The organism is Caulobacter sp. 602-1 (genome assembly GCF_003931565.1).
Classification (GTDB): domain Bacteria; phylum Pseudomonadota; class Alphaproteobacteria; order Caulobacterales; family Caulobacteraceae; genus Caulobacter.
The window spans coordinates 497,157-554,611 of record NZ_RRYI01000001.1 but is presented as its reverse complement, the minus strand read 5'-3'; the positions used below and the strand labels follow the sequence as shown (position 1 = coordinate 554,611).

General features: G+C 68.0%; 46 protein-coding genes and 1 tRNA gene (2 of these 47 cut by a window edge). 14 read left to right on the top strand and 33 right to left on the bottom strand.

Annotated features, from left to right (window positions below; translation table 11 throughout):
• The 4 genes in view from EIK80_RS02680 to EIK80_RS02665 are tightly spaced (at most 19 nt apart) and all read right to left on the bottom strand, a layout consistent with a single transcriptional unit that may run on beyond the window.
• Positions 1–1,198, bottom strand: the 5' portion of a protein-coding gene (locus EIK80_RS02680; protein ID WP_125155408.1) for an ABC transporter ATP-binding protein. Its footprint begins 434 nt before the window's first position; the window shows 1,198 of its 1,632 coding nt (coding positions 1–1,198); the start codon lies at positions 1,196–1,198; the stop codon falls past the left edge of the window.
• Positions 1,195–2,022, bottom strand: a complete 828-nt coding sequence (locus tag EIK80_RS02675) for an ABC transporter permease (protein ID WP_233586408.1) — start codon at positions 2,020–2,022, stop codon at positions 1,195–1,197. Before EIK80_RS02675 ends, EIK80_RS02680 begins: the two co-directional genes overlap by 4 nt.
• The gene (locus EIK80_RS02670) at positions 2,019–2,963 is read right to left on the bottom strand and encodes an ABC transporter permease (RefSeq protein ID WP_125155407.1); all 945 of its coding nucleotides are present in this window, start codon (positions 2,961–2,963) and stop codon (positions 2,019–2,021) included. Before EIK80_RS02670 ends, EIK80_RS02675 begins: the two co-directional genes overlap by 4 nt.
• A gap of 19 nt (positions 2,964–2,982) precedes the next feature.
• A complete protein-coding gene (locus EIK80_RS02665; protein WP_125155406.1) occupies positions 2,983–4,542 on the bottom strand; it encodes an ABC transporter substrate-binding protein in 1,560 nt (519 codons plus the stop codon).
• 301 nt (positions 4,543–4,843) lie between these two features.
• Here EIK80_RS02665 and EIK80_RS02660 point away from each other — a divergent pair, with 301 nt between their 5' ends.
• Entirely contained in the window at positions 4,844–5,809 is a 966-nt protein-coding gene (locus EIK80_RS02660; protein WP_125155405.1) for a GntR family transcriptional regulator, read from the top strand.
• Between the two features lie 20 nt (positions 5,810–5,829).
• Here EIK80_RS02660 and astD read toward each other — a convergent pair whose 3' ends face one another.
• Complete coding sequence (gene astD, locus EIK80_RS02655) at positions 5,830–7,293, bottom strand: succinylglutamate-semialdehyde dehydrogenase (protein WP_125155404.1); 1,464 nt, start codon at positions 7,291–7,293, stop codon at positions 5,830–5,832.
• A gap of 2 nt (positions 7,294–7,295) precedes the next feature.
• A complete protein-coding gene (locus tag EIK80_RS02650; RefSeq protein ID WP_125155403.1) occupies positions 7,296–8,492 on the bottom strand; it encodes an aspartate aminotransferase family protein in 1,197 nt (398 codons plus the stop codon).
• Between the two features lie 132 nt (positions 8,493–8,624).
• Here EIK80_RS02650 and EIK80_RS02645 point away from each other — a divergent pair, with 132 nt between their 5' ends.
• On the top strand, positions 8,625–9,557 hold the full coding sequence (locus EIK80_RS02645) for a LysR substrate-binding domain-containing protein (RefSeq protein WP_125155402.1): 933 nt from the start codon (positions 8,625–8,627) through the stop codon (positions 9,555–9,557).
• Here the strand turns inward: EIK80_RS02645 and EIK80_RS02640 are convergent.
• From EIK80_RS02640 to EIK80_RS02620, 5 genes are all read right to left on the bottom strand, one after another.
• Complete coding sequence (locus EIK80_RS02640; protein WP_233586407.1) at positions 9,539–11,005, bottom strand: M20/M25/M40 family metallo-hydrolase; 1,467 nt, start codon at positions 11,003–11,005, stop codon at positions 9,539–9,541. The two genes, EIK80_RS02645 and EIK80_RS02640, sit on opposite strands and share 19 nt — an antisense overlap.
• 198 nt (positions 11,006–11,203) lie before the next feature.
• Positions 11,204–11,986: an anti-sigma factor gene (locus EIK80_RS02635; RefSeq protein ID WP_125155401.1), complete on the bottom strand. Its 783-nt coding sequence runs from the start codon at positions 11,984–11,986 to the stop codon at positions 11,204–11,206.
• Positions 11,983–12,519 (bottom strand): RNA polymerase sigma factor, encoded by a 537-nt coding sequence (locus EIK80_RS02630; protein WP_233586406.1) that lies wholly within the window; start codon positions 12,517–12,519, stop codon positions 11,983–11,985. The genes EIK80_RS02635 and EIK80_RS02630 overlap by 4 nt, the downstream gene beginning before the upstream one ends.
• Before the next feature lie 22 nt (positions 12,520–12,541).
• Positions 12,542–13,993: a YncE family protein gene (locus EIK80_RS02625; protein ID WP_125155400.1), complete on the bottom strand. Its 1,452-nt coding sequence runs from the start codon at positions 13,991–13,993 to the stop codon at positions 12,542–12,544.
• A 1-nt stretch (position 13,994) separates the two neighbouring features.
• A complete protein-coding gene (locus tag EIK80_RS02620; RefSeq protein ID WP_233586405.1) occupies positions 13,995–14,348 on the bottom strand; it encodes a DUF305 domain-containing protein in 354 nt (117 codons plus the stop codon).
• Positions 14,349–14,684: 336 nt separating this feature from the next.
• Between EIK80_RS02620 and EIK80_RS02615 the strand changes: the two genes are divergently transcribed.
• Both EIK80_RS02615 and EIK80_RS02610 read left to right on the top strand, forming a co-directional pair.
• Positions 14,685–15,167, top strand: coding sequence for an Rrf2 family transcriptional regulator (locus tag EIK80_RS02615; RefSeq protein ID WP_233586404.1), 483 nt, complete (start codon positions 14,685–14,687; stop codon positions 15,165–15,167).
• Positions 15,160–16,065 (top strand): NAD(P)/FAD-dependent oxidoreductase, encoded by a 906-nt coding sequence (locus EIK80_RS02610; RefSeq protein ID WP_125155398.1) that lies wholly within the window; start codon positions 15,160–15,162, stop codon positions 16,063–16,065. Before EIK80_RS02615 ends, EIK80_RS02610 begins: the two co-directional genes overlap by 8 nt.
• Positions 16,066–16,297: 232 nt before the next feature.
• On the opposite strand, the gene EIK80_RS02605 is transcribed toward EIK80_RS02610, so the two are convergent.
• The 8 genes from EIK80_RS02605 to EIK80_RS02570 form a co-directional block, all read right to left on the bottom strand.
• A complete protein-coding gene (locus tag EIK80_RS02605) occupies positions 16,298–17,812 on the bottom strand; it encodes a serine hydrolase domain-containing protein (RefSeq protein WP_125155397.1) in 1,515 nt (504 codons plus the stop codon).
• A gap of 256 nt (positions 17,813–18,068) precedes the next feature.
• Complete coding sequence (locus EIK80_RS02600; RefSeq protein ID WP_125155396.1) at positions 18,069–18,668, bottom strand: FMN-binding negative transcriptional regulator; 600 nt, start codon at positions 18,666–18,668, stop codon at positions 18,069–18,071.
• A 33-nt stretch (positions 18,669–18,701) separates the two neighbouring features.
• On the bottom strand, positions 18,702–20,240 hold the full coding sequence (locus EIK80_RS02595) for an amidase (RefSeq protein ID WP_125155395.1): 1,539 nt from the start codon (positions 20,238–20,240) through the stop codon (positions 18,702–18,704).
• A gap of 20 nt (positions 20,241–20,260) precedes the next feature.
• On the bottom strand, positions 20,261–22,225 hold the full coding sequence (locus EIK80_RS02590; RefSeq protein WP_125155394.1) for a S9 family peptidase: 1,965 nt from the start codon (positions 22,223–22,225) through the stop codon (positions 20,261–20,263).
• A 71-nt stretch (positions 22,226–22,296) separates the two neighbouring features.
• Positions 22,297–24,750: a TonB-dependent receptor gene (locus EIK80_RS02585; protein ID WP_125155393.1), complete on the bottom strand. Its 2,454-nt coding sequence runs from the start codon at positions 24,748–24,750 to the stop codon at positions 22,297–22,299.
• A gap of 103 nt (positions 24,751–24,853) precedes the next feature.
• The gene (locus tag EIK80_RS02580) at positions 24,854–25,912 is read right to left on the bottom strand and encodes a FecR domain-containing protein (RefSeq protein ID WP_125155392.1); all 1,059 of its coding nucleotides are present in this window, start codon (positions 25,910–25,912) and stop codon (positions 24,854–24,856) included.
• Positions 25,905–26,447 carry an RNA polymerase sigma factor gene (locus EIK80_RS02575; protein ID WP_125155391.1) on the bottom strand — a complete coding sequence of 181 codons (543 nt, stop codon included), beginning with the start codon at positions 26,445–26,447 and terminating at the stop codon, positions 25,905–25,907. The genes EIK80_RS02580 and EIK80_RS02575 overlap by 8 nt, the downstream gene beginning before the upstream one ends.
• A gap of 252 nt (positions 26,448–26,699) precedes the next feature.
• On the bottom strand, positions 26,700–27,731 hold the full coding sequence (locus tag EIK80_RS02570) for an ornithine cyclodeaminase (protein ID WP_233586431.1): 1,032 nt from the start codon (positions 27,729–27,731) through the stop codon (positions 26,700–26,702).
• A gap of 137 nt (positions 27,732–27,868) precedes the next feature.
• On the opposite strand from EIK80_RS02570, the gene EIK80_RS02565 reads away from it, so the two are divergent.
• Positions 27,869–28,294: an Lrp/AsnC family transcriptional regulator gene (locus tag EIK80_RS02565; protein WP_125155389.1), complete on the top strand. Its 426-nt coding sequence runs from the start codon at positions 27,869–27,871 to the stop codon at positions 28,292–28,294.
• A gap of 52 nt (positions 28,295–28,346) precedes the next feature.
• Here EIK80_RS02565 and EIK80_RS02560 read toward each other — a convergent pair whose 3' ends face one another.
• The gene (locus EIK80_RS02560) at positions 28,347–29,135 is read right to left on the bottom strand and encodes an SDR family oxidoreductase (protein WP_125155388.1); all 789 of its coding nucleotides are present in this window, start codon (positions 29,133–29,135) and stop codon (positions 28,347–28,349) included.
• On the bottom strand, positions 29,132–29,518 hold the full coding sequence (locus tag EIK80_RS02555) for a nuclear transport factor 2 family protein (RefSeq protein WP_233586403.1): 387 nt from the start codon (positions 29,516–29,518) through the stop codon (positions 29,132–29,134). Before EIK80_RS02555 ends, EIK80_RS02560 begins: the two co-directional genes overlap by 4 nt.
• 94 nt (positions 29,519–29,612) lie before the next feature.
• Between EIK80_RS02555 and EIK80_RS02550 the strand changes: the two genes are divergently transcribed.
• On the top strand, positions 29,613–30,506 hold the full coding sequence (locus tag EIK80_RS02550; protein WP_233586402.1) for a LysR family transcriptional regulator: 894 nt from the start codon (positions 29,613–29,615) through the stop codon (positions 30,504–30,506).
• A gap of 119 nt (positions 30,507–30,625) precedes the next feature.
• On the opposite strand, the gene EIK80_RS02545 is transcribed toward EIK80_RS02550, so the two are convergent.
• Both EIK80_RS02545 and EIK80_RS02540 read right to left on the bottom strand, forming a co-directional pair.
• A complete protein-coding gene (locus EIK80_RS02545; protein WP_125155387.1) occupies positions 30,626–31,681 on the bottom strand; it encodes a HAMP domain-containing sensor histidine kinase in 1,056 nt (351 codons plus the stop codon).
• Positions 31,678–32,367 carry a response regulator gene (locus EIK80_RS02540; protein WP_125155386.1) on the bottom strand — a complete coding sequence of 230 codons (690 nt, stop codon included), beginning with the start codon at positions 32,365–32,367 and terminating at the stop codon, positions 31,678–31,680. The genes EIK80_RS02545 and EIK80_RS02540 overlap by 4 nt, the downstream gene beginning before the upstream one ends.
• A 168-nt stretch (positions 32,368–32,535) precedes the next feature.
• Here EIK80_RS02540 and EIK80_RS02535 point away from each other — a divergent pair, with 168 nt between their 5' ends.
• From EIK80_RS02535 to EIK80_RS02520, 4 genes are read left to right on the top strand one after another with little or no spacing between them, the layout of a single operon-like run.
• Complete coding sequence (locus tag EIK80_RS02535; protein WP_125155385.1) at positions 32,536–33,657, top strand: efflux RND transporter periplasmic adaptor subunit; 1,122 nt, start codon at positions 32,536–32,538, stop codon at positions 33,655–33,657.
• Between the two features lie 4 nt (positions 33,658–33,661).
• Positions 33,662–36,778: an efflux RND transporter permease subunit gene (locus tag EIK80_RS02530; protein ID WP_125155384.1), complete on the top strand. Its 3,117-nt coding sequence runs from the start codon at positions 33,662–33,664 to the stop codon at positions 36,776–36,778.
• Positions 36,779–36,781: 3 nt separating this feature from the next.
• Positions 36,782–38,158: an efflux transporter outer membrane subunit gene (locus EIK80_RS02525; protein ID WP_125155383.1), complete on the top strand. Its 1,377-nt coding sequence runs from the start codon at positions 36,782–36,784 to the stop codon at positions 38,156–38,158.
• A gap of 31 nt (positions 38,159–38,189) precedes the next feature.
• Complete coding sequence (locus EIK80_RS02520; RefSeq protein WP_233586401.1) at positions 38,190–38,723, top strand: RNA polymerase sigma factor; 534 nt, start codon at positions 38,190–38,192, stop codon at positions 38,721–38,723.
• A 186-nt stretch (positions 38,724–38,909) separates the two neighbouring features.
• Here EIK80_RS02520 and EIK80_RS02515 read toward each other — a convergent pair whose 3' ends face one another.
• Genes EIK80_RS02515 through EIK80_RS02500 form a run of 4 tightly spaced genes read right to left on the bottom strand, consistent with a single transcriptional unit; the run spans position 38,910 to position 44,140 of the window.
• A complete protein-coding gene (locus tag EIK80_RS02515) occupies positions 38,910–39,215 on the bottom strand; it encodes a DUF4387 family protein (protein WP_125155382.1) in 306 nt (101 codons plus the stop codon).
• Positions 39,215–40,600, bottom strand: a complete 1,386-nt coding sequence (locus EIK80_RS02510) for an acyclic terpene utilization AtuA family protein (protein WP_125155381.1) — start codon at positions 40,598–40,600, stop codon at positions 39,215–39,217. Before EIK80_RS02510 ends, EIK80_RS02515 begins: the two co-directional genes overlap by 1 nt.
• Positions 40,597–41,961, bottom strand: a complete 1,365-nt coding sequence (locus EIK80_RS02505) for a CitMHS family transporter (RefSeq protein WP_125155380.1) — start codon at positions 41,959–41,961, stop codon at positions 40,597–40,599. The genes EIK80_RS02510 and EIK80_RS02505 overlap by 4 nt, the downstream gene beginning before the upstream one ends.
• Before the next feature lie 10 nt (positions 41,962–41,971).
• Positions 41,972–44,140 carry a TonB-dependent receptor gene (locus EIK80_RS02500; protein ID WP_125155379.1) on the bottom strand — a complete coding sequence of 723 codons (2,169 nt, stop codon included), beginning with the start codon at positions 44,138–44,140 and terminating at the stop codon, positions 41,972–41,974.
• A gap of 113 nt (positions 44,141–44,253) precedes the next feature.
• Between EIK80_RS02500 and EIK80_RS02495 the strand changes: the two genes are divergently transcribed.
• A complete protein-coding gene (locus EIK80_RS02495; RefSeq protein WP_158624628.1) occupies positions 44,254–45,468 on the top strand; it encodes a citrate synthase in 1,215 nt (404 codons plus the stop codon).
• A 235-nt stretch (positions 45,469–45,703) separates the two neighbouring features.
• On the opposite strand, the gene EIK80_RS02490 is transcribed toward EIK80_RS02495, so the two are convergent.
• Positions 45,704–46,594 (bottom strand): hypothetical protein, encoded by an 891-nt coding sequence (locus tag EIK80_RS02490; protein WP_199743348.1) that lies wholly within the window; start codon positions 46,592–46,594, stop codon positions 45,704–45,706.
• Between the two features lie 311 nt (positions 46,595–46,905).
• On the opposite strand from EIK80_RS02490, the gene EIK80_RS02485 reads away from it, so the two are divergent.
• Positions 46,906–48,261 carry an NCS2 family permease gene (locus EIK80_RS02485; RefSeq protein WP_125155376.1) on the top strand — a complete coding sequence of 452 codons (1,356 nt, stop codon included), beginning with the start codon at positions 46,906–46,908 and terminating at the stop codon, positions 48,259–48,261.
• A gap of 13 nt (positions 48,262–48,274) precedes the next feature.
• Here EIK80_RS02485 and EIK80_RS02480 read toward each other — a convergent pair whose 3' ends face one another.
• From EIK80_RS02480 to EIK80_RS02470, 3 genes are all read right to left on the bottom strand, one after another.
• Positions 48,275–49,873, bottom strand: a complete 1,599-nt coding sequence (locus tag EIK80_RS02480; RefSeq protein WP_125155375.1) for an adenosine deaminase — start codon at positions 49,871–49,873, stop codon at positions 48,275–48,277.
• A 66-nt stretch (positions 49,874–49,939) separates the two neighbouring features.
• Positions 49,940–53,182, bottom strand: a complete 3,243-nt coding sequence (locus EIK80_RS02475; protein ID WP_125155374.1) for a TonB-dependent receptor — start codon at positions 53,180–53,182, stop codon at positions 49,940–49,942.
• Between the two features lie 209 nt (positions 53,183–53,391).
• Positions 53,392–54,456: a purine nucleoside permease gene (locus EIK80_RS02470; protein ID WP_125155373.1), complete on the bottom strand. Its 1,065-nt coding sequence runs from the start codon at positions 54,454–54,456 to the stop codon at positions 53,392–53,394.
• A 311-nt stretch (positions 54,457–54,767) separates the two neighbouring features.
• Between EIK80_RS02470 and EIK80_RS02465 the strand changes: the two genes are divergently transcribed.
• On the top strand, positions 54,768–55,730 hold the full coding sequence (locus EIK80_RS02465) for an MBL fold metallo-hydrolase (protein ID WP_158624627.1): 963 nt from the start codon (positions 54,768–54,770) through the stop codon (positions 55,728–55,730).
• 714 nt (positions 55,731–56,444) lie between these two features.
• Here the strand turns inward: EIK80_RS02465 and EIK80_RS02460 are convergent.
• Both EIK80_RS02460 and cpdR read right to left on the bottom strand, forming a co-directional pair.
• Positions 56,445–56,519: transfer RNA gene (locus EIK80_RS02460), tRNA-Val, on the bottom strand.
• A gap of 110 nt (positions 56,520–56,629) precedes the next feature.
• On the bottom strand, positions 56,630–56,986 hold the full coding sequence (gene cpdR / locus EIK80_RS02455; RefSeq protein WP_004616083.1) for a cell cycle two-component system response regulator CpdR: 357 nt from the start codon (positions 56,984–56,986) through the stop codon (positions 56,630–56,632).
• A gap of 156 nt (positions 56,987–57,142) precedes the next feature.
• On the opposite strand from cpdR, the gene EIK80_RS02450 reads away from it, so the two are divergent.
• On the top strand, positions 57,143–57,455 hold the 5' portion of the coding sequence (locus EIK80_RS02450) for an N-formylglutamate amidohydrolase (RefSeq protein ID WP_125155371.1). 629 nt of this gene lie beyond the right edge of the window; 313 of the gene's 942 nt are visible here — the first part of the coding sequence; it begins with the start codon at positions 57,143–57,145; its stop codon lies off the right edge, out of view.

The window sequence follows — 57,455 nt, the reverse complement described above, 5'->3', positions numbered from 1 at the left end:
CCGGAACATTGCGCAGCGCCGCGGCGATGATCTGGCCCACCCGCCAGCGCGGATCCAGGGAGGAGAACGGGTCCTGGAACACCAGTTGGGCGTCGCGACGAAACGCGCGCATCTGCTCGGGGCGCATCCTGGCGATGTCGACGCCATCGAAGGTCACGGCCCCCTCGGCGATCGGCTTGAGACCCAGCATGGCCCGCCCGAGCGTCGATTTTCCGGAGCCGCTGGCCCCGACGACGGCCAGGATCTCGCCAGCGCGGACGGCCAGATCCACGCCATGCACGACGCGCTTGGGCGGTCCGGCCCATAGCAGGCCCGGCTTGCCGGCATAGTCGATGCAGCAGCCCTTGACCGACAACAGCACCGGCGCGTCCGGCGCCAGGGCCTGGCGGCCGTCCGATCGGCGCGGCAACGAGCCGACCAGGCGCTGGGTGTAGGGATGCTCGGGCGCGGTCAGCACCTGGCGGGTGTCGCCGGCCTCGACCAGCTTGCCCTTCTCCAGCACCACCACCTTCTCGGCGTACTTGGCGACCAGGCCCAGGTCGTGGGTGATGAGGAGAACGGCGACCCTGTAGTCCCGCGCCAGCTCGACCATCAGCTCCAACACCTCGCGCTGACTCAGCGTGTCCAGCGCCGTGGTCGGCTCGTCGGCGATCAGCAGGCGGGGTTTGAGCAGCATGACCGAGGCCAGCATGATCCGCTGGCGCATGCCGCCGGAGAACTCGTGCGGATAGGCGGCCAGGCACTTTTCCGGATCGGCGATCTGGACCCGGCGCAGCATCTCCAGGCATTGGCGGCGGATCTCGGCCTCGGGCAGCTTGCGGTGCAGGCGCAGACCCTCGGCCAGTTGCTTGCCGATGGGGATGGCCGGGTTCAGCGAGACCATCGGCTCCTGGAACACCATCCCGATGTCGCCGCCGCGCACGGCCCTCATCTGGTCCGGCGACAGGGCGGTCAGTTCCCGGCCCGACAGCTGGATCGACCCGCCCGTCCGCCGCACGCCCGGCGCCAGCAGGTCGAGCACGGCCCGCGCGGCCATGGTCTTGCCGCTGCCGGACTCGCCGACGATGGCCAGCACCTGGCCTTCGGCCAGGTCGAGGCTCAAGCCCTCCAGCAGCGGCGGTCGCGGCCCCGAGCGCGGATGGACATCGGCCTCGATGCGCAGGTTGGAAAGCCGCAGCAGCGGCGTCGCGGCGGTCATGCGTCCCTCCGAGGATCGAGGCGGTCTCGCAAGGCGTCGCCCAGCAGATTGACGCCCAGCAGGGTCAGGGCGATGCAGACACCCGGGGTCACGCTGAGCCAGCTGGCGTTCTCCATGTAGGGCCGGGCGGCGCTGAGCATGTTGCCCCAGGTCGGCGCGGGCGGCGGAACCCCCACGCCCAGGAAGCTCAGGGCGCTTTCCGACAGCACCACCCAGCCAAAGAGACTCGTGGCCAGCACCACCACCGGCGGCAGGGCGTTGGGCAGCACATGGCGGACCATGGTGTAGAGGGCGCCGTCGCCGACCACCTTGGAGGCCTCGACATATTCGCGCTCGCGGATCGACAGCACCGCCCCGCGCACCACCCGCACGATCGAGGGCAGGTAGGCGACGCTGAGCGCCAGGATGATGCTGCCGCGATTGGAGCCCAGCACCGCGATGAGGGCCAGGGCCAGCAGCATGCCGGGAAACGCCAGGATGGCGTCGTTGACGCTCATGATCACCCGGTCGACCCAGCCGCGCAGGAAGCCGGCGATCGCCCCGATCAGCGTGCCGGCGATCACGGCCGCGGCGACGACGCCCAGCGCGATGGTGACGCTGATCCGCGCGCCCAGCATGGCGCGGCTCAGCACGTCGCGGCCGAACTCGTCGGAACCGAACCAGTGGGTCCAGGACGGCGGCGCCAGGGGATGGGCCAGGTCGATGGCGATCGGATCGTAGGGCGTCCAGACATAGCCGAGCAGGACGACGACCAGCAGGCCGCCCACCAGCAGACCGCCGATGACGGCGTTGGGCTTGGCGCCGGAGAGCATGGAGGGTTTCATTGGGCGGTCACCCGCGGGTCGAAGAGCGGATAGCAGAGGTCGACGACGAGGTTGACGGCCACGTAGACGACGGCGGTGAACAGCAGGCAGCCCTGCACGACCGGGTAGTCGCGGCCGAGGATGGAATCGACCATCAGGCGGCCCAGGCCCGGCAGGGTGAACACGGTCTCGATCACCGCGATGCCGCCCAGCAGGTGGCCCAGGATCAGGCCGACCAGGGTCAGGGTCGGGGCGAAGGCGTTGGGGAACACGTGGCGGCTTAGCACCGTGAATTCCGAAAGCCCCTTGGCGCGGGCGTGAGTCACATATTCCAGCCGCAGAACGTCGATTGCGCTGGAGCGCATCATGCGGGTCAGCACGCCGCTCTCGGTGATCGTCAGGGTCAGGATCGGCAGCACCAGGAACAGCGCCGCCTCGACCGCGCTTTCCGAGAACGGCACATAGCCGACCACCGGCAGCCAGCCGAGCTTGAGGCCGAACACCAGCAGCAGGATCAGGCCCAGCCAGAAGCTGGGCACGGCCAGCACCAGGCTTGCGGCGCCGACCACGGCCAGGTCGAGCGGCGTGTCGCGCCGCCAGGCGGCCGCCAGGCCGGCGATCACGGCGATCACGGTCGCGGCGCTCACCGCCACCAAGACAACGATCGCGGTCAGCTGGAAGCGTTGCCAGATCAAGACGGAGACCGGTTCGCTGGTCAGGATCGAGTGGCCAAGATCACCCCGCAGGGCGTGCTCGACCCACAGGATGAACTGCACCGGCAGCGGCTGGTCCAGGCCTAGGTCCTGGCGCAGCGCGGCCAGGGACGCCGCGTCGCCAGCGTCGCCCAGCATGACCAGGGCCGGATCCCCGGGGATCAGCCGGATCAGGAAGAACACCGCCAGCGCCACCATCAGGAGGGTTGGCAGGGTCAGCAGCAGGCGTTTGAGAATATAGCTGAGCATGTCTGGTTTCTTTCCGGGCTCAGCGCAGGCCAACGCCCCACAGGCGCTGCTGTGCGGCGGGCCAGCCCTTGTAGCCGGTGACGTTCCGCCGGACGGCGGCGATGCGCGAGCTGCTGAACAGCACGATGGCCGGGGTGTCCTCCATGAAGGCGCGCTGCAGGTCATCGAAGGCGGCCTGGCGATCGGCGCGGCGCTCGACCTCCATCGAACGGCGCAGCAATGCCCGCGCCTGCGGCGTGCTCCAGGCCTTGCGCGGGTCCTTGGCCTTGTCGCCGATCAGCAGCCCGAAGTTCAGCGACGGGTCCAGGCGCGCCGAGAACGGCAAGACCATCGCCTGGTACTGGCCGGTGGCGTAGCGATCCAGCTGGCTGGCCCAGTCCAGGGTGTCGATCTGGATGTTGATCCCGGCCTGGGCCGCCATGGCCTGGATCAGCACGGCCGCGTCGAAGCACTGCGGGTAGCGGCGGTTGGTGACCAAGCGGATCGGCTGCCCCTTGTAGCCGGCGGCCTTGGCCAGGCGCCGGGCTTCGGCCAGATCGACCCGTCGCTGAGAGGCCTGCACCGGGCCGAAGAACGGGCTGACAAGCGGCACTGGCGAGGTGTTGCCCTTGGCCGTGCCCCAGGTCACCGCCTTGGCGAGGCCAGCCGTATCGATCGACAGGGCGATGGCGCGGCGCAGGCGCACGTCGCCGAGCACCGGATCCTGGGTCTGGAACAGCACCGCGTAGAGATCCATCGTCGGATTGATCTCCAGCCGCACGCCCGGCTTGCCCCGAACCCCGGCCAGCTCGGTGGGGCTCAGCGCGTCCAGAACGTCGAGACTGCCGCGCAGCAAGGCTGCGCGCGCCGCCGAACCGTCGGGGATGATCAGAAAGCGGACCTTGTCCACCAGCGCGTGCTTGCCGCCGGTATTGCCGTCGCGGGGCCCGGGCAGGGCCGCGTAGCGGGCGAAGCGCGACAGCTCGATGAACTGGTTGCGCTTCCATGTGGAGACCTCGAAGGGACCGGTGCCGATCAGGCGGCGGATCGCGCCATCGGATCCCACCGAGTCCGGATGCAGGATCCCCGTGCCGCCGCAGTCGTTGCGCGCCAGGGTCTTGAGAAACATCGGGGCGGGCCGGGAAAGTCGGATCACCACGGTTCCGGGATCGGGCGCGGTGATCGACTCGATCCTGGCGATGCCCTCGTCGCCGAACTCGAAGCGGCAACGCCAGCGCGTCTTGGGGTCGAGATAGCGCTTCAGGGACCAGACCACCTCGGCCGAGGTCAGCGGCGCGCCATTCTGAAAAGTCACGCCCCGGCGAAGCGCGAAGGTGTAGGTCCGCCCGTCCGGAGACACCGTCCAGCGGCTCGCGAGCATCGGCCCGATCGAACCGTCCTCCCGCGAGGCCACCAGCCCCTCGACGACGTGCAGGATCACCGCGTCGGTGTTCTCGTCGCGGCGCGCGCCCGGATCCAGGGACAGGATGTCGGCGTTGAGGCGGGCGCGCAGCACTGTCTCTGCCCGCGCGGCTCCCGCCAGGCCCAGGCAAACCGCCAGGACCGTCGCCAAATGGACGAAAACGCCTGACGGCTTCATTGCTCGCACTTCCCCATCACACACCCCGGAGCCTGGCGGTCCACCCGCCAACCATGGCCTTCGTCTCTTCCGGACAGGCTCTGAACCCTATATAAATGTTTTCTCAGTGTCAAAAAGACAAAATGCCAACACCGCACGCGACAGCGCCGCACGCCGCACTTCTGGGCAGGATATGATCAGCCAAGGATCATGCCGGCTGCTTGCCAGGATGCGCCGACGCGGGCGACAACAGGACGAAATCCTTGCGCGTGGCTCAAGGTGTGTGGCGTTAGAAGATTCAGGGAGTTGAAGGCGACGCGCGATGGTTCCACGGACAAACAGGAAGCCGCCCGCCGAAACCAGCGCCAAGGCCGCGGGATCGACGGGACGCGGCCCTAGCCGCCTGCAGGCCGACCTTGCTGCGCGCATCCTTCGCCTGCTGAAGGAGCAGGGCGCGGGTCCTGGTCATCACCTGGTCGAACTGGACCTGTGCGAGCATTTCGGCGTGTCGCGCACGCCCATCCGCGGCGCCCTGAAGCTGCTGGCCGACCAGGGCGCGGTCGAGGCCCGGGCCAATCGCGGCTTCGTGCTTCTGGAGCCGGTGATCGCCGCCCCCGAGATCGATCCGGTCAACCTGCAGGAGGAAGACGACCAAAGGCTGGCGGTCGCCATCGCCCAGGCCCGCAACGTCGGACGCCTGGCGGCCGACTGCACCCAGCAGGAGATCATGCGTCTGTTCGACGCCAAGCTGCCGCAGGTGCTGCGCGTCCTGCGCCGCCTCTCGGCGCTTGGCCTCGTCGAACGCAAGGCCGGCAATGGCTGGACCTTCCTGCCCTCGATCGATTCCGCGCGCGCCCAGGCCGAAAGCTACGCCTTCCGCCACGCCCTCGAACCGGCCCTGCTGGTGCAGCCGACCTTCTCGCTTGATCGGGGATGGTTGGCCGAATCGCGCGCCAAGCACCTGGCGTTCCGCGAGCGCCCCTGGCGCGATGTCCTGGCGGTCGAGTTCTACGAGATGAACTCCGACTTCCACGAGGGCCTGGCCCGCTGCTCGGGCAACCGTTTCATGCTCGCCGCCGTCCAGCAGCAGATCCAGCTTCGCCGCTTCCTCAACTACAATTGGGAATATGGCGTCGAGCGGGTTCAGGAATCGATCACGGAGCACCTGGAGATTCTCGACGCCCTGGACGCGGGCCACAACGAGCGAGCATCGGCCCTGATGCGCAACCACCTGACGACCAGCGCCCACCACGGGGTCATGAATCCCGATCACGCCAAGCCCAGGTGAGTCTGATCGCCTAGAGCGCTCTAGCCTGGCGCGGCCAGGCCAGTGATGTCGGCTGTCTGATCGACCAGGCGATCGGCCTCGAAACTGGCCACCGGATAGGCGCAATAGTCCGCCGCGTAGTAAGCGCTGGGGCGATGATTGCCCGAGGCGCCCAGACCGCCGAACGGCAAGGTCGCCGCCGCGCCGGTGGTGGGCCGATTGCGATTGACCACCCCGGCCCGGGCGCGATCGAGGAAGATCTCCCAGAGCGCGTCGTCCTCGGTGATCAGGCCCGCGGCCAGGCCATAGGCGGTGTCGTTGGCCCGGGCGATCGCCGTCTCGAAGTCGTCGACGCGGATCACCTGCAGCACCGGACCGAAGATCTCCTCGTCGGCGACGTCGACCTCGGTGACGTCGAGGAGGGTCGGGGCGACGAAGGCCGGCGACAGACCGGCCGGCAGCGTCCCCGCGAATAGGACCCGCGCGCCCCGCGCCACGAGGGCCGCGACCGCCGCCCGCACGCGGTCGGCGGCGGCGACCGAGATCAGCGAGCCCATGAAGCGCGGCTCCTGGCTGTCCCACTCGCCGATGGTCAGGCGCGCGACCAGCGCCAGCAGCGCCTCGAGGATGGCGTCGCCACGCGGACCGCGCGGCAGCACCAGGCGGCGCGCGCAAGAGCAGCGCTGGCCTGCGGTGAAGAAGGCCGACTGGGCGATCACCGAGGCGGCGGCGGCGGGGTCGCCATCCCAGGCGATCAGGGGATTGTTGCCGCCCAGTTCCAGCGCCAGGATCACCTCGGGCCTGTCGACGAAGGCCCGGCGGAAGTGGGCGCCGGCGGCGGCCGAGCCGGTGAACAGCAGGCCATCGATCTTGCCCGCGATCAGCGCAGCGCCGGTGTCGCGGCCCCCCTGCACCAGATTGAGGACCCCGCCGGGAAGGCCCGCTTCCTGCCAGGCCCGCGCCAGGTTGGCGCCGGTCAGCGGCGTCTCCTCCGAGGGCTTGAACACCACAGTGTCGCCGGCCAGAAGAGCCGGGACGATGTGGCCATTGGGCAGGTGACCAGGGAAATTGAACGGCCCCAGCACCGCCATCACCCCGTGGGGGCGATGACGCAGCACCGAGCGGCCGAAGGCGGCTTCGGCGGCGCGCGAACCGGCGCGCTCGGCCTGGGCGCCGATCGACACCTCGACCTTGCCGACCATGCCGGCGACCTCGGCGCGGGCTTCCCACAGCGGCTTGCCGGTCTCGCGCGCGATGTCTCGCGCGATGTCCTCGGCGCGGGCTTTCAGGCGTTCGCCGTAGGCGCGGGCCAGCGCGATCCGCTCTTCCAGCGCCGTGGCGGCCCAGGCGGGAAAGGCCCCGTGCGCGGCGCGCAGGGCGTCCTCAGCGTCGAGGGCGTCGGCCGCCGCGCCACTCCAGACCGTCTCGCCCCTGGCGGGATCGGTGGAGGCGAAGACTTCGCCGCGTCCCTCGCGCCAGGCGCCGTCGATGAACAGGCTGGCCATCGTCAGGCCGCCCGGATCGGGGCCGCGCCAAAGGCGTCGCAGGTCTGCTCCAGCCGTTCGAGCGCGAATTCGGCTTCCTCCCTCGACAGGATCAGCGGCGGCAGCAGGCGGATGCAATTGTCGCCGCCGCCGGCCACCAGCAGGCCTCGGTCCCGCGCCGCGGCCATGAACTCGCGATTGTTGGGTTTCAGCTTCAGGCCGATCAGCATGCCCTTGCCCCGCCGCTCGACGAAGACGTCGGGGCGACGGCGGATCAGGTGATCCAGTTCGACGGCGAGGTGATGACCGACACCACGCGACAGCATCAGGGTCTCCGGTCGCGAGATCTCGTCGAAGGCGGCGATGGCCACGGCCATCGCCAGGGGATTGCCGCCGAAGGTCGAGCCATGGGCGCCGGGCGTCATGCCCTTGGCCGCCGCTTCCGTCGCCAGGCAGGCGGCGACGGGAAAGCCTGACCCCAGGGCCTTGGCCAGGGCCATGATGTCGGGCTCGACGCCTTCGAACCACTGGTGGGCGAAGAGCTTGCCGGTGCGGCCCATGCCGCTCTGCACCTCGTCATAGATCAGCAGGACGCCGTGCTCGGTGCAGAGCGCCCGCAGACGCTGCAGGAATTCACCGCTCAGGGCGCGGGCTCCGCCCTCGCCCTGCACGGGCTCGACGATGACGGCCGCGGTCGTGTCGGCGGCGATCGCCGCTTCGATGCCGGCCGCGTCGCGGACATTGAGCTGAAGATAGCCCGGAAGCCGGGGACCGAAGCCCTCCAGATAGGCGGCGTTGCCCGACGCGTTGACGGCCGCATAGGTCCGCCCGTGGAACGAGCCCTCGAAGCCGATGATGTCGATGCGCTCGGGCTGGCCGTTGGCCGCGTGATAGCGGCGCGCCGTCTTCAGCGCGCACTCAACGGCTTCCGAGCCGGTGTTGGCGAAGAACACCCGGTCGGCGAACGAGGCGGCGACGAGGCGGTCCGCCAGCGCGGTCTGCTGCGGAATCTGGAAAATGTTGGAAACGTGCCAGAGGTGTTGGGCTTGCTCGGTCAGCGCCGCGACCAGCGCCGGATGGGCGTGCCCCAAGGCGTTGGTCGCCACCCCGCCCACGCAGTCGAGATAGGTCGAGCCGTCTTCGGCGAAGACCCAGGCGCCGCGTCCGCTGACCAGGGCCAGAGGCGCGCGATTATAGACGTTCATCAACGGATCGGACATGTCGGGACGCTCCAAAGCGCAAGGATGTGACGGCGCGACCAGAGCTACGCCTTGTGCGATTTGGTGCGATAGATTGACCGGGAGCTTCCGATCAGCAAACGTAAAACCAGAATGTCTAGATGAGCTTTTGGAATGAATGACGCGAGCCGAAAGCTGCTTCCGCCGATGGCGGCGCTACATAGCTTCAGCGCCGCGGCGCGCCATGGCGGCTTCTCCAGGGCCGCCGACGAGATCGGCCTGACGCAGAGCGCCGTCAGCCGGCAGATCTCCCATCTCGAGGATTGGCTGGGCGCGCCCCTGTTTGATCGCTCGGGGCGGCGCGTGACGTTGAACGCGCAGGGCGAAGCCTATGCGGCGGCCATCGCCCCGGCCTTGGACAGCATCCGCCGCGCCACGGCCAAGGCGCTGGCGCCCTCGTCCGACCGGACAGTCAATCTGGCGACCCTGCCGAGTTTCGGCATGCGATGGCTGGCCCCGCGGCTGCCGCACCTGACCAGCCGCCACCCGGACCTGATGGTCAATTTCGCCGCCCGCACCGACGAGTTCGACTTCGCCCAGGAGCCCTTCGACGCTGCCATCCATTTCGGCCGTCCCGACTGGCGCGGGGCGCAACACGACCTTCTGTTCCACGAACGCAGCATCCCGGTGGTCGCGCCATCGCTTGCCGCCCAATACGGCCTGGCGAGCCCGGCGGATCTGGCGCGCCTACCCCTGCTCACCCAGAGCTTTCGCCGGGACGCCTGGACACGCTGGTTCGAACTGGCCGAGGTATCGCCGCGGCCGTCGATGCGCGCGGGACCTGACTTCGCGCACTTCCTGATGCTGGCCCAGGCCGCGGTCGCCGGCGCGGGCGCGGCCCTGATCCCCAGCTTCCTGATCGAGCCGGAGCTGGCCTCGGGCGCGCTGGTCCAGGTCTTCGACCTGCCGATGTCGAGCCAGGGGGCCTATTATCTGGTTTACCCGCCCGGCCAGCGTGACAAGCGGGGTTTCGCTCAATTGCGCGACTGGATAATCGCCGAGGCGCGCGAGGAGTCCCCGCGCGAGCCTCACCGCCCCATGCCGTAGAGCTTGATCAACTGGTAGAGGAAGTCGCGGCTCTTATAGAGCGAACTGACCCTGACCCGCTCGTCCAGGCCATGGACGCCGTTACCGTCGGGATCGACGAACATGCCGGTGACGCCGTAGGTCGGGATGCCGGCCGCGGTCAGGAAACGCCCGTCGGTGGCGCCGGTCGACAGGGCCGGGATCACCGGCGTGCCCGGCCACAGGCGCGCGGCCACCGTCTCGATCGGTCCCATGATCTCGCGGGTCAGGGGCGTCGGAACGGGCGGCGGGGGCGGCGGCGAGTTGGTGGTCACCTCGACCGACGGATCGGCCAGGGCGGTGACGATCGCCGCGCGGATCTCCTCGATGCTGGGTCCCGGCACGATGCGGCAGTTGACGTTGACCTCGACATGCTGAGCCAGGGCGTTGCGGGCGTGGCCGCCGTCGATCATCGTCGACGAGCAGGTGGTGCGCAGGCGCGCGTTCCAGGTCGGGTCGGCGTCGGCGATGCGGGCGATGGCCGCGGCGTCGGCCGCGCCCGCCCCGATCGCGGCCATGTCCTGGCGCACCTGGCCCTCGTGGAGCGCGGCCGAACGGCCGAAGAACCCCTTGGCCACGTCGTTCAGCTGGACCGGGAACTGATAGGCGCCCAGACGAACCAGCGCGGCCGACATGCGGGTGATGGCGTTGTCCTTGCCGGGACGCGAGCTGTGGGCGCCGGGGCTAGTCACCACCAGCTTGAAGTCCTGGTAGACCTTTTGGCCAGCCTCGACGCCGAACACCGTCGGCTTGCCGGCCGCGTCCAGATAGCCCGAGCCGCCCTCGTTGATGGCGAAGGCCGCTTTCAGCGTCTCGGGCCGATGCTCCAGCAGCCACTTGACCCCCTTGACCCGGCCGCCGCTCTCCTCGCCGCAGGTCAGGGCCAGCTTGAGGGTGTGGCGCGGCCTGAAGCCCTCTTCCTTGTAGCGGACCAGAGCGTCGACCAGGTTGCTGGCCATGGCCTTGTCGTCGATCGCGCCCCGCCCGAAGAAGTAGCCGTCTTCCTCGACCAGCTTGAAAGGATCGCGTTTCCAGTCGGCGGGGTTGGCGTTGACCACGTCGATATGGGCCAAGAGCAATACGGCCGGCGCCTTTGGGTCGGTTCCGTCCAGGCGGGCCAGCAGGGCGCCGTCCTTGGGAAAGCCCTCGGGAACGCTGACCTCGACCGCCGCGCGCGGATAGCCGGCCGCCAGGAGGCGCGCCTGGACCTTCTCGGCCACCGCCGTGCAGCTGCCGGTGGCGGCGCTGGAATCGGTCTCGATCATCTCGCGATAGGTTTCACGGTAGCGCGCCAACTTGGCGTCCTCGGCCGCGTGCGCCGCGGAGGGGGTGAGCGCGAACACCTGAACGGCCAAGGCCAGTCCCGAAAGCAGTTTCAACTCGACCTGCATTTTCCCCTCGCGACCATGGCGCCGAGCGGAATCGCTCATCGCCTCCGGCACAATTGTCTTGTTGTGCCAATAATGCAATCTAACATGACGCGCGTAAAGGCGAATGCAAAGCTCTTTTCCGGACCCTGAGATCAAGGAGAAGCCCCCGGCCAACCACGACCAGGAGGTCGCGCGAGCCGAGTGCGCCCAGCCAAGGCCCGGATGGCCGGCGGCTCCAACGGTCCAAGGCGCTGTCGATCAGATGGTCGCCTCGGCTTGTCGACGCACCTCGTTGCCCAGGTGGCGAAGCGATCTTGGGCTCGATGGCGCGACCAGGCTGTAGCCGATGCCGTCGGTCGCCCAGGAAACCCCGTCCAGGCCGCGATCGCTCTGCTCGGACATGGCGGTGTTCTTCTCCACCTTCATGGGCCGGACCATCACCGCCAACCGCCCGCCGCCGTCGCCGTCGCCGTCGTAAAGGAACATGGCCGCCGGCCCATGCGGCGTCGTCACCAGGCGGCCGCCGATGAATCGATAGCCGGCCGACCGCAGATCGGGGACCTCGACCGGGCTATGCAGACGGCTCGACACCCAGCGAACCAGATCGGCCTTCTGCGCCGCCCCCATTTCGAACGGGCGATGATCGTCCGACGCGTAGACGCGGTAATTGTCGACGGCCTCGCGCGCCAACGCGCCAACGCCGTTGGCCGGGGGCGTGAACACCGCGCGCGCCGACCAGCCGCCCACGCCGCCCAGACAGAGCAGCATCGCGGCCGCCACGGCGGGGCGCCAGGCCGTCAGGCGCGCGCGTCGAGCCTCGGCCAGGGCGCGAACGCCAAGGTCCGGCGGGATCGGCGCCTCGGCGATTGGCGCAAGCGCGGCGCGAAGGGCGTCGCGCTGGGCGATGTAGCCGTCGATCCGACGCGCCGTCTCGGGGTGAAGCCGCAAGTAGTCGGCGACCTCCGCCTGGCGGCCAGCGTCCAGGACCTGATCGACATAGGCCTGCAGGTCGTCTTCGCTGATCGGACGAGGCGCGCTCATTTGATCCTCCGCAGGTGTGCGCGTTGGGCTGGAATGACAGAATCGGCGGCGATCAGTTGGGCCAGGCGCTCGCGCGCCCTGGAGAGCCGGGACATCACCGTGCCGATCGGAACGCCTAGCACGGCGGCGGTTTGGGCGTAGGTCAGTTGCTCAACGCCGACAAGCAGGAGCACCGCACGGTAGTCCGGCGGCAGGCTCGCCAGGGCGCGCATCAGATCGGCATGATCCATCCCGTCGGATTGGCTCGCGGGCAGGGACAAGGCGGCGTCCGTGACGTCGTCGATCGCCATATGCCGACCGCGTCGCTGGAACCGCCGCCAGCGGCTGATCGCCAGATTATGCAGGATCGAAAACAGCCAGCTTCGCGTATCGCCGTCGCGGCGTCTTTGTCCCCAGCGACTAATGGCGCGTTCCAGGCAGTCCTGGACGAGATCATCGGCCTCCGACGCGTCGCGCGAGAGAGAGCGCGCATAGCGTCGCAGGCTGGGAATCGACGGCTCGATCAGAGCGATCATGTCGTCCATGTCGTCCATGTCGATGCTCTCGCCCGAACCGTCACGGGGCCTGGACTTGCACCAGCGCGCCGGGCCCGTCCGGCCCGCCAGCCGCGATCACAAGATAGCGCCGCAGGTCGGGCTGGCTAGCCTGAACCAGCTGGCGGATGGGGCCAATGGCGTTGACGATCGCCGATCCGGCCGGATTGGTCATGAAGCTGGCCAGCGGCTGAAGCTGTCCACCGCCATCGGCCTGGTTCGACAGGGCCAGCACGTAGGGGGATTTGGACGCGAGGCCCGTAACCGAGGCCTGCACGACCTGGATCAGGCCCTGGTCGAACAGGCTGACGCTGGTCGGGCTCACGCCCGGCGCGCCGCCGACGGCGGTGAGCGTGAGGTGGGCGGCCTGGCCGGCGACGCCCAGCGGCTGCAGGTTCTGGGTCCCGGGCCCCTCGGGAACGGCGTTGGGGACATAGGTCAGCGCCTGGGGCGCCTGGCCGATCGGCACGTTGGCGATCACCTTGTTGCCGGCCGTGTCGATCACTGCCAGTTCGTCGGCGTTCTCGAGACCGACATAGATGCGCGTCCCGTCGCCCGACGGCCAGATCCCGTGGGGCAGTTTGCCGACCGGGATGGTCGCCGCCTTCGAGAAGTCGTCGGTGCGGAACACCTGCACCTGGTTGAGACCGCCGACCGTCACATAGGCGAATTGCCCCTTGGCGTTGCGGATGAAATTGACGTGGTTGGTGATCGGCCCGGTGTCGATCACCTTCAGCACGTCGAACGGCGGCCGGGCGTTGAAGGCCACGACCTTGCCGACATCCTTCAGCGTGAACCACACCTGCCGGCCGTCCGGAGAGGCGGCGATGTTGGGGCAGAAGGGGCTGGGCTGGACCACCTTGCCGACGATCTTGTGGTCGGCGACGCTGATCACGTCGGTCTCGGGATTGAACGACGAACAGACATAGCCGTACTGGCCGTCGGGCGAGAAGATGGTCATGCCCGGGCCGGCCGGGGTGATGATCCGGGTCTTCTCCTCGAAGGTCTCGCCGTCCAGGACCGCCAGATAGTTCTCGCCGCGCACCGTCACCCAGACCTCCTTGCCGTCCGGCGTGAAGAAGGCCTCGTGCGGCGAGCGGCCGACATAGGTGGTGTGCTTGACCGCATTGGTGGCGGTGTCGATGAAGGTCACCGAATTGGAGCCGATCGACACCACCGCCAGCGTCTTGTGGTCGGGCGAGAAGCCCATGCCGTGCACCAGCACCTGACCCTTGTAGAGCGGGCTGAAATTGCCCGGCGACGGATCGCCCAGTCGGATCACGCCCAGGAGCTTGTTGTCGACCGGATCGGTGACCGACACGGTATTGGAGAACTGCTCGGCGGCGTAGACGCGGTCGCGATGGCTGATGGCGATATCGGCGTCGCTGGCCTTGCCGGGGGCCTGGCCCGCCCAGGCGGTGGCGGAAACGGCGCTGGCGGCGAAAAGCGCCAGCACGAAGGACGCGGTTTTCATCTCAGTGATCCTGGGCCGGAGCGGCGTGGTGATGGGGCGTGGACGGCGAAGGGGATGAGGCCCCTGCCGGCGGACCGGTCGGCGCGGCGGAGGCCGGCGGCAAGGGATCGCCCAGCGCCAGGCGCATGGCGGCGATCTCCTGCTGCTGCTCGACGATGATCTCCTGAGCCACCCGGCGCAGCTGCTCGTTCTTGCCGTAGCGCAGCTCGGCGACGGCCATGTCGATGCCGCCCTGGTGGTGAGGGATCATCATCTCGACGAAGTCGCGGTCGACGTCGCCGGTCGACTTGACGGCCATGGCGGCCATCATCTTGTCCATGGCCACGTCGTTCTCGGCCTTGAAGCTGTCGGCCAAGGTGCTGGCCGCCAGCGGCGCGGCCCATCCGAGACTCGCCGCGAGGAAAAGAGGCGCCCAGGTTCGCTTTTGTGAATTGCGTGCGAAGGCCAACAGCATTCTCCAGTTTCGGCGTCGGAAGACGCGACCGTCGAACAGGAGACGCTGAGCCGCGGCGATTATTCCGCCCGCTTGAGAATCTTTTCCGCGCTATCCCTGGCGCGCGGACAGGCCAGCAGGTGATCACCTGGCCATTCCCCGAATGGGCGAGCGCGCTCATGGCCTTGAGCCACCTTGGCCACTGACCTCTCACGGACCAGCCGAGAGCGTGCCGGACCTCGCCCGGAGCGGCGCCCCTTGCGGCGTGGCGTTTCATGTAACAAATATTATTACATGAAACGTGATAGCCGCCTGTCCGTCGCCCTCCACGTGCTTCTGCACATGGCTCAGCGCCAAGCATCCATGACCTCCGAGGAAATGGCCGCCTGCGCCGGGACCAATCCGGTCGTCATCCGGCGCACCTTCGCGGGGTTGCGCGAGGCCGGGATCGTCGCCTCGACAAAGGGACACGGTGGCGGCTGGAGCCTAGGCCGACCGCTATCGCAGATCAGCCTTGCGGACGTTCAGGACGCGCTGGACGAGCCCGTCATCGCTCTGGGCAGAGCCGAGGACTCGCCGGGATGCCTGATTGAACAGGCCGTCAACGCGGCGCTCGACGAAGCCGTCGTGGAGGCGCGCGCCTTGCTGACCAAGCGGTTGGCGACTGTGTCGCTGGCCGAGCTGTTCGGCCGCGTCGACACCACCAAGATCCCCCTCCCAAAGGACCATCACCATGTTTGACGCCATCGTCGTGGGCGGCAGCTTCGCCGGCCTTTCCGCCGCCATGCAACTGGCCCGCGCGCGTCGCCGAATTCTGCTTGTGGACGCGGGTCTGCCGCGCAACCGCTTCGCCGACGCGTCGCACGGCTTCCTGGGCCAGGACGGCAAAGCGCCGGGACAGATCGTGCGAGAGGCGACCTGTCAGGTCACCGCCTATCCGACGGTGGATTTTGTCCACGGAGAGGTGCTGGACGCCGAGGCGCTCCACGTCGGCTTCAAACTGACCCTGGCCGGCGGTCGCATCGCCCAGGCTCGGCGTCTCGTCCTGGCGACAGGGGTCGTCGATGTCCTGCCGGAAATCGCGGGCCTGAAGGAGCGCTGGGGCGCCAGCGTTCTGCACTGTCCCTATTGCCATGGCTATGAGCACCGCGATCGGCCTCTGGGCGTGATGGCGGGACATCCGATGTCGGCCCATCAGGCCGCGATGATACCCGACTGGGGTCCGACGACGCTGTTCACCCAGGGCGTGTTCGAACCGGACCATGAACAGCGCGCGCTGCTGGACGCGCGTGGGGTGGCCATCGAGCGGACCCCGGTCGTCGCCCTACTGGGCGGCGCGCCCGATCTCGAGGCCGTGGCCTTGGCCGATGGACGCACGGTCGCGCTGAACGGTCTCTTTGTCGCGCCCGCCCAGCGCATGGCCAGCCCTTTGGCCCAAGTGCTCGGTTGCGAATTCGACGAAGGGCCGCTGGGACCGATCATCCGAACCGACGCCTGGAAAGCCACGACCGTGCCCGGCGTCTACGCGGCCGGAGACGCAGCACGCCCAATGCAAAACGCCACCCTAGCCTCGGCCGACGGGGTCCTGGCTGGGGTCGCCGCCCACCAGTCGCTGATCCGCGATGCGCTGGCCGCCTAGAGGCCCATCCGGCTTCTGTTCCACCTAGAGCATTTTCGATCCGATGACCGTTTCACACCGATCGGAAAATGCTCTAGGGGCGAGGCGGCGCCAGTTGCCGACGTTAATGCGTCTCCGCCCCCCGATATTCAGCGCCAGACGCGGGGGCGGGCTTGGCCCCGTCCGCCCAGGTTCATGCGCTCCCGTAACGCCGAATTCCTTTTAGCGGCGCTCTCACGCAACGGCTGACGACCTATTGTGATTGAAGCTTGGCAAGCATCACTTTCCCGCTGGAGTTGGCGGGGTTGAGCTCAATCGAGCGCTGATATTCCGCGATGGCTCTGGCCTTGTCGCCGTTCGCGGCGAGCATCTCGCCATAGGTGTCGTGGGCGTTCCAGCTTTCGGGGCGGATGGCCGCGTTATAGCCCGCCAGGCCAACCGCCGCCTTCACCCGCTGAGCCTTCAAAAGGCGGTACGCCCAATCATTGAGGTCGTCTTCCTTGAGGAAGAGTTCGGGGTTTTGGCGCTTCACGAGCGCGACCGTCACCGTCACGTCGCTGTAGTCGCTGGCCTCCAGCAAGCGATGCAATCTGGCCAGGCCCGCGGGCGCGCCGAACAGGGTAAGATGGATGGCCTCGGCCATCTTCTTGAGATCTTCCTGAGTGTCTCTTGTCACCCGGTTCGCCAGGAGCACGATCCCAAACCGTTGATCCGGATGGAAATCACAGTAGGTGGAGCAGCCGAACGTCCCTCCGCTATGGCGGAGATATGTCTTGCTGTCGGCTTTGCGTCCGACGGTCCAATGGAAGGCGATCGAATCGGCGTCGCTGACTGCAAAGAGCGGCTGCTGGCTGAGCGCGATCGCGGGCGTGCGGCTGTCGATCTGCGCGGTTAGGTAATTCGCCATGTCGGCCGCGGAGTAGTGCAGTCCGGCCGCGGCGAGCATTACGGGCTGGTTGAAACGTGGACGCGGGGTGGCGTCGGCGCCGTAGCCCGCGACCTGCAAGCTCGCGCGTCCCTCACCCGTTCCGGCGCCAAGGCCCAGGGGCTTCTCGACGTATCGCGAAAGCAGGTCGGCGTAGGGTCTTCCATAGATGCGTTCGAGCAGGACGCCGAGCAGGACGGACGCCGCGTTCGAATGGCGGGGCGCCACGCCGGGCTTGTCCAGCAACGTCACCTTGGCCAGTTCGGGAAGAAATCCGGCATAGGGAAAGGCGTCCAGGAATTGCGCCGCCGCGAAGATCAACTGTTTGGGCGGGGCGCCCGGCGCGACCGCCAGATAGTCCGGAACATTGTCGGGGAGCGCCGAGGTCGTCGTGACGATGTCGGCGAAGGTGACGGCTCGACCGTCCTTCGCGAGATTGTCGAAGCCCGGCGGCAGAAACTTCCGCACGGGATCGTTCAAGGCGACCCGGCCTTCCTTGATCGCTGATGCGAGGATCAGCGCCGTGAAGGTCTTGGACACCGAGCCAATCTCATAGACATGATGTTCAGTCGCTGCCGTGAGCGTGGTCTGGGACGTAACGCCGGCGTTGAAGAAGCGCGTGGCTCCGTTCATCACCACCGCGACTGACAGACCATCGGCGCGGTTCTGCGCGACGAAGCCGTCAACCATCCCACCGATCGCTTTCGTGGCTTCGGGCGAAAGCGCTGTCGTTCGCGGCGGCGCGGCCGCCACAGCACTCGACACCATGGCGGCGGCGGGGATGGCGCCAAGCACGCCGCGCCGGGTCGGCAAGAACAAGGCGGAATCGCGCCCCTTCATCATAGGAATTTCCCTAGGCGGACATGCTCGAAGTCACACAGATTGACCCTGTCCCCGCATGCCTTGTCACGGCATTTCGGCAGTGAGCGGCGGCGATGCGACCTCTCAGCCGAACTCGGTAACGCGCCTTCCGTTTGACCAAGAGCTTGCCTGGGCCGAAGAACGCCAGCGTCCGCGCCCGCCGAACCTGTCGGCGGATCCCCACCTCGCCAGCCGCGTCGACGTCGGCGCCCGTCCTACAAGGCGACGCCCGCCGCGGTCAGCGGTCGGGATTGAATCGCCCCATCCAGTCCGCCAGGTCACCGGGACCCAGGCCCGTCATGATATCGGCGTAGACGTCGTCGCGCTCATCCTGGCCAAGCTTGAAGCGGCCGTCCAAACGTTCGACATCGGCGCGAAACGCGATCACCCCACGGCCGAGACGGTGCAAGCGCTCCCCCATCTCGTCTGGCGACCACGCCTTTGGTCGATCGACCTCCATGGCGCTGGAAAGCCGATCAAGAGCCTCATCGACCGTGACGGCGCTGAACCGAACCCGAACCTCGACCCGCAGCACGGCGTAGTTCCAGGTCGGAGCCTGGGTCCGGTCGGACATCCAGGATGGCGAGATGTAGCCATGAGGCCCCATGAACAGCGCCAGCGCTCTCCCGTCCCGCTCCAGGACCTCGACCAGGGGGTTCGAGCGCGCCATGTGTCCGGTCAGCGAGACCAGGCGCCCTTCCCCATCGAGATCGGCCAGCAAGGGCAAGGGCGTGGCGTGAAAGCCAGCCGGGCCGCTACTGACGATCCAAGCCAGGGGATGGGCTGCGATCAGGTCCGCGACGTCCTGGTTCGTCCACGTCGAAAAAGGATGGATCATCGATCGGAGGGTTTCAGGCGGAAGCACTGGTCGTCACCCGCGCGCGACGTCGTTTAGCGCGGCCGGCGGCGTCGCGGCGATCCAGGGCGAAGCCTGCTCGTAGGCGTGACCGAGCTTGAGCACCGCGAGGTCGGCGTGGTTGGGCCCGATGATCTGCAGACCCATGGGCAGGTGTCGGGCTCCCCCAAAGCCGGCGGGGACGGCCAGCACCGGCAGTCCGGCCATGGTCGCCGGCAGGGTCACCTCCATCCAGCGGTGATAGCTGTCCATCTGGACGCCCGCGATTTCCGTGGGCCAGCGCGTGGCGTTCTCGAACGGGAAGACCTGGGCCGTCGGCAGCACCAGGAAGTCATAGCGCTCGAAGGCGGTCCGGAAGGCCTGATAGATGCGCGTGCGGCCGGCCGAGGCCACGGCCAGTTGCGGGGCGGTCAGCTTCATGCCGCCCTCCACTTCCCAGATCGCCTCGGGCTTCATCAGCGCGCGCTTGGCCGGATCGTCATAGAAGGCCTGCAGGTCCGAACCGACCGACCAATGGCGCAGCGTCACCGCCGTGCGCCACATGTCCGCCGCGGGCTCCGACAGAGTGGCCGCCTCGACCGTCATGCCGATCGCCCGGAAGGCCTCCAGCGCCTTGACGCAGGTATCGAGGACGCCGGCCTCCATCGGCAAGGCGCCGCCCAGGTCGCCCAGCCAGCCGATCCGCTTGCCTTTCCAGTCCTGGTCCAGGGCCCCTGCGAAGATCGCCGGATCGTCGGGCAGCGAGAACGGCGAGCGCGGGTCCGAACCGGCCTGCACCGAGAGCAGCAGGGCCAGGTCCTCGACCGTCCGCGCCATCGGGCCGGAGGTGGCGAAGTTCTGCCAGAACATGTCGCTGTTGGGGACGGACGGCACGCGGCCGAACGAAGGCCGGAAGCCGAACACGTTGTTCCAGCCGGCCGGGTTGCGCAGCGACCCGCCGAAGTCGCTGCCGTCGGCCAGCGGGACCATGCGCAGCGCCAGCGCGACCGCGCCGCCGCCGGTGCTGCCGCCGGCCGAGCGGTCCGGCGCATAGGCGTTGCCTGTCGTCCCGAACAGCGGATTGAAGCTGTGCGAGCCCAGGGCGAATTCCGGCACGTTGGTCTTGCCGATGAAGATCATGCCGGCCTTGCGCATGCGCTCGACCACCAGGCTGTCGGCGGCGGGGATGTTGTCGCGCAGGATCGGCGAGCCCTGGGTGCTGCGGACGCCCTTGACCGGGGCGGTGTCCTTGACCGCGTGCGGCAGGCCATGCAGCGGGCCGAGGAACCGGCCGGCGGCGGCCTCCTCGTCCATCGCCGCCGCCTGCTTGAGCAGGACGTCGCGGTCGACCCGCGAGACGATGGCGTTGAAGCGCGGGTTCAGGCGGTCGATCTGGGTCAGGTGGGCGGCCACGACCTCGCGGCTGGACAGCTCCCGCTTGCGGAGGGCGGCGACCATCCGCCGAGCGTTCATCCCGACGATCCCGTCGCCGGCCTTGATCTGGGCCCGAGCCAGGGCCGGCGCGGCCAGGACGGCCGTCGCGGTCGCCAACAGGGTTCGACGGTTCAGGTCCATGATCTTGTTCCTCGCAGGCGTCAAAGATGCGCGTCGAACCAGGCCAGCACCCGTTCCTGGATGTCGGTCTGGTGGGCGGGCTCATAGGTCCAGTGCGGCTCGCGCGGATAGCTGACCATGGTCGCGTCCTTCCCGAGCAGGCGCAGGCCCCGGTAGAACGACAGGCCCAGGCTCACCGGCACCCGGCGATCCTGCTCGCCATGCAGCACCAGCACCGGAACCTTCACGCGATCGACGAAACGCACCGGCGACGAGGCGTCCATCCGCGCCAGGTTTTCCGGGAAGCGGCCGAAATAGCCGGCCACGAAATCGGGCGTGTCGGTGGTCAGCAGCATGGACGAGATGTCGACGGGCGCGGCGCCGACGATGGCCGTGCGGAAGCGGTCGCTATGCGTCACCGCCCAGGCTGACAGGAAGCCGCCATAGCTCCAGCCGCCGATCCCCACACGGGCCGGGTCGGTGATCTTCTCCGCCACCAGCATGTCCAGGCCGTCCAGCACGTCCTGGAAATCGGCGCCGCCCCAGTCGTTGATCGGGCCCCGCGTGAAGCCGATGTCCTGGCCGTCCGAACCCCGCGGATTGGGCAGCAGCACCGCATAGCCGTGGGTGGCCAGCATCTGGGCCCAGTCGTGCCAGCTGCCCAGCCAGCCCGACCACCAGAAGCCCTCTGGGCCGCCATGGCCCTGGATCACCGTCTTGATCGGCGTTCCGGGCGCGTAACCGGGGGGCGTCACCAGGGTCCCATAGACCTTGCGGCCGTCCAGGCTGCTGGTCCAGCTCACCTCGCGCACCTGGCCCAGCGCCCACTGGCGCACCTGCGGATTGAGATCGGTCAGCGGCTGCGCGGTCTTCTGGCCCGGCGTCCATAGCCAGATGTCGTCGGGCCGGGTCGGGGTGTCGGCGGCCAGGGCCACGCGGCCGTTCTCGGCGCTGAAGCCGGTCAGTCGCCCCTCGAAGGCCAGCAGGGGGGAGATCTTCCCATCCTTGGCGTCGATCCGCACCAGCTTGGAGCGCGTGGCCTCGAACGACTGGGCCAGCAGCGAGCGACCATCGGCCGCCCATTCCAGGCGCGTCAGGTGGCCGAGATGATCCTCGCCGACCTTCAGCCTGCGGTCGCCGTCGACATCGACGATCCAGACCCGAAGGCCGACATACTGTTCACGCAGTTGGGCGAAGGCCAGGCGCTTGCCGTCGGGCGACCATTCTCCCGGACCGGAGGCTTCGCGCATCAGGGTGCGGACGGCGCCGGTGGCGGCGTCGATGAGCACGACGTCGGAATGATAGAAGTAGTCGTTCAGCCCGGTGCTGTCGGCCACCCGCGCCGACAGCCGCTTGCCGTCCGGCGACCAGCGCGCCTCGGCGATGGCGCGGCCCTCAATGGCGATGCGGCGCGGCTGGCCCCCTGCCTCCAGCAACCAGAGGCGCCCGAGCTCACCCTTGTCATCGATGACCATCTGGTCCCGCTTGGCGGCGATATCAGCCTTCTGCTGGTCGGTCTTCGGGTCGGCGGCGACATAGGCGACGGCCTTGCCGTCAGCCGAGCGGGAGAAGGCGCGCACTTCGGTAGGCGAGGCCGTCAGGCGCTTGGCCGGACCGCCGTCGACAGGGGCGACCCACAGCTGCCGGGCGGCAATCGTGGGCGCCGACGGATCGGCCTGGTTGGACAGGAAGGCGATCTCGCGCCCGTCGCTCGACCAGCGCGGGGCGCTCTCGATCTGCGCGCCGGACGTCAGGCGGCGCGGCGGCGCGCTGCGATCCGTCGGCGCGATCCAGATCGCCGACCGCGACGGCCGCTGGGTCGACAGGGTGGGCATGACCACATAGGCGACCAGCTTGCCGTCTGGCGACAGCTGCGGATCCGACACGTCGGTCAAGCCCATGATGTCGGCGGGACGGATCGGCTCCGCGGCCGAAGCGGCGAAAGGCGCGCCGCCCAGCAGGGCGAGCGCGGCCAGCAGCAATGCAAATCGAAGTCCGCCGGCCATGCGCCCGCCTCATGTCCTGTAGGAAGAAGGTCCGGCGCGCCACGGGTGGACGACGCGCCGGGACGGACCGGCTACCGCAGCTTCCAGTTCACCGTCACGCCCACGGTGCGGGGGCGGATGACGAACTCGCTGAGGCCGGTGCCAGTGCTGGACAGGCCGTAGCCGAAAGCCACCGCCCGCTTGTTGGCGAGGTTGGTCGCGAACAGGGCCACGTCGACATCGTCGAGGCTGACATTCAGGCGGGCGTCGAACTGGTTGTAGCCGGCGACCTTGACGTCGGGTCCCTGCAGGGTCTCCGGGGCCTTGGCCAGGTAGCGGTGCGACACGGTCAGGACCGGCGTCAGCGGCCCGCTGAAGCGGTAGCTGGCCTGGTTAGAGATCTGCCAGGGCGAGGCGCCCGGCAGTCGGGTGCCCTCCAGCAGCGGCGGCGAGGCGGTCCTCACTGTCTCGGTCAGCTTGGCGTCAAGATAGGTGATGTTCGACGACAGCGTCAGGGCGGCGGTCGGGCGGCCCACCACCGCCAGCTCCACGCCGCGGATGCGGGCCGAACCGGCATTGGTGCCGTACGTCAGGTTATCGCCCGGGCGCACCAGACGGACCTGAATGTCGCTCCAGTCGATGTTGTAGACCGAGGCGTCGACCTGCAGGCGGCCTTCCAGCCAGCTGCTGTGCGCGCCCAGCTCGTAGTTCCACAGCGAGTCCGAGGCCCAGGCCGCCGGCGTGTCGAAGCCGGGCAGATCCACGACCGTGTTCGGATTGCCGAACCGGAAGCCCTTGCTGGCCAGGGCGTAGACCGTCAGGTCGCGGCTGGGGCGCCAAGCCAGCGAGACCTTGGGCACGAAGCCGTCGTCGCCGGCGTTGCGGCGCGGCACCGTCTGGCCCGTCAGGCCGTAGTTGATGCCGTAGCGCTGGATCTCGACCCAGTACTTGGTGTCGAACAGACGGCCGCCGACCGTGGCGGTGACGGTGGGTATGAACTCGTAGCTGACCTCGCCGAACAGCGCCTTTTCGGCGCCTTCGCGGTGGCTGTAAGTGCGGTTGAAAAGCTCGCCCTGCAGCTGGGCGGCGTTATAGCGCGAGGCCAGGACCGCCGCGCCCGTCGGCAGGCTGCTGAGGGTGGCGACGTCGGTGTTGGTCTCCGAATACATGCCGCCGATCAGCCACTTGAACGGGCCGTCGCCGTCCGAGGCCAGACGCGCCTCGATGGTCTTCATCTTGGTGTGCATGATCTCCTGCGACAGCACCCCCTTCGGGGCGAAGGTTCGCAGGGCGCTGGAGCGCGTGACGTCGCTATCCAGCACATGGTCCTTGGTGTTGGTCGAGGCCAGGACGGTCAGGTTGGCGAAGTCGAACCTGTGGTCCAGCCGCAGCGAGTGGATCTCGAAGTCGTAGTCGGTCGGACCGGCCAGGATCGTCGAGCGCGCATAAGGCCCGAAGGCGCTCTGCGTCGTGGCGATCTCGTCGGACTTGTTCTTCTGATACAAGCTCAGCAGCGACAGGGTCGTACGGTCGGTCGGGGTGAACACCACCGAGCCGCGCACGCCATTGACCTGCAGGTTGTTGCGCGTGCCCGCGCCCAGGTTCCTGATGTACCCGGCGTCCTCGCGCGAGAAGCCGGTCAGGCGGGCGGCCAGCTTGTCCTGGATGATCGGGATGTTGACCATGCCCTTCACCGCGTAGCTGGCCTTGCCCGAGCGCGCGATGTGGCGGACCGTCGTCTCGGTCGCGGCGTCGAAGCCCGAAGCGTCGGCGGTGTTGACGATGTAGTTGATCGCCCCGCCCAGCGAGGCCGAACCGAACAGCGAGCCCTGCGGCCCCCGCAGCACCTCGACGCGGTTCAGGTCGAACGTGTCGACATCGGGAATGCCCGAGGCGTAGCTGGGCTCGGTCAGCGGGATTTCATTGAGGAAGTAACCGGTTGGCCCCTGTCCCTGGTCGATCCCCGCCGTAGCGCCGACGCCGCGGATGGTCACCGCCGACTGGCCCGAAGTGCCTTCGTTGAACACCACGCCCGGGATGCGGCCGAGGTAGTCGGCGTTGCTCTGAGCGCCGGCGGCCTTCAGCTGCTGACCCGTGACGGCCGAGGCGCCGCCCGCCAGGTCTCCCAGACGTTCGGCGCGCTTGCCGGCGGTGACGATGATCTCATCGACCGTCGCCGCCGGAGGCGAGAACTCCCCGGTGGCGTCGGCCTGGGGGCGTCCCGCCTCGCCTTCCGGCACAATGCTCAGGCCGCCGGCGGGCGTGCGCCGCGCCGAGAGGCGGCTGCCGGCCAGAAGCGATTGCAGCGCGGCTTCGTCGGTCAGTCGCCCGCTGGCGCCCGGAGAGGTCCTGCCCCGCACCAGGCTGGGGTCGTAGACGACGTCCTGGCCGCTCTTTAGCGAATAGGCCCGCAGGGCCGAGGCCAGATCCTGCCGCTGAATGGCGTAGTCCCGCGCCGCCTGCGCCTGCGCCGCCGTCGCGCCGCCGGTCACGGCCAAAGCCGCGCAACCCGCCAGTAGCAGTCCCCGTAGGTCGATGGTCTTCATCTTGCCCCCTCGAACTCAAGCGTTCAGTGACAGGGATGCAGCCGGGAGATTTTACCCCCATCGCCTTTCGAACTTTTTGTGACGAAGGAATTTCGCCCCGGCGTCAGCGGTGCGTCAGAACGATCTGGCCGCCATCGCCGGGGCGAGCCTTGACCGGGAAGGACGAGGCTATGGCCTCGGCGAAGGCCTTGGGACGATCGGTGTGGAAGACGCCGCTGACCGGCATGGCCGCCAGATCGCTGTCGCCCAGCACCAGCTGTGGACCGCCATAGCGGTTGAACTCCTCGATGGCCTCGCCCAACGGCGTGGATTCCAGGATCACCCGTTCGGTCCGCCAGGCCTGGACATGGGCAAGATCGACGGCGGCGACAGCCGGGGCGGCGGCCGGAACCAGACGCGCCTCATCGCCGGGCGACAGGATCACGGCCGGCGCGACAGGACCCGCCACCAGCTTGGAGGTCGCGCTCCCCGGCTTGAGGCCCAGGGGCTGATTGCCGGCCTGACGGAAGATGGCCACCTTGCCCTCCTCCAGCGTGACCGTCGCGCGCTCGCCTTCGCGGCGGACATCGAAGGCCGTGCCCAGGGCCCGGACCTCGTCCTCGCCGACGAACACCCGGAACGGTCGCTGGGCGTCCTTGGCGACCTGGAACCAGGCCTGACCGTAGTCGAGAAACAGGCGTCGCTCGTCGCCGTCGAAGCGCACCCGCAGCTTGGAGCGGGTGTTGAGCATCACGGTCGAGCCGTCGGCGAGACGCAGCCGGCGCTGCTCGCCCGGTTCGGTGCGATAGCTCTTTTCCGCCAGCACGTCCGAACCGATGACCGCCGCCGTGACGGCCGCCGCGGCCGCCGCGGCCGCCGCCAGCCCGCCGCCCAGCAGCGCCCGGCGATCGACGCGCCTGACGGGCGCGGCCTTGCCGCCCATCAGGATCGCGCGCGCCTCCGGATCGTCGGCCAGGTCGCCGACAGCGTTGAACACCCGGGCATGGGCGTCGAACGCCGCGCCATTGGCCGCGTCGGCCTCCAGCCACAGCCGCAGTCGATGATCGTCTTCGCGGGTGCTCTGGTCGGAGGCCAGACGCGCGACCCAGTCGGGCGCGGCCCGCGCGCCCTGTCCCTGGGGCGACTTCAACCCGCCGTCGAATATCGAACCGCGCTTACGCATCCTGATCCATCCGCGCCCGGATGTGGCCGAGCGCTCTGCTCACCTGCTTTTCGATGGTGCCTACCGAGACCCCAAACCGCGTCGCGAGTTGAGTGTAGGTCAGACCGTCCATTCGGTTGAGCAGAAAAACTTCCTTCGTCCTCGCCGGCAGCTCCTCGAGGATCTTGGCCAGCCGGACGAGGGCCTCCCGCCCCTCGAAGATGCGGGCGGGCGACTGCTCGCTGTCGATCAGTTCGACGGTGTCGATGTGGACATGCCGGTCTTCGCGTCGCGTCCTGGCCCGGCGGCCGCGCTCGAGGAAGACGTTCGAGGCGACCGTGAAGAGATAGGCTTCTGGGCTTACAAGGTCACCGGGATCGACCCGGCTCATGCGGATGAAGGTCTCCTGGGCGCCGTCCTCGGCGGCGGCGGGGTCCAGACCCTTGCGCCGGAAATAGCGGACAACCGTCTCGCGGTGGCGCGTGACGAGGTCCGACAGGCGCGCCCGACGCTCGCCCCCCGCCCTGGTCTCCAATGCCCTGATGTCCGTCTTCATCGGCGCGACGCCATCCCCGACAAGGGTCTAACCGGACGCGACGCCCCGCGTGCGTCGCGGCGGTCGGGGCCTGTCGTTTCCGACGCGGGTCCCTCCTCGCCCGGCCGATCCCCTTTATTCTGATCGTTGCGTCCAGTCCTCGGGCAAGTCCATCCGTCTGGCAACCAGAGTTTCCGAATTCTCGGGCGCCTTCTGCCCATCCTCTACGCAGCCTCGCCGGCCACTTTCGCGCGGAGGTTGGGTCGCTCGCGCCTAGACCGCGACAGGCGTCGCGGGGTGTTCGCGCGCCGTCAGCAGGCCGAAGAGATCGCGCGGATCCGTCGGCGCGGCCAGCAGGTTCAGCCGCGTCCCGTCTCCGGCCTCGACCATGCGGTCGCGCAGGTAGCGCAGGGCCGAGAAGTCCTCGATCGCGAAGCCGACCGAGTCGAAGATGGTGATCTGCTCGGCGCCGCGACGCCCCGGCGCCTTGCCCGACATCACCTGCCACAGCTCGGTGACCGGGAAGTCCGGCTCCAGCTGCTGGATCTCGCCCTCGATCCGCGTCTGCGGCGTGAACTCCACGAACACCTCGCCCCGGCGCAGGATGTCGGCGGCCAGCTCGGTCTTGCCCGGACAGTCGCCGCCCACGGCGTTCAGATGCATGCCGGCGCCGACCATGTTGTCGGAGAGGATGTGGTTCTGGGCCTTGTCGGCGGTGACGGTGGTGACGATGTCGGCGCCCAGCACCGCCTCGGCCGCCGATCGCGCCACAGTGATCTCGAAGCCGAGATCGCGCATGTTGGCCAAGAACTTGCGGGTCGCGGACGGATCCACGTCATAGACCCGCAGCCGGCGCACGCCCAGGACGGCCCGGAAGGCGTGAGCCTGGAACTCGGACTGCGCGCCGAGGCCGATGATCGCCATCGTGCTGGCGTCGTCCCGCGCCAGGTGCCGCGCGGCCATGGCCGAGGTCGCCGCCGTGCGCAGGGCCGTGGTTATGGTCATCTCGGCGATCAGCTCCGGATAGCCGGTGCTCACCGAGGCCAGCACGCCAAAGCCGACAACCGTCTGCAGCCCCTTGGCGGTATTGGCGGGGTGGCCGTTCACGTACTTGAAGGCGAACGCCTGGCCGTCGCTGGTCGGCATCAGCTCGATCACGCCGTCGGGGGAGTGGCTCGCCAGACGCGGCGATTTCTCGAACTCCCCCCAGCGTCGGTAGTCCTCCTCGATATATCCCGCCATCTCGGTCAGAACCGTCTCGAGGCCGATCCGATCGACGAGGTTCACGACGGCGTCGACATCCATGAAAAGCACGGGGCGGTCCCTCCGGTTAAGCGTCGGCCGCATTCTAGTTGCGAGCCGATATCGAACGGGATGCCGAAACCACCTATCATTTTGCCAGATTTCTGGCGAAATTGATGATCGCTCTTGTGAATTAGCCAATGCATATCTTTGATAACCTCGATCGCCGGCTGATCAGCGCCCTGCGCGAAGATGGTCGAGCGCCTCTCTCGAAGCTGGCCCTGCTGCTGGGCGTGTCCAGGCAGACCGTTGAGAACCGCCTGTCGCGCCTGCTCGACAGCGGCACTGTGCTTGGCTTCACGGTCCGCGTGCGCCAGGACACCGAGGACGACGCCATCCGGGCGATCATGATGATCGAGGTCGTGGGCAAGTCGACGACCGCGGTCATCCGCAGCCTGCGCGGCCTGCCCGAACTGCACTCGCTGCACTCGACCAACGGTTCCTGGGATCTCGTGGCCGAAATCCGCGCGGCCAGCCTGCAGGATTTCGACCGCGTCCTGCGCCACGTGCGCGAAACTCCCGGTGTCCAGAACAGCGAGACCAGCCTGTTGCTCAGTAGCGTGTAAGGTCATGGCCTCCACGCCCAGCCAGACCGCGGGGCGTGGACCATCGAACAGATCAGACGGTCGGCACCGTCCCACCATCTATGACGAACTCGGCGCCGTGGATCGCGGCGGCGCGATCCGAGGCCAGATAGGCGATGACATCGGCGACCTCAAAGGGTTCGGCCCCGCGACCAATCGAAATCCCGCCAAGGCCGCGCAGGACGAGCTGACGCGCGTCCTCGATCGTTCCGCCGTTGGCGTCCTGGAGACGCTTGAGAAACACCCCGGTCGATTCGGTCATGATCCAGCCGGGCGAGACGACGTTGACCCGCACGCCCTTCGGGCCCAGTTCCTTTGAAATGGATTTGCTGTAGGTCCTGAGCGCGGCCTTGGCCGCCGCGTAGGCCGTGGTCGCCTCGGGGAGCGGCAGGACCGACTGGATCGAGGTGACGTGGACCACCGCGCCGCCGCCCCGCTCGATCATCTGCGGGATCAGCAGGCGATCAAGACGGACCGTGGCCAGCAGGTTCAGGTTCAGTTCGGAGAGCCAGTGATCGTCCGTCAGGGCGACGAAGCCGCCGCCGGGCGTGGCGGAGCCACCGATGACGTGGGCGAGGATGTCGATGCCGCCCAGGCGTTCGAGCGCCGCCTTGGCCAGGCTTTCCCCGCCCTCGGCCGTCGTCAGGTCAGCCTGCACGAACTCGACGCCGTCGATCGGCTCGGGGCTCCCGCGGGCGGCGGTGATCACCCGGGCGCCGCCGGCCAGGAAGCGCTCGACGGTGGCGCGGCCCAAGCCCTTGGTGCCGCCGCTGATGAGCACGCGCTTGCCGGCGAACTCGGTCGGATCGGTCTTGAGGGTCACGCCGTGATCTCCAGAGCTTTGATGGCGTCGTCTTCGAGCGTGAAGCGATAGGTGAAGCGGATCGGGCTGCCCTTGAAGTCGCCGTGGGCGGGCCCCTCGACGACGACCTGACCGTCTTCATGGCGAACGGTGTCCGGCGTGAAGATCGCCTTCACGGCGACGACTTCCTCTTCGAACAGCCGCCTGAGTTCGGCGCGCCCCAGAATGGCGCGGCCGTTGTCGGTGAGGAGGGCGTCGGCCGCGAAGGGCTCGAGCATGGCGGACACATCGAGGCGGGCGTTCGCCGCCACATAGGCGGCGATGGGGGATGGAAGTTCGAGCGACATTTGTTCTGTCCTGCCTTTCGCGGTCGCGACCGAGTTGGCCGTGAGTGTGCTTGCCAACCAAGGTAGCGATGGACAGTCGCGGGATAATCAGGACAATCCAGGATGCTTCATCACGAAAATCCGGACAATGGCCCTTAACAGTCTCACGGAGTTGGACGCCGCCCTCATGGTCGCCCGGAAGGGTAAGTTCCGGACGGCTGCGCTTGAGCTGGGGGTTTCAACCACCGCCCTCAGCAATGCGGTCGGAAAGCTCGAGCGCACGCTTGGCGTACGGCTTTTCAACCGGACGACGCGAAGCGTCTCCTTGACCGAGGCGGGTCAGCGGTTCGTCGCTCAAGTCGCGCCCGCCGTGCGCGATATTCATGAGGCGATGGAGGTCGCGCGCGCTCAACAGGCCACGCCGTCGGGCACGTTGCGCATCAACGCCTTCCCGACAGCGGCGCGGGAAATTTTCGCCTCGCTCGTCCTGCCGTTCCTGCGCGCGCACCCTCAGGTCCACATCGACATCGTCACCGAAGGTCGCCTGGTGGACATCGTCGCGGGCGGCTTCGACCTCGGCGTCCGCAGCGCGGACCTTGTGCCGGCCGACATGATCGCGCTCCCGTTGGGGCGCGGACGACGCAATGTTGTGGTGGGCGCGCCAAACTATCTGGAAGCGCATGGGACGCCCAGGGTCCCGCAAGACCTCGCCGAGCATTCTTGTCTACGCGTCCGACTTCCCAATGGCGCGATCTACCGCTGGCCGTTCGAGAAGAATGGACAATCGGTCCAGATCGACGTCAAGGGCCCCATCACCCTGGACGAAGCCAGCCTTGCGCGCGCGGCGGCCCTTGCTTCCGTTGGCCTCACCCTGGCGATGGAGTCCGACGTGCGGGACGACATCGAGGCGGGCCGCCTGGTGCGCGTGCTCGAGGACTGGACGCCCACGCTCTCGCCGTTGAGCCTCTACTATCCGAGCCGACGCAACCCGACCGCGGCGTTCAAGGCGTTTATTGATTTTGCGCGGCGGTACGGCGGCGCCAGCGAGGCCTGGAGCGCTCAATAGGTTGAGACGTGACGTTGCCGCGCCTCCGGGAGGCGACGTTCAGGGGGCGTAACCTAGCCTCGCGCCAGGCGGCTAAAACAGTTTGCGCGGCCGCGGGCACCGTGCGCGCGCCTTCCAACCTAGCCCCGTCTCGGCAGCGTGATCGTAAAGGCCGAACGGCCGTCTCGGCGCTCGTAGCTCACCTGACCGCCGTGGGCCCCGGCAATGCCGCGCACCACGGCTAGACCGAGGCCTGATCCAGCCTTCATGTCGAAGTCGTCCCCGCGTCGAAACGGCTCGAAAGCGCGTTCTGAGAAGCCCTCTGGCATTCCCGGTCCCTCATCGATGACGCTGATCGCGACATCGGCGTCCGTGACCCGCGTCGCGATTTCCAGAACGCAGGGCTCCGCATATTTCAGCGCATTGTCGACAAGGGCCAGCACCGCCTGTCGCAAGCGGACCGGGTCGGCGACGCAGCGGCCGCTCGTGAGGGTCATGCGCAATCCGAAGCCCGCCCTGTCGAGGTCGCGTTCGACAAGGCGCGCAAGCCCTTCGATCTCGGATGCCAGATCGATCTCGATGGGTCTCAGTTGCAGGCGGCCGCTGTCTAGCAGGCTGACGACCCGCAGGTCTTCGACAAGCCGCGCCAACGCGTCGGCTTGGTGGTGAAGGGATTGCAGGAGCGCCGGCTCGGGCTGAAAGACGCCCTCGGCGAGGCCCTGGAGACGCCCTTTCAGGATCGTTACCGGCGTCCGCAATTCGTGGGCGATCAAGCTGTTCCAGGTGACGATGTCGTCGACGGCTTTCTCAAGCCGATCGGCCATGGCGTTGAAGTCGGCGATCATCTGGCTGGCTTCCGTCGGCGCGGGAGTGGTCAAGATCGCTCTGGCTGAAAGGTCTCCGCTGGCGATCTGCCGCGCGGCTTCGGCCAGGGTCTCGAGCGGCTCGACCATCCGTCGGGCGACCCGCGTCGCGACCGCGCTCGCGGCGATGCTGCCCAGCACGATACAGACCGAGTACATCCCCCATTCCACGGGAGCGGGCAGGATGGCGTCCTCGGCCGACACCAGCTTCGGAGCGAACTCGAAGAGCAGCCCGTAACCGACGGCAATGAAGATCAGGCTCAGGACCAGGGTCGCCAGGGTGATGCCGACGACCGCCAGGTTGAGGCGCTGCGATAGACTCTGCGCTTTCATTGCCCCCCCAGGAGGCGATAGCCGAGGCCCCGGACGTTCGAGAGCATGCCTGGCGCGCCAGCGGCTTCGAGCTTCTTGCGCAGCTTGCTCAGGTGGCTGTCGACGGTCCGCTCCAGCGCGTCTCCGCCCGACAGGCAGGCGTCCAGCAGTTCGGCGCGCGTATAGAGGCGCATCGGGGCCTGGGCCATGTGAAGCAAGAGGCGGAACTCGGTCAGGGTCAAGGTGAGCCGGCGCGGCCCGTCAGGCGCGTTGACCGTGGCGGTATGATTCACGGGATCGACATCAAGCGGTCCCGCGCGCGCCACCGAGGCCGCGTCCCGGCCCGAGATGCGGCGCAGCACGGCCTTGGCGCGGGCGGCGACCTCCAGTGGGTTGAAAGGCTTGATGACATAGTCGTCCGCCCCGATCCGAAGCGCCTGCAGCTTGTCCAGATCCTGGTCCAGGGCCGTCAGCATGATCACGGGCGTCGCGCCCCGCCGACGAAGCTGCGCCAGCACCTCCCAGCCGTCGAGCTTGGGCAGCCCTACGTCGAGCAGGACGAGGTCGGGGCGAAGCGCCTGATGCAGCTCGACCGCCGTCTGGCCATCGCGCGCCGTGACGGTCCTAAGCCCCTCGCGCTCCAGATACCCGACGAGGATCTCCGCGATCTCGCGCTCGTCTTCAACGATCAGAACCAGGGCGTTCACGGGGTCTCCAATGCGGCCGCGACCGGACAGTCGAGCACTAATCATCCTTCCGCGGGCGGCGCCAGAAGCCTCCACCAAGTCGCAACATGGCCTCCACGATCACGCAACCGCGCTCGGGCATAGGCTCCCCGCGCCACCAAAGGGTGCGCCTCGGGAGCCTGCCTCTTCATGGACCGCCGTAACATTCGTCTCGCCGCCGCCCTCCTGCTCGGCGCTTCGACCCTGGCCGCCTGCGGTCAGGCCGAAGTCGGCACGTCGCCCGCCCCGACTGAAGTAGCGGTGGCGACCGCGGAAGTCGCGACCGTCATCCCGATGGACGACCTGCCGGGTCGGGTGGTCGCCTTCCGCACCGCGGAAATTCGCCCGCAGGTGTCCGGCGTCGTGACACGGCGGCTGTTCGACCAGGGAAGCGAGGTCCACGCGGGCCAGCCGCTGTTCCAGATCGATCCCGCGCCCTATCAGGCGGAAGCCGAAGGCGCACAGGCCGCGCTTTCGCGCGCGGTCGTCGTGGCGGACCGCGCCAAGGCGCAAGTCTCGCGCCTGGCGCCGCTGGTCGAGTCCGACGCGATCAGCCGCCAAAGCTACGACGACGCGGTGGCGGCCAAGGCCCAGGCTGAGGCTGATTTGGCGGAAGCGCGCGCGACCCTGCGCCGCCGCGGCGTAGACCTGAGCTTCGCGACCGTGAAGGCCCCGATCTCCGGGCGGATCGGAGAAGCGCAGGTGACCGAGGGCGCCCTGGTCGCCGCCGGCGGCGCGGGTCCCATGGCCACCGTCCAGCAGATCGACCGGGTCTATGTCGACGTCCGTCAGCCGTCGGCTCGCCTCGAAGCGCTCCGCGCCATGGCGGGCGGCGGCGCGGGCCGCGAGGTGGAGATTCTCACCCCCTCCGGCGCGCCATACCCGCGCAAGGGCAGGATCCTGTTCTCCGGCGTCACGGTCGATCCCGCGACCGGCGACGCCATCGCGCGCGTCCAGATCGATAATCCCGATCGCGCGCTCCTGCCGGGCATGTTCGTCCGCGCCCGTCTGCCGCGCGCGCCGATCCAGGGCGCCGTCCTGGCGCCTCAGCAAGCGGTGCTTCGCGATGGCGGCGGCAAGCCGATCGTCAGCCTGGTGAACGCCAGGGGCCTCGTCGAGACCCGCGCCGTCGAGGTCGGGGACGTGGTGGGCGGCCGCTACGTCGTGACTCGCGGCTTGAAAGCGGGAGAGCGCGTCATCGTCGAGGGACAGGACCGCGTCATGGCCGGCGCCCAGGTCAAGACCGTCCCGTTCCAGATCGGAGCGCATTAGTCCCATGCCGAAGTTCTTCATCGAGCGGCCGATCTTCGCCTGGGTGATCGCCATCGCCATCGTCCTGGCGGGCCTGATGGCGATCCCCCGCCTCCCCGTGGCGCGCTACCCGGTCGTGGCGCCGCCGACGGTCAGCATCTACGCCAGCTATCCCGGGGCCACGCCCCAGGCCATGAACGACTCGGTCGTCGGCCTGATCGAGCGGGAGCTCTCGAGCGTCAAGAACCTGCTCTATTTCGAGTCCTCGACCGACACGTCGGGCTCGGCCTCTATCACGGCCACCTTCAAGCCGGGCACGAACCCGGAGCTGGCCCAGGTCGACGTCCAGAACCGCCTGAAGACGATCGAGCCGCGCCTGCCCCAGACCGTGCGCCAGACCGGGGTCAGCGTCGAAAGCGCGGCGTCCAACTTTCTGATGATGGTCAGTTTGCGCAGCGTCGACGGGCGCGACGACGAGGTCGCGCTCAGCGACTACATGGTGCGCAACATCGCCGACGAGCTGAAGCGCGTTCCGGGCGTTGGCCGGGTGCAGATGTTCGGCTCCGAGCGCGCCATGCGCATCTGGGTCGATCCCAATAAGCTGACGGGCTTCAATCTCGCGCTGAGCGACGTCACCGCGGCGATCGCGGCCCAGAACCAGCAACTCGCGCCGGGCGCCCTGGGCGGTGAGCCGACGGTCAAGGACCAGCGCGTCACGGTGCCGCTGACGGCCGACGGCCAATTGCGGACCGTCGAGCAGTTCAAGGCCATCGTGCTGCGCGCCAACACCGCCGGCTCGCGCGTCACCCTGGGCGACGTCGCCCGCATCGAGCTCAACGCGGCGAACTTCAATTTCGCCACGCGCGAGAACGGACAGCCGGCGACGGCGCTGGGGGTTCAGCTGTCGCCCGGCGGCAACGCGGTGCGGACCGCGGCGGCGATCCAGACCCGGCTCGACGAGCTGCAGAAATCCGCGCCGCCCGGCATGCAGTTGGCCATCCCCTTCAACACAGCGCCGTTCGTCCGCGTCTCGATCGAGAAGGTCGTCCAGACCCTGGTCGAGGCCATGGCGCTGGTGTTCCTGGTGATGTTCCTGTTCCTGCAGAAGATCCGCTACACCCTGATCCCCGCCATCGTCGCGCCGATCGCCCTGATGGGCGCGTTCACGGTGATGCTGGCGGCGGGCTTCTCGATCAACGTGCTGACCATGTTCGGCATGGTGCTGGCGATCGGCATCATCGTCGACGACGCCATCGTCGTGGTCGAGGCGGTCGAGCGGATCATGGCGACCGAAGGCCTCTCGCCCAAGGACGCGACCCGCAAGGCCATGTCGGAGATGACCGGCGCGATCATCGGCATCACCGCCGTACTGGCGGCGGTCTTCATCCCCATGGCCCTGGCAGACGGATCGGTGGGCGCGATCTATCGCCAGTTCACGCTGTCCATGGCCGTCTCGATCCTGTTCTCGGCCTTCCTGGCGCTGTCCCTGACGCCGGCCCTGTGCGCGACCTTGCTGAAGCCCATCGACGCCCACGCGCCGAAAAAGGGCTTCTTCGGCTGGTTCGACCAACGCTTCGACCGCCTGACCGACGGCTACGAGCGCCTGCTGGGCAAGGTGCTGCGCCGCGGAGGGCGCGCGATGGCCGCGTTCGGCGTCGTCGTCGCCGTCACGGCGGGCGCCTTCCTGGTGCTGCCGTCGGCCTTCCTTCCCGAGGAGGACCAGGGCTACTTCATGACCTCGTTCCAGTTGCCGGCCGACGCCACGGCCCAGCGCACCAGCGAAGCGGTCGGGCGCTTCGAGCACTACGCCCGCACGCGCCCCGCCATAGAGACGACCCAGGCCGTCACCGGCTTCAGCTTCTCGGGCCAGGGCCCCAACGCCGCGCTCGTCTTCACGATGCTCAAGGACTGGAAGAACCGTGACGGCGCCACCAGCGCCGGCGAGGTCCAGGCCGCGACCGAGGCCATGAAGACCCAGCGCGAGGGCGAGGTCATGTCGATGATGCCGCCGTCGATCGACGAGCTGGGCAACTCGTCGGGCTTCACCCTGGCGCTACAGGACCACGCCAATCGCGGCCCCGAGGCGCTGATCAAGGCCCGGACGCGCCTGCTGGAGCTAGCGGCCCAAAGCAAGCTGGTGACCGGCGTCTATCCCGACGGCCTTCCGCCAGGTTCGACGGTGCGACTGGATATCGACCGGCAGAAGGCCCAGGCCCTTGGCGTCTCCTTCGCGGCGATCGGCGACACCCTGTCGACCGCCCTGGGTTCCAGCTACGTCAACGACTTCGTCAACGCCGGCCGCCTGCAGCAGGTGATCGTCCAGGCCGACGCGCCGTTCCGGATGCAGATCGGCGACGTGCTGAAGCTGTATGTCCGCAACGAGTCCGGCGGGATGGTCGCGCTGTCCGAGGTGGTCACTCCGGCCTGGACCACGGCGCCCGCCCAGATGACCCGCTTCAACGGCTATCCGTCGGTGCGCCTCACCGGATCGGCCGCGCCCGGCGTGTCGAGCGGTCAGGCGATGGCCGAGATGGAGCGACTGGCCGCCCAGCTTCCCGGGGGCTACGCGGTCGCGTGGACCGGGCAGTCGCTGCAGGAGAAGCTGGCGGGCGCCCAGGCCCCCGCCTTGCTCGCCCTGTCGATGCTGGTCGTCTTCCTGGTCCTGGCGGCCCTCTATGAGAGCTGGTCGATCCCGCTTTCGGTGATGCTGGCCATCCCGCTGGGCCTGATTGGCGCTCTGGCCGCGGTGCTGTTGCGAGGCCTGCCCAACGACGTCTTCTTCAAGGTTGGCCTGATCACCATCATCGGCCTGTCGGCCAAGAACGCCATCCTGATCGTCGAGTTCGCCAAGGCCAGTCGCGCCCAGGGCATGGGGCTGACCGAAGCGGCCATCCATGCCGCCAAGCTTCGTCTGCGTCCGATCCTGATGACCAGCCTGGCCTTCGCCCTCGGGGTGGTTCCCCTGGTTATCGCGTCAGGCGCCAGCGCCGAAACCCAGCACGCCATCGGAACGGGCGTGTTCGGCGGGATGATCACCGGCACCCTGCTGACGATCGTCCTGGTTCCCGTCTTCTTCGTCGTGGTCGTCGGCGCGGCGGAGCGCCTGTCGAGACGACACAACGCCGCCTCGGCGGAGGGCTGATCCATGCGTGCTCTGATCTTTTGTAGCGCGGCGCTGCTGGGCGCCTGCTCGGTCACGCCTCGGCTGGAGCTTCCGGCGGCGCCGGTGGCCGCTTCCTATCCCGTGCTTCAGGGCGGGGTGGCGGCGGATATCCCCGCGGCGAGATCACTCGCCTGGAAGCAGGTCTATGGCGATCCCAGGCTTCAAGCCCTCATCGGCCAGGCTCTGGAGCAGAGCCGCGATCTCCGGGCCGCCCTGTTGAGCGTCGAGGCCGCCCGCGCGGAACGCGGCGTCGCGCGCGCCGCCCTGGGGCCCGATATCGCCGCCAGCCTGGCGCGGACGCAGGAGCGCTCGCCGACCCAAGGACGAACGGACGCCTTCGCGGCCAATCTCGGGCTGACGGCGTTTGAGCTGGACTTGTTCGGACGCCTACGCGCTCAGTCCGGCGCCGCGTACGAACGTTATCTCGCTAGCGAGACCGGCGCGCGTAGCGCGCGGATCGCCCTGATTTCCGCCGTCGCGACGGCCTATCTCGACGAGCGGCTGGCCCAGGAGCAGCTGGCGCTGACCGAAGCCACGCTGTCGGACTGGCGCGCATCGCTCGACATCGCCCAGCGGCTAAAGTCGGCCTCGCAGGCCAGCGGCCTCGACGTCGCTCAGGCCGAGGGCATGGTGCGCCAAGCCGAAGCGGATCGCGAGGCCGGTCGTCGGACCCTCGCCCGGGCCCGCAATGCTCTTGAGCTCGTGGTCGGCGCGCCCGAACCGGGTCCGCTCCCGCCTCCCATTTCCCTGGCCGATCAGCCGCTTCCGACCCAGCTGGAGCCCGGCCTTCCCGCCGAACTGCTGGTCCGTCGACCCGATATCGCGCAGGCCGAGCACATGCTGCGCGCCGCCAACGCCGATGTCGGCGCCGCGCGCGCGGCCCTGCTGCCGAGGATCTCGCTGACGGGCGCGCTCGGCGGCGCCAGTTCGGATCTCGGTGCCCTGTTCGATTCCGCAAGCCGCGCATGGTCCTTCGCCCCCCAGATCACCCAGCCGATCTTCAGGAGCGGCCAATTGCGGGGCGCCGTGGCCTTGAGCAAGGCGCGCAAGTCGCTCGCGGTGACCGCCTACGAACGGCAGATCCAGGTCGCCTTCCGGGAAGTCGCCGACGGCCTGGCGGCCCAGGCCACTTTCGCCAACCAGGTCCATGTCCAGGAGGGCGTGGCCGAGGCCGCGGCGCGGCGCCTGCAACTCTCGGAGCTACGCTATCGCGCAGGCCTGGACGGTCGCCTTGAGCTGCTCGACGCGCAGCGCACCGACTATGCGGCGCGCCAAGCGCTGCTGTCGCTCAGACACGACCAGCTCGCGGCCATGGTCGCGCTCTACGCCGCGCTCGGCGGCGGTCTGGAGCCCACCTAGCGATCCCGTAAACCGCCGAACTTGAAGCCTCGTGAAAGACGATCCGCTCGCTCCCCCGACGCACGCCCTGGTCCTCGCCTACTTCGCGCGGCGCGAGGACATGCGTCGCTTTCTCTCCGTTCGGACCCGCGCGAGCGCGGACGTCGAGGACCTGATGCAGGATCTCTTCCTCAAGGTTCAGCGGGTGGATGGTGAGACGATCGAGAATCCATCGGCCTATCTCTACCGATTGGCGTCGAACTTGCTGCTGGACCACATCCGCGCTCGGCGACGCTCCGAGACCCGCGACGCTGATTGGCGGCGCGTAAGCCACACAAACCTGGACGGAGCCGACATCACGGACGCACCGGACGCCGAGGCCGCGGTGGACGCTCGCTTGCGGCTAGAGCGATTGACCCAGGCGCTGGCGGACCTGCCCTCCAAAACGCGGCAAGTCTTCTGGCTGCACAAGTTCGATGGACTGACCCATGCTCAGACAGCCGAGCAACTCGGAATTTCGCGAAGCTCGGTCGAGAAACACATGGCGCGAACGCTCCAGCACTTGCTCACGAAAGTCAGGCGATGACGCCCTGATCGACTACGCCGCCCGAGGCGAGACGGGCTTCCAAATCGCCGGTCTGAAAGGCGACGTCCCATGCACAAGGACGCCGGCCGCCGGCGACTGTGTCTGGCCGGCGGCGGCCCCGCCGAGGCCGGACGCAGAGCGGCTTAACCCCGTCCATCTTCTCGGGGAAGATCACTGCAAGGGTGCTCAGATTTCGAGCTCCAGCAGCGGAACAAATTGTTGGCCACCGTGCATGTCGCGTTCGAAAGCGCCGCCCTGCGCGTGTCGGCGCGGATAGGCGTACTTGATCACCGCCAGATCGGGGACATCGACGCGCTTGGCCGAGCCCGGATCGAGCCGCAGCGCCTGCTCGATCGCCGTCGTGGCCAAGCCCGCCGCATCCCTGCTGATGTCGTAGACGTCGCGCGAGGGGAAGAAGATATCGACGGTGATCCAGAACGGCCCCGCCGCTTTGGAGCGCACGTAGCGGGCGACGTCTTTCAGTTTGGCCATCAGGCGATCTCCGGGATGGGGCTGTCGATCATGTCGCGGCGAACCAGCTCCATCCCATCCTGTGTCGCAACGACATGGTTGAGGACGAACTCATAGGCGCGGCCGCGCTCGACCTCGGCCGGCGAGAACGGAAAGCCGTAGCTGGGCAGCTCCTTTCCGCGACGAACCGGGAAGTGGAAAAAGTAGGGATTGCAGGTCCTGGCGATGCGCGTGGCCAGGTCCTGGGTCTCGGCGGTGGCCACGAACATCAGGCCGATCTCGCGCGGCGGCGGGGTCCCTTCGGCGGCGGGAAGCCCCGAGACCGCGTTCCAGCCATAGGGGCGCAGCGAAATATCGAAGGCGTCCGGCGTCAGGCCCATGACCTTGCGCACGCGCTCGACCAGGGCCGCGTGAAGCGTCGCGACGAAGCCGTCGACCACCGCCAACACCGCCGGATCGGCGATACCGACCCACATCAGGGTCTGGAACGGCCCCAGCGCCGCGCCTTCCAGCTTCATCGTGTAGGGCCTGGGCAGGAATTGCGATCCGGTCACCCGGACGCCCCGCTCGCCGATCGCCTCGTACCGGGCGTGCGTCACGTCCAACACGCCGCCGGGCTCGGTCAGGATGAAGGGATCGCTGTTCTCGTACAGCATGTGCGAGGAGACGCTGTAGACGTCGCAGCGGTTCTGGCTGCTGAGCGGCCAGACCTCGAAGGCTTCGCGCCCGACCTTGATCAGGACGCCGCCGTCGGTGGGATCGGCCGTGCAGAGCCCGCCGCATTCCGAGATCTTGCCCGCGTGCCAAGCCGCTCCCGCTCCCGCACCGCGCATCAGCGGCACGGCGGCGATGACGGCGGTGTCGGTGGTCCGCCCGCCCAGGACGATGTCGGCGCCGTCCTTCAGCGCGGCGATGTAGGGCTCGGGCCCCATCAGCGCGACAATATGCTCGCAGCGCTCGATCGTGGCCGCATCCAGCGGCCCCAGCGGCGCCAGGGGCAAGACCTTGCCGCCCTCCAGCTTCGCCAGCACCTGTTCGCGGCTCAGCTCCGAATGCAGGGTCGCGATCCTGGGATTCTGCCCAAGCTCGGCGGCGACCTCTTGCGCGATATTGAGCGTCCAGGCCACCCCGGCGTCGCCGCCGGCCGTGCCGCAGGTGCCGATGAGCAGCGGCACGCCATACTTCGCCCGCGCCGCCATCAGCACGCGCAGGTCCGATTTCACGGCCTCGCGGCTGTACTTGGAGACGCCCGTCGCCAGGCAGGACGGACCGCTGTCGGTCGAGCCCGCGTCCAACGCGATGGCGTGGGCGCCCTGTGTCAATCCCGCCTCCACGTGTTCGGGATCGATGCCGGCGCCCAGCGCGCCGACGGGGACGACGACGAGGGTGTCTTCGAAATCGGTCATGATGCGCTCCGCGCGAGAACTGAGGCCGCCCACGCCTCGGCGGTCGGGGCGACGGAAGAATTTCCGGACAGGGGGACAGCGCCGAAGGCCACGGCGGCCAGAATCATCAGCGTCATCAACGCCACGGCCCACTTCAGGCCAAATCGCTGCATCGCGCCGACATCAACCTCGAGCAGGCCGGCGACCAGATAGACGGCCGCCACAAGCGGGCTCAGCACATGGACCGTCTGGCCCAGCAGCGAGGCGCGGGCGATGGCTTCGGGCGCGATGCCGTAGGCCTGTCCCATCTCGGCGATAATCGGAACGATGCCGAAGAAGAACGCGTCGTTGGACAGGAAGAAGGTCATGGGGCCGCTGGCGAAAGCGGTGACCACGGCCAGATGCGGTCCCCAGGACGGGGGCAGCACGGCAAGGAAGGCCTTGCCCATCTCGCCGACCATGCCGGTTCCCTCCAGGACGCCGGTGAAGGTCGCGGCCGCGAAGACCAGCACGACGATGCCCATCACCGCCGGGGCATGAGCGGCCAGGCGGGCGCGCTGGTCGTCCAGCCTTGGATAGTTGAGGGTCAGGGCGATCGCGAAGCCGACCATGAACACCACCGGCAGCGGCGCCAGGCGCAGGATGGCCGCCAGAAGCACCGCGATCGTCAGGCCCAGGTTCAGCCACCACAGCTTGGGTCGCGCCACGGCGGCCTGGGCGGGATCGACCCGCCAGACGTCGGGAGCCAGGTCCTGCACGCCCAGTCGTCGGCGCTCCACGTCGCCCAGACGCCAGGCCAGGGCGGCGACGCCCAGCAGCCCGACCGCCATGACCGGGATCAGCGGCAGGAAGATCGCATTCGGGTCGACCTGCAGCACCGCCGCCAGCCGCGCCAGCGGCCCGCCCCACGGCACCATGTTGATGATGGCGTTGGACGATCCCAGCAGCACGGCCAGAATCAGCGGGTTCATGCCCAGTTGGCGATAGATCGGCAGGAAGGCCGTGATCGTCACCATGGCGGTCGTCGCGCCATCGCCGTCCAGCGAGACCATCGCCGCCACCGCGGCCGTGCCCAGGGCGACCTTGCGCGGATCGCCGCCGACCATGGCCAGCACCCGGTCGACCAGCGGCCGAAACAGTCCCGCGTCGATCATCACGCCGAAGTAGAAGACCGCGAACAGCAGCACCGCAGCCGTTGGGGCCAGCTTCACCAGGCCCTTGACGATCATCGGACCCATGGCCGGACCAAAGCCGCAGAACGCCGCGACCAGGACGGGCACGAGTATCAAGGCGACCACGGCCGACAGCCGCCGGGTCATGATCAGCGTCATGAAGACGGCGACCATGCCGAACCCGGTGACGGCGAGAAGCGAGGAGTTCACCGCCGCCCCCTCAGTAGCGCCAGCGCAGGGTCGCGCCGTACGTCCGGGGCGGACCGAAATAGGCGAACTGGCCGCCCGCGAGAATGTACTGGTGGGTGATGGTCACCTCGTCCGTCAGGTTCTTGCCCCAGAGCATCGCCTCCCAACGTCCGTCGGGGCTGCGATAGCCCAGCCGCGCATCGACCAGGGTCCGCGCCGGCCGGACGTTGATAGGATTGTTGTCGATATCATCGAAGATGAAGCTCTCGTAGTTGACGTCCACCGCGCCGAACGCCGTCCCGCCGCTCGCCAGCGCCCGCTCGTAGGCCGGCGACAGCGAGATCTTGTGGCGCGGATTGCGGTTCAGCCGGTTGCCCGACAGATCAGCCCCACCGGTGACGAGATCGACGAAGCGCGCGTCGGTGAAAGCGTAGGCCGCGCCCAGCGAAAATCCGCCGCCCGGCGTCCACTGCGCCGTCACCTCGGCCCCACGGATGCGCGCCGAGCCCGCGTTGGTCGTGATGGTGTCGAAGCCGACCGTCCGGCGAACCTGCAGGTCGTCGTAGTCGATCCAGAACAGGCTGGGATTGAACAGCAGGGTGCGGCCCAGCAGCTGGCTCTTCAAGCCAATCTCATACGACGTGGCGATCTCGGCGTCGAAGGGCGTGGCGGCCGAGGCCGGCGTCGAGGGGGTGTCCTGGTAGCCGCCACTCTTGAAGCCCGTCGAGACCGAGCCATAGACCATGGCGGCGTCGGACAGTTCATAGTTGCCGCCCAGGCGCCAGGTCAGCTGGTTCCATGAGTCCGAGGCGCGCACCGCATAGCGGCTGGCTGCGCGGACCAAGGCCGTGCTGGCCTGGGTCGAGACGCCGTAGTCCTTCTTGTCGCGCGAATAGCGCAAGCCGCCGAAGACCTTCAGGCGATCGGTCAGGGCGTAGGTGACATCGGCGAAAGCCGCGGCGCTGTCGGTCACATTCTTCTGGTCGTACTGGTCGCGAGCCAGGAACGTGTTCGACGGCGCCGGTGGGCTGTCCAGCACCAGCAGATCGGTGCGGCTGGTGTCGGCGCGGTAAAGATAGAGCCCCGTTACCCAGGACAGCGGCCCACCCGGCGCCGCCGTCAGACGCAGTTCCTGGCTCCAGAACTCGGTCTCCTCGTACTGGCCGCCGCGGATATTGATGCGGTTGGTGGTCGGATTGCCGCCGTCGCCATCCCCGAAAGAGTCGTAGTCCAGCCAGCGATAGCTGCCGACATACGACAGGATGGCGGCGCCGAAGTCGTAGTCGAGATTGAACCTCAGGCCGTAGGTGTCGCGATCGTCGCCGCCGTTGATGTCCATCCGGGTGACGCCCGGATCGCGGTCGACGGCGTTGCGCCAGACCGCCGCGCTGGAGCTAGCCGGATCGACGCCGATCGTGTGACGCGCGGGCAAGGTGGCGCGATTGCGCGTGCCGTCGGCGGCGATCAGGGCCGTCAGGCGGTCGTTCGGCTTGAACAGCAGTTGGGCGCGCAGGCTCTGGGTGTCCTCGTCCTGCACGCGATTGTTCAGGTAGAGGTTGCGCACGAAGCCGTCGTGCTGGCGGGTGCTGGCGCTGATCCGCAGGGCCACGGTGTCGCCCAGCGGCAGGTTGGCGTAGGCCGCCAGCTCGCGCCGGTCGTAATTGCCCAAGGTCGCTGCGACGCTCGCGTCGAAACCGGCTAGGCTGGGCCGGCGGCTGACCACGTGCAGCGCGCCGCCGACGACATTCTTGCCCCAAAGCGTCCCCTGCGGGCCCTTGAGCACCTCGATGCGCTCGACGTCGAAAGCGTCGAAGGCCACGGCCGCCGGCCGGCCCATATAGACCTCGTCGATGAAGACCGCCGTCGACGGATCGCCCGCCGCCCCGCGGTCGGACGAGCCGATGCCGCGGATGGCGGGCCGCGGCTGGCTGGTCGGGAAGGCGTCAAAGTTCAGACCGACGGTGCGGTTTGCGACCTCGCTCACCTCGGTGATGCGGGCCTGCTCGACCTGCTTGGCGCCGAAGACGTTCATGGTGATCGGCACGTTCTGGACGTTCTCCGCCCGGCGCTGGGCCGTGACCACGACCTCCTCGATCGTGGCGGACGGCTGCGGTGCGGTCGAGACCTGCGCGGCGACGGCGGACGCCGCGGCGGCCAATGCGACGCCCAGCGGCGCGGCAGCGATGATCGCCTTCTTCATGGCTGTTTCCTTTCCCTCTGATGCGGCTCTACGGCCGTCTTGAGCGCAAGGACACACAGCGCATCAACGTTCGTCAATCTTGACGAATTGCGTCAATGTTTGGAGAAAGGCCCATGAGCGATGATCTTTACATGGACGCGCCGGAAGCGGCCGAAGCGCTCGGAATCTCGGTTCCGACGCTGTACTCGTATGTCAGTCGCAAGGGGCTGCGGTCGTTCGCCGTGCCGGGCACCCGGCGCCGCCGCTACTGGCGCGCCGACATCCTGGCGCTGCTGGCGTCCTTCGAGCCGCAGGGCGGCGAACCGCCCGCCCCGTCCACGCGCATCACCCTTCTAACGGCCACCGGCACCTATTATCGCGGCCATGACGTCGTCGACCTGGCCGACCGTGCAAGCGTCGAGGATGTCGCGGCCTTGCTCTGGCAGGCTCCGGCGGATCAGATCTTCACGGATCGCCTGCCGCACGCGCCACCCATGCTCCCGGCGATGCTGGCCGCCCTGCAAGACGCCCCAACGCTCGACCGGGCGATGTCGATGCTGCCGCTGATCGAGCGCGCCAACCCGCGGGCCTTCGACCTGTCTCCGGCCGGCTTCGCCGCCTCCGGCGCGGACGCCCTGCGCTGGCTGACCGCGCTGATCCTGGGCGCAGACGCACCGTCGCCCGCGCCGGTGCATCGCGCGATCGCCGACACATTGGGCGCGGACCTGGTTTTCGCCGACCTGATCCGGCGCGCTCTGATCCTGATCGCCGACCACGAGTTCGCCGCCACCACCCACGCCGTGCGGGCGGCGGCCAGCACAGGACTGACACCCTATGCGGCGGTGCTGGTCGGCCTGGTCGCGGCCACCGGTCAGAAGGCCAAGATCCAGCGTTACGAAGCCGTTCGCCGTCTGGTGTTGGAAATCCTCGGCGCCGCCGATCCAGCCCAGCCGATCATCTCGCGCTTCCGGGCCGGTGAGGACCTGGCGGGTTTCGAGACCCTGCCGATGCACAGGGGTGGCGACCGGCGCGCCCAGGCCCTGCTGTCGGCCTGCCGCGCCGGCCTGGTCCACGACCCTCTGTTCCAACGGCTGGAGACAGCCGTTGGCGTCGTCACGGACCTGACCTCGCGCGAACCGGGCGTCATCGTGCTGCTGGCCTTCCTGGGTCATCGCCTGGGCCTGGCCGGCAATGAACTGGCGTTGGGCACCATCGGCCGGGCCATCGGCTGGATCGCGCACGCACAGGAGGCCATGGCCGAGCCGATGATCGGTCGCAGCGCCCGAGCCAGCTATGACGGGCCGCTACCGACGGGCGCTTTGGAGAGGGGGTCGGGAGGCGGGATATAGGCTTGTGACGCCCGATTGCCCCATTGGCTTGCATCGTCTGAGGATCAGCCATTCGAGCTTGACCACGTGCGCCGAAATCGCCCGCCAGACTCCGGCGCGGCGAACATGGACGTAGGCCGATGTCGGCGGCCGCGGCCGCCGACCGAGAGCCGACCGCGATCGTCATCGAGATCGACCAGATCGTTCGAGCGAAACTGACGAAAGCGCAACTCACCGCCCTTGCCGATGTGAGGCGCTATTTGCTGGTCATTTCCGGATGGATGCGCAGCGCATCGCCGACACGCGGCTTTCCCGCCAGACCCGCGATGCGCGGGAGAGCCGCGATGACGATGTCCAGCGAGACCTTGTTGAGCGACCGATAGATAGCGGTCAGGTCCTCGAAGCGCCAATCACCCAAGCCCTCGGCCGGATTGGATATGACGACCAGGCTCGCGTAGTTGACGCCGGCCATGCGGGCATAGGCCATTTCGGACCCCACGTTCATGGTCACCATGTCGCCGCCGATCTGCTTGAAGAAGCGGATCTCGGCCGGCGTCTCGAACCGCCCGCCCGCTGCTTGGATCACCACGCCGCCCTTGTGGACCCTGATGTCTTTCAGCGAGGCGTCGGCGGCTAGGCGCTTGCGGGTTTCGTCGACCAGGATGTCGTCCAGAAGCGGGTCCGTCGCCGGCGTGTAGCGCGGCAGGATGGTCTCGCCCGCGGCGTAGATCTGCTTGGGCAAGGCGCGCGGCCGCGAGATGTTGAAGTCGATGAAGTCGCTGGGGACCACGAAGTCGCGAGTCTTCATCTCGGGATTGACGCCGCCGGCCGTCGCCCCGCCGATCGCTTCCTTGACGCCCAGCTTGTAGAGCGCCGTCCAGGTCTCGACCCAGCGCCCCTGCCCGTGGCCGTGGATGTAGTAGAAGTCGACGCCATTGGCCTTGCCGCACGCGATCTCGGGCGACTCCCCCACCGGGGTCTGGATGCGGAATGTCTGACCCAGGTAGCTGGAATTCAGCAACGCGTCGTTCAGATAGGTCCCACCGATGACGGCGATGGTGGCTTTGCATGGCGCGGTCGCCACGGTCTGGGCCATGGCCATTCCCGCCGAGACCATCGCCACAAAGCCCGCCAGAGCGGATCCCAAGGCGAATCTCCAGCCGGCTCCGCGCCCCGGCCTGGCGAAACCTGTTCTCGCGTCGAGCAGGCGCCCGCGCGACGGGCGCAACGCGCCAACACATTCGGCATCGGTCGCCGATCTCACGCCAGTAAGTAACAGCTTCATTATCCAACACCCCACGCGGCCACGTCGCCGCTATCTGTCTAGCGACGAAGAACGAGGTCCGTCGCCATGGCGCGCCTGGCTTCAGGGACGTCGCGCGCATCCCGCGCGAATTGCCCTCTTATTTGGCGTACCGGCGCCCTCCTCGGGGGCACGGCGAAGGATCGGGAAGACCTATGAGCGGCAAGGCCTCGCAAGGCGCGACTGGAACGACAGCCGCGCTGGACCGTCACTTCGGGATCAGCGCGCGGGGGTCCAGCGTTCGGACCGAAATCCTGGCCGGGGCCACGACATTTGTCGCCATGGCCTATATCATCATGGTCAACCCGGCGATCCTGTCCGATGCGGGCCTTCCGGTCGCCGCCGTGGCCGTGGCCACCTGCATCGCCGCCGGATTCGCCACCCTGGCCATGGGCTTGGTCGCCAACGTGCCCCTCGCCCTGGCGCCCGGCATGGGCTTGAACGCCTACTTCACCTACACCGTCGTGCTGCAGATGGGCGTGCCCTGGCAGGTCGGTCTGGGCTGCGTGTTCCTGTCGGGAGCGATCTTCCTGCTGCTGACGGCGGCCGGCGTCCGGCAGATGATCATCGCGGCCATTCCCGTACACCTCTTCGCCTCCGTCGCTGGCGGCATCGGCCTGTTCATCGCCTTCATCGGTCTGAAGAACGCCGGCATCGTGGTCAGCAATCCGGCGACCTTCGTGGCCCTAGGCGACCTGCGTCAGCCAGGTCCCGCCCTGGCGCTTCTGGGGCTGCTGCTGATCGCCGGCCTCAGCGCCTGGCGGGTAAAGGGCGCCCTGCTGATCGGCATCGTCGTCACCAGCATCATTGCCTGGCTGTGCGGCCAGGTCGTGTTCACGCCTCAGCCCTACAGCCTGACCGCGATGACGCAGACGGCGTTCAAGCTGGATATCGCCGGCGCCCTGGGTTTCGGCGGGCACGGCCTGGGCCTGCTCGAGATCATCTTCGTCTTCCTGTTCGTCGATATCTTCGACAACATCGGCACCCTGGTGGCGGTGACCAAGCGCGCCGGCCTTGTCGACGCGGCGGGCAAGATCCCGGGCCTGAACCGCATCCTGACCACTGACTCGGTGGCGACCATGGTCGGAGCCGTGGTCGGCACCAGCACCGTAACCAGTTATGTCGAGAGCGCCGCTGGCGTGCAGGCCGGCGGCCGCACGGGCCTGGCCTCGGTGGTGACCGGCATCCTGTTCCTGCTGGCGGTGTTCGTGGCGCCCTATGCCCAACTGGTCCCCGCGGCGGCGACAGCCCCCGCCCTGATCATCGTCGGCGGCCTGATGATGGCGCCGCTGGCCGAGGTCGACTGGGACGACGCCTACACCGCCGTGCCCGCCTTCCTGACGCTGATCATCATTCCACTCACCTTCTCGATCGCCAACGGCCTGGCGTTCGGCGTCACGGTCTTCGCGGCGCTGAAGATCGTGCGCGGCCAGGCCCGACGCGGCGACTGGCTGCTGTTCGTGCTCGCGGGCCTGTTCGTCGCCCGCTTCGTCTGGATGACGGCGGGCTGAAACAGGACAGGCTCTACGGGGCGAGCTTCGGGACGATAGCCTTCATCTGGGTCTCGAAGGTGTCGAAGGCCCGCTCCAGACGCCACTGATCGCGCGCCTTGGGGCTGGTCTTCAGCACCGCCGCGCAGGGTCCGGACGGCGTCGGGCCGCTGGCGTCGGCGCAGGGACCATCCCACAGGCTCGCGCCTTGCAGGAAAGAGTAGGTCAGGCTGTCGCGCGACATCTGCTTCAGCTGACCGTAGCGCACGCCCTGTTCCAGCACCGCGCGCATGTATTCGTGGGTCAGATCGCTGCGTGAAACGCCCAGGTCGTCCGTAGACAGGGTCACGGGCACACCGGCGGCCAGATACAGCGGCAGCGGATGGTCCTTGCCCTTCACGCCCAGGATGACGTCGTTGCTGGTCAGGTTGATCTCGACGGCGATCTTGTCGCGGGCCATGCGCGCCAACAGCTTTTCGGCGTCGTCTTCGTAGGCGATGTCGACCCCGTGGCCGATACGGCGGGCCCCGGCGATTTCGACCGCCTCGGCGATATGGAAGCGCAGGTCGCGCGGCGGCGTCAGGCCCATGGCCAGCTCGCCCGCGTGGAGGGTCAGGGGCACGTCGGGATACAGCGTCTTGAAGAAGGCGAAGAGGCGCATGTGCAGCCGGTAGTCGCGCAGCGACACCGGCCCGTCCTCGGGCTCCAGGATGTTGATCCCGACATAGCGCGGATCGGCCTTCACCAGGGCGAAGGCGGCGGCCATCTGGCCGAACACCACCTCGGGCGGGCGCTGGCGCGAGATCGACAGCAGATAGCGCAGCGTCACATCGCAGGCCGGCTCGGGCTTGGCGGTCTCACAACGATTGAGGGCGACAATGGCCTTGTCGTTGGCGTCAGCCTCCGCGACCGCCGCCGGCGTAGCCTTGGCGATGGCTGGTTTCAGCTGATCGAGACGGGCTTGCAGGATCCTGGCGTCCAGGCGCTGAGGCGGCGAGCCGTCGGCCGTCTGGACCCACGGATCGGACCACGGGATGGCGGCCGAAGCCTGGACGACCGCCCGCGAGGCGCTCGAGCCGGCCATCAGCTCCAGATACAGGGTATTGTCGAGCGCGGCCTGGCGCAGAGCCTCGGCCTGGATCCGCACGCCGCGGTCCTCGCCGCCGCCCCGTCCCGAGCGGCCAAAGGTGCGGAAGAAACGACGATGGCCGGAGATTTCCGGATCGCCTACCCCCTGCTCGAAGCGGCGGGTGGAGAGCGCATCGACGATGTCGCTGTAGAGGTCGGGGTCTCGCTCGGGCAGGCCTTTCAGCGCAACCCGATCGGCGTTGGCCTCGCCGGCGCAAGGGGCCGATACCAGGGACTGGGTCGACCTGGAGAAACAGCCATCGGCCGCCGCGGCCCAGGCGATGAAGTCCTCGGCATAGGTGCCGCCGCCCGCGTGGTTGTGCAGGTCCGCGCCCTTGGGCAACTTGGTCAACAGCACGCGCAGCAACGGCGGCGACGTCGCCGCCTTAGCGAACAGGGCGTCCAGCTCGGTGTCCGCGGACGTCCCGGCGATCGCCGGACAGGCGGACGCCAGACAGCTGGCGGCGAACAGGGCCACGAGAGCCTTCATGGATGCGGACATCATGCGCTGCCCCCTAATATGGAATCGGCCCCGGCGCGAACGCCGGGGCCGAAGCTTAAGCGGTGAAAACTAGAACTCGAAGCGGGCCCCCAGGCGGACCCGCCAGACGCCCAGTTGGGCGTTCGGCTGCAGGGTCGGCTTGGTGAAGGCGGTGTAGGAATACTGGTTGCAGCTTGAGCCGACCTGCTGGGCGCAGGCGACGTTCACCACCGAGGTCAGCGGGTTGTAGGTCCTGTAGGAGCCCCAGTCGCTGTTGATCAGGTTCAGCAGGTTCTCGACATCGCCGAACAGCTTGAACCGAGCCGAGCCGAGGAACGGCGCGGGCACCTCCTGTTCGACGTGCAGGTCGACCTTGAAGTAGTCCGGGGACTTCTCCGTATTCTTGCCGATCACGCCCTGGCTCAGGTCGTTGGCCCGCACGAAGTCGCGGAACGCCTCATAGACCGCCGTCGAGGCATAGCTGACCTTGGAGTCGGCGGTGATGCTCGACACGTCCGGCACGTACAGCAGGTAGCGGTTGCCGCCACCGGTCGTTCCGAACAGGGTCGAGCGGCTGTTGGACAAGGTGGTGTTCATCGTCAGGCTGTAGGGCGAGCCCGAACGCAGTTCCCCGAACAGATTGAAGCTGGTCTTGTAGTCGCCGAAGAAGGCGTGGGCGTAGTCGATGTTGAACTTCCAGTTGTCCCGCACCTCGTAGCTGGACCGGCCATACGCCGGCTGGTTCGGATCGACCATCGGCTGGCCGCCATAGGTGCCGCTGGCCGTCGAACCGCCCGAGGCGTAGCTGCCCATGTCCGACAGCGACTTCACGTCCGAGTAGGTATAGCTGATGCCGGTATCCAGGCCGAAGTCGAAGGACTTGCTGGCCCGGGCGACGGCGATGACCGACTTGCCCTTGTCGGTGCTCAGCATGGCCAGGTCGCTGTTGGCCGTATTGGTGTAGGTGTCGGCATAGATCGGGCGGCCGTCGGGCGCCGTCCCGACCTTGGTCAGGCGCAGATCGGTATAGTAGGCGGCGGAGTCCGCGCGCCCATAGAACAGGTCCGCGCCGAAACGCCAGCCGTCACCCAGTCGCTCGCCCAGATCGGCCACGTAGTCGACCGACAGGTTGGTCTTCCACTGCGCCGGCAGCTTGAAGGTCGGCAGGATGAACGAAGTCGGCGAGGCCCCGAGGGCGGAAGTGTTGGTCTGCAGGTAGCTCGACACCAGGGGGTCGATCTTGTTGCCCTGGACATTGTTCAGGGCCGCCGCGCAGATCGCCGCGGCGTTGGCCACCGTCGCCGGGATAGTGCAGCCCGTACCGCCGACGGCGCGGCCGATCGTGACCGTGTTGGTGAACACGCCGGCGTTCGAGAAGCTGTTGCCGACGAAGACGTCTGGCGCGCCGCCGTTGAACAGGCCCACGCCCGTGCGCACCGTCAGGCGATCGGTCGGCCGCCAGGTCAGGCCGACGCGCGGCTGGACAACCAGGTTGCCGTCGATATTGGCGTTGTTGGCGAAGCCGTAGCGATTGACGAACGACGTCTTGAGCGGCGCCTTGTCCTTCATCTCGTAGCCGTCGAAACGGACGCCGGCGGTGACGTTCAGCTCCGGCGTGATGTCCCAGCTGTCCTGAGCGCCGAAGGTCAGCTGATCATAGTCGAAGCTGGCGCTGGCGTCCGACAGCTTGCCCGTGATCGAGTACTGGTACAGAAGCTGGCCGGCCTGGCGGGCCTGGAAGTCCGCCAGGGAGTCGAAATAGTAGGTGCCCAGCGAATTGGCCACGAACGTGTTGCTGATCTTCAGCCGGCTGTAGGACGCGTGCAGCTTGAAGGCATGGTCGCCGAGATTGTAGCGGGCGACGAATTCGGCGCCATACTGCTTTTGCCCGACGACGTCAGCCTGGCTGAAGGCTTCGGTGCCGAAGATCAGTCGCGGCGTCCCCGTCTGAGTGCACTGGTTCAGCGAACCGACGGCGACCGGGTCGAGGCAGACGGTGATGTCGCTGTAGCCTGGCGAGCCGAACGAGATCGGGACCTTCATCGAGTCGCGGTAGTTGACCCGCACCTCCGTGCTGAAGGCGTTGGTCCAGCGGGAGTTCAGCTGCAGGACGTGGGTCTCGACCTTTTCCGGCTCGTGAGTGGCGTAGGAGCCCAGGCCCAGGCCCGGCGAGGTGATTGACGAGCTGCCGCCGCTCAGCGCGATCGTCTCACCCTTGTTCTGGATGGTCGAATACGACAGGCGCTGGTTGTCGTTGATGTTCCAGTCGAGCTTCAGCGTCCATTTCTTGTCCTTTTCAGGACGGCTGGTCAGCACGCCGAGCGTGTCGTAGCCGTAGACCGACTTGGCGATCGAGGTGACCTGATCGACCTGGGCCTGGGTCAGGTTCGGAATGGCGTTGCCCGAACCGGGCGGGCCGAAGACCGACGGGACGGTCTCATCGAGCTTCTCGTAGGCGAAGGCGAAGAACAGCTTGTCCTTGATGATCGGCCCCGAGATGAAGGCGTTGCGCGTCTTGGAGGTCATCTCCTGCGAGAAGCTGCTGCCCTTGGACTTCGTGCCCATCAGGCTGTCGTCCGAATAGGTGTAACCGGCGGCGCCGGTGAACTTGTTGCCCCCCGAGCGCAGAACGACGTTGATCGAGCCGCCCTGGAAATCCCCTTCGGAGATGTCATAGGGCGCGATCTTGACCGACAGCTGCTCGATCGCGTCCAAGGGGATCGGGCCGCGCGCGCTGGGAAGGCCGCCTTGGTTCAGGCCGAAGTTGTCCGAGAAGCGCACGCCATCGACCGAGAAGCGGTTGGTCCGGCCGTTCTGGCCCGCGATCGAGACGCCGCGGGTGCTGGGATTGAACGAAGCGAACGGATCGCGACGGGCGATGTCGCGGATATCGCGAGACACCGAGGCTACGCTGGCGATGCTGTCGCGATCGAACACCGTGACCAGCGGGCCGCTCTTTTCCCCCCGCGTGGCGGTCACCACCAGGGCGTCGACCTGCGTGTCGCCCACGGCGACCGGCAGGACATAAGGCTGACCCACGCTCAGGAAGAGATTCTGCGAGGTCACCGGCGGGAAGCCCGGCGCGGTCACCGTCACGGTATAGGGGCCGCCTGGACGCAGACCGGTCAGGTTGAAGGCGCCGGCGCTGTTGGTGGTGGCGTTCGCGGTCGTGCCCGAGGGCTCGTGGACGGCGCTGACGCTGGCGTTGACGGCGGCCGCGCCGCCGGCGGTCACCGAGCCCCGGATCGAGGAGGTCGTCTCCTGGGCGACGACCGTCGTTCCGGTGGCCGCCAAGGCGAGCGCGATGGCGCTCGCGGCATAAAGATGTCGCATTTGGGTCCCCTTGAGATGGTGGGCCACGGTCCCCCCGAGCCACACCGAACTGAATCCGTTACGCCCGCCTCGCCTTCGACCGCGCTTGCGCGCCGAAGCGCATGGCCAGCCGTGAAGCGGAGTCTGCGGTGTTTCCCCCAACGGTCGGGACGCTTGGCGCGTCCTCGCGGCTGGACCGACCACGAGGGTCGATCCGCCGTTTCAGGTCGTTACTTCCCGTCGCCGGGAATCTTGTCGCGATAGACCGCCCAATTGCCCGAGAGCTCGTCGACGACCTTGCCGGCCACCACGAGGGCGGCGTAGGCGGCGGCGTCGCCGACCCCGGCATAGGGTCGGTTCATGCTGTCGACCGGACTCTCGCCCGGAGCCTGCTGCGAGTAGTTGCTGGCGGTGCGCAGGACGACCAGCCGGTCGTAGTCGGCCTTGCCGACCACGGTGAGCCGCCGCAGCGCATTGGCGACGCCGGTGTCCTCCATGGCGGTCATCACGAACCGGCTCTTGCCGCCACTGAAGTCCGTGGCGAGCTTGGCGTAGCGCTTGGTCAGCATTTCGCCGTGCCAGTAGGCCTGGCCGGAGATTTCGTCGCCAGTCAGCACGAAGGGCGGCTTGGAGCCGTTCGGATAGCTGGAGAAGCGCGCCCGCGCCGTCTTCAGCGCTTCGGTGTCCGGGAGCTGAATGCCCTTAGTCAGCCCATAGGCCCAGTCACGCAGGCCCGTGTTGAGCGGATAGTAGACGCTATCGGGCCGGCCGGCGCGCGGCGGCTGGAACGGCGGATAGCCGCCTGGCCATTCCGGCGGGGCCTCGCGCGGATCGACCCACTTGCCGAAGTCGACGTCGATGACGTTGCCGATCCACGCCGCCGACCCGGGCGAGGCCTCGTTCGGATTGACCCCGGCGATGGCCGCGATCACCCAGTAAGCCTTGGAAAGGTCGAAGCGCGGATCCGTCGCCAGGGCGAAGGTGGTGATGGCCGCATGGTTGGTGCCCACGCCGGTGCGGACGATCAGGACGCCCTTCGCCGGATCGTAGCCCAGCGGCGCGACGCCGTTCGGGAAGTCCAGCGTCTGGGGCGCCTTGGCCATCCACGCCTTGTCTTCCAGCGCATAGGCCGTGACGACGACGACACGGATCGGGATGGGGGCGGTGGCCGTGGCCGTGGCCGTGGACGCGGCGGGCGGCGAAACCGGCGCCTGCGCCAGGGCCGACGTCGCCGTCATCCCGGCGAAGGCCGCAGCCAAGAGGGATCGGCGTGTCCAGGCGGACAAGTTCAACATGATCGCAAATTCCCCCAACTGGGCCCTGTAACGCTACGCGAAGACCCTGGCGCCGCGGCGGATGGCCGGGGACGCTGAAAGCCTTGTTCTGGTCGGATGCAATGGCGCGCGGCGCTCGCCGGTCAAGCGAGCGCGGGAGTGGAAATAAATTCTTACTTCATGTGACGCCGTACCGGGCAAGCTCGCGCCTGTGCTGCCGCTTAGCGCGGCTCCAGGGAGTTGCTCGTCGGTGGCGGGGCGGCCAAGCCCCTTATGCCTCGCCATTCCGCTCTCGGCGCGACAAGCTTCAGATCTTTTCGAGTCTGGGCGTCATGCAAGGTCGAGGTTTCCCGCGAGCGCTTCTTCCAGCGCTTCTCCTGCTCTCGGCGGCCGCGCCGCCGCCGTCCGCCTTCGAGGTCGTCGCGCTAGGCGTCAACGGCGGCGTGGAAGAGCCGACGAGCGCCTACCATATCGTCGCCCATGGGAACCGGTCGGGCGTGATGTGCGACGTGGGCACGCTAGCTTCGGGCCTGGATCGGGCCGTGCGCAAGGGCCGCTACCCAGGGGCGGACTCGCGCGGACAGGTAATGGACTCCATCGCCGCCTACCTGATCACACACGCCCACCTCGACCATGTCGCGGGTCTTGTGCTGGCGTCTCCAGACGACACCCAGAAAGACATCATGAGCCTGCCGCAAGTGAACCAAGCGCTCGCGGATCACTATTTCAACTGGGTCGCATGGCCCAACATGGGCGACCGCGGCCCCTCGCCTCACATCGGCAAGTATCACTACAAGGACCTGGAACCTGGCGGGACGCCCGAGCCGATCGCAGGTACGGGCATGACCGTCACGGCCTACCCGCTGTCACACGGAGGCGTGACATCGACCGCGTTCCTGCTCCGGAGCGGACCGGACGCCTTCCTCTGCCTGGGCGACACGGGTCCCGACGCGGTCGAACACGCGACGAACCTGGAAGATCTCTGGCGCGCGGTGGCTCCGTTGGTGCGGCAAGGGCGGTTGCGGGGAATGCTGATCGAGGTCTCGTACCCCGACCCGGTCCCAGCCGCCAGACTCTACGGGCACCTGACCCCGATGTGGCTGAACACCGAGCTTCAGACGTTGCGCCGCATGACGCAGGACGACGCTCGCATGCGGGCTTTGCCGATACTGGTCACGCACATAAAGCCGTCGGGAGCGGCGCGATCGAGCCGTAGGTCGGTAGAGCGGCAACTGGAAAAGATCGGCTTCTTCAAATTCATGATAGCGGAGGAAGGGCGCAAATACGCTCTTTAGCTTTCGCCGCCGGATCACGTCGCCATCGGGTCGACCGCCTGTCTGACGTCCCCGCCCATCAGGCTCTGACCGCATCCTGAAAAATGGCCCAGCGCGAGCCGGGCCAGTTGATTGGATCTCTCAAAATCCGCGAAGGCGCGAAGCTCTCGCAGGCCTCCTTTCTGAGAGTCCTCCGACCGCATCTGGAAGAGAATAAGTCGCGACCAGATCGCCGAGGTCGCCATTCAACCATATTGCGCGAACGCGAGGCACGGGCTGAGTGAGCGATTGGCAGCCGAACGTCACGCGTCACGACAGGATCCGATAGAGCGCCACCGGTCGCGGTTCGGACGAAATGGCCCGCCGCGTAAGGTCTCACCCGGGAACGCGGCAGTTGCGCTATCTCGCCCAACAGAGTCGGACGTCAGTACGCAACGAGATTTTCGACTACGGCTCGGCGGCGGCGCACAGCCACTTTCCCTATGTCTCTGGCGTCGACTACGTCGAGCTCACGCCGCGGCGTCGCCGCTGGAGCCGCCCCCCCCTAAGCGGGAGCGCGGTGGTGGGTACAGGTCACCCTCGCAAGCTCGCTTACGAGCACACTGTGCGTGCCGCGATGGATGCCGCGCGGGAATTTCGCGCCCATGCTGGGGAAACTGGAGGGACGCCGAAAATCGGCCAGAGACCGATTGCTCGATCAAGCCGCAAGCATTTGGCTTTATTGGGAAAGGAGGATGGTGGACGCGACAGGGATTGAACCTGTGACCCCTACGATGTCAACGTAGTGCTCTCCCGCTGAGCTACGCGTCCGCCGAAGCGATCCGAAGCGCCTCGAGAGGCGTCCCGGCCGGGAAGGTGTGGGGGTATAGCGGCGGCTTCGCCGAGGCGCAAGCCGCCCTAAAACTTTTTAGGGCAACTTTTTAGGCGGCCATCATCTTTTCCACCTCGGCGACCAGGTCGCGCAGGTGGACGGGCTTGGACAGCACCTTGGCGCCCGCCGGCGCGCGGTCCTGGGCCGAGAGGGCGACGGCGGCGAAGCCGGTGATGAACATGATCCGCAGGCTGGGGTCGCGGGCGGCGGCCTGGCGGGCCACCTCGATGCCGTCCATGCCCGGCATGACGATGTCGGTCAGCAGCAGATCCCAAGGATGTTCCAGGTGCTGGACGGCTTCCTCGCCATCCGCGCAGGCCTGGACTTCGAAGCCGGCGCGTTCCAGCGCCCGCGCCAGGAAGCCGCGGAGGGAATCATCGTCTTCGGCGAGAAGGATGCGGGCCATGAGGTCACGTTCCAGGGAAAGTCGTCGATCGGAGACAGTCACCTTAGCGCGATGAGCGTAAATCGGGGATGAACCTAAGTGTCGCGGGCTGTGGACGAACCGCTATCGCGCTGTTTGTCGTTTGACCCGGCGCGGTCGGGCTTCGATGATGCCCGGATGAGCGCTTGGCGGCCCCTCTCGGCAGACAACGCCCCAAAGGACGGGGAGATGACCGCGCCGCTGGAGACGTTCGGCGGCCCGGCGTTCGAAGTGACGCGCGCCGCGCGAGCCGGAATCCCCCCGCCCACGGCCCTGGTGTTCGCTTCGCCCCATTCGGGCGGGATCTATCCGGAAGACATGATCGCCGCCGCGCGCCTGCCGGTCGAGACGCTGCGCGCCTCGGAGGACGCCTTCGTCGACCAGATCATCGCTGGCGCGCCGGCCCTGGGGGCCAGCGTCATCCGCGCCCGCCTCGCCCGCGCCTATGTCG

Excerpts from the sequence above, each read along its gene's own strand:
- EIK80_RS02675 (WP_233586408.1), bottom strand. The coding sequence starts at position 2,022 with ATGAAACCCTCCATGCTCTCCGGCGCCAAGCCCAACGCCGTCATCGGC.
- EIK80_RS02670 (WP_125155407.1), bottom strand. The coding sequence starts at position 2,963 with ATGCTCAGCTATATTCTCAAACGCCTGCTGCTGACCCTGCCAACCCTC.
- EIK80_RS02665 (WP_125155406.1), bottom strand. The coding sequence starts at position 4,542 with ATGAAGCCGTCAGGCGTTTTCGTCCATTTGGCGACGGTCCTGGCGGTT.
- EIK80_RS02660 (WP_125155405.1), top strand. The coding sequence starts at position 4,844 with ATGGTTCCACGGACAAACAGGAAGCCGCCCGCCGAAACCAGCGCCAAG.
- astD (WP_125155404.1), bottom strand. The coding sequence starts at position 7,293 with ATGGCCAGCCTGTTCATCGACGGCGCCTGGCGCGAGGGACGCGGCGAA.
- EIK80_RS02650 (WP_125155403.1), bottom strand. The coding sequence starts at position 8,492 with ATGTCCGATCCGTTGATGAACGTCTATAATCGCGCGCCTCTGGCCCTG.
- EIK80_RS02645 (WP_125155402.1), top strand. The coding sequence starts at position 8,625 with ATGAATGACGCGAGCCGAAAGCTGCTTCCGCCGATGGCGGCGCTACAT.
- EIK80_RS02640 (WP_233586407.1), bottom strand. The coding sequence starts at position 11,005 with ATGAGCGATTCCGCTCGGCGCCATGGTCGCGAGGGGAAAATGCAGGTC.
- EIK80_RS02635 (WP_125155401.1), bottom strand. The coding sequence starts at position 11,986 with ATGAGCGCGCCTCGTCCGATCAGCGAAGACGACCTGCAGGCCTATGTC.
- EIK80_RS02630 (WP_233586406.1), bottom strand. The coding sequence starts at position 12,519 with ATGGACGACATGGACGACATGATCGCTCTGATCGAGCCGTCGATTCCC.
- EIK80_RS02625 (WP_125155400.1), bottom strand. The coding sequence starts at position 13,993 with ATGAAAACCGCGTCCTTCGTGCTGGCGCTTTTCGCCGCCAGCGCCGTT.
- EIK80_RS02610 (WP_125155398.1), top strand. The coding sequence starts at position 15,160 with ATGTTTGACGCCATCGTCGTGGGCGGCAGCTTCGCCGGCCTTTCCGCC.
- EIK80_RS02605 (WP_125155397.1), bottom strand. The coding sequence starts at position 17,812 with ATGATGAAGGGGCGCGATTCCGCCTTGTTCTTGCCGACCCGGCGCGGC.
- EIK80_RS02600 (WP_125155396.1), bottom strand. The coding sequence starts at position 18,668 with ATGATCCATCCTTTTTCGACGTGGACGAACCAGGACGTCGCGGACCTG.
- EIK80_RS02595 (WP_125155395.1), bottom strand. The coding sequence starts at position 20,240 with ATGGACCTGAACCGTCGAACCCTGTTGGCGACCGCGACGGCCGTCCTG.
- EIK80_RS02590 (WP_125155394.1), bottom strand. The coding sequence starts at position 22,225 with ATGGCCGGCGGACTTCGATTTGCATTGCTGCTGGCCGCGCTCGCCCTG.
- EIK80_RS02585 (WP_125155393.1), bottom strand. The coding sequence starts at position 24,750 with ATGAAGACCATCGACCTACGGGGACTGCTACTGGCGGGTTGCGCGGCT.
- EIK80_RS02580 (WP_125155392.1), bottom strand. The coding sequence starts at position 25,912 with ATGCGTAAGCGCGGTTCGATATTCGACGGCGGGTTGAAGTCGCCCCAG.
- EIK80_RS02575 (WP_125155391.1), bottom strand. The coding sequence starts at position 26,447 with ATGAAGACGGACATCAGGGCATTGGAGACCAGGGCGGGGGGCGAGCGT.
- EIK80_RS02570 (WP_233586431.1), bottom strand. The coding sequence starts at position 27,731 with ATGGATGTCGACGCCGTCGTGAACCTCGTCGATCGGATCGGCCTCGAG.
- EIK80_RS02565 (WP_125155389.1), top strand. The coding sequence starts at position 27,869 with ATGCATATCTTTGATAACCTCGATCGCCGGCTGATCAGCGCCCTGCGC.
- EIK80_RS02545 (WP_125155387.1), bottom strand. The coding sequence starts at position 31,681 with ATGAAAGCGCAGAGTCTATCGCAGCGCCTCAACCTGGCGGTCGTCGGC.
- EIK80_RS02535 (WP_125155385.1), top strand. The coding sequence starts at position 32,536 with ATGGACCGCCGTAACATTCGTCTCGCCGCCGCCCTCCTGCTCGGCGCT.
- EIK80_RS02530 (WP_125155384.1), top strand. The coding sequence starts at position 33,662 with ATGCCGAAGTTCTTCATCGAGCGGCCGATCTTCGCCTGGGTGATCGCC.
- EIK80_RS02525 (WP_125155383.1), top strand. The coding sequence starts at position 36,782 with ATGCGTGCTCTGATCTTTTGTAGCGCGGCGCTGCTGGGCGCCTGCTCG.
- EIK80_RS02515 (WP_125155382.1), bottom strand. The coding sequence starts at position 39,215 with ATGGCCAAACTGAAAGACGTCGCCCGCTACGTGCGCTCCAAAGCGGCG.
- EIK80_RS02510 (WP_125155381.1), bottom strand. The coding sequence starts at position 40,600 with ATGACCGATTTCGAAGACACCCTCGTCGTCGTCCCCGTCGGCGCGCTG.
- EIK80_RS02500 (WP_125155379.1), bottom strand. The coding sequence starts at position 44,140 with ATGAAGAAGGCGATCATCGCTGCCGCGCCGCTGGGCGTCGCATTGGCC.
- EIK80_RS02495 (WP_158624628.1), top strand. The coding sequence starts at position 44,254 with ATGAGCGATGATCTTTACATGGACGCGCCGGAAGCGGCCGAAGCGCTC.
- EIK80_RS02485 (WP_125155376.1), top strand. The coding sequence starts at position 46,906 with ATGAGCGGCAAGGCCTCGCAAGGCGCGACTGGAACGACAGCCGCGCTG.
- EIK80_RS02480 (WP_125155375.1), bottom strand. The coding sequence starts at position 49,873 with ATGATGTCCGCATCCATGAAGGCTCTCGTGGCCCTGTTCGCCGCCAGC.
- EIK80_RS02475 (WP_125155374.1), bottom strand. The coding sequence starts at position 53,182 with ATGCGACATCTTTATGCCGCGAGCGCCATCGCGCTCGCCTTGGCGGCC.
- EIK80_RS02470 (WP_125155373.1), bottom strand. The coding sequence starts at position 54,456 with ATGTTGAACTTGTCCGCCTGGACACGCCGATCCCTCTTGGCTGCGGCC.
- EIK80_RS02465 (WP_158624627.1), top strand. The coding sequence starts at position 54,768 with ATGCAAGGTCGAGGTTTCCCGCGAGCGCTTCTTCCAGCGCTTCTCCTG.
- cpdR (WP_004616083.1), bottom strand. The coding sequence starts at position 56,986 with ATGGCCCGCATCCTTCTCGCCGAAGACGATGATTCCCTCCGCGGCTTC.